Below are 55284 nucleotides of genomic sequence, written 5' to 3' on the forward strand. Positions count from 1 at the left end.
TTGCCCCACAGCTGGCGCTCGGCCAGCGCATGGCCCAGCGCATAGGCCAGCGCACGCTCGCGCGGGAAACGGGTCTGTGCCGCCTCCAGGCGTTGCAGCCAGTCGGGGCCACAGCCGGCCAGTACAGGCACCAGCGCGTTCGCAACGACCGCGCGGTCGTCGGGCTGCAGGTCGGCCAGGTCGTCGAAGAAGGGGCGCAGCCAGCCACGGCCATCATCCGGCGCGCCGAGCTGGCCGGCGCATTGCGCGGCGCGGGCCGCCACCAGCGGATCGCGGCGGTCGGCCGGGTCCAGCTGTTGCCACACGGTGCGCAGCTGGTCGACGTCACGGGCGCCGTCCAGTGCCTCGAAGGCCAGCGAACGCAGCAACCCCTGGGCCGCAACCTTGGAAAAGGCCTGGTGCTTGGCCAGCAGCCGCGCCGTGCGCAGCGCGTCCAGCGGCTGCTGGGCCAGGCGCGAGGCCTGCAGCCGCAGCCGCAGCGCCTGGGTGCGGCGGGCGACGCCGGGTGCCAGCTCGCCCAGCACGCTCAGCGCGCGTGCCGCGTCGCGGTCATCCAGCGCCCATTCGGCGGCCAGCAGGCGCGCGCCGTCTTCCTGCGCACGGGCGCCGCCGGTGCGGTGGGCCAGTTCAAGGGCGCGGTTCAGCTGCTCGTCGCGATGGCGGCGGTCCTGCAGTCGGTGCGCACTGGCGGCGGCCAGCAGGTGGGCCAGCGCCATGAAGGACTGGTCGGCCGCCAGCTCGGGCGTGGCGGACTGGATGTTGAGCGCCTTCTGCGCCGCCTTCTGCGCGCGGCTGAAGCGGGCGCCGAAGAGTTCGACCAGCGCCTCGCGCAGCGCCAGCTGGGCGCTGCGCTCGCGCTGGGCCAGCCGCCATTCGCGGGCACGCTTGGGCAGCGTGGTCAGCGCCTCGATGGCCTGGATGGCCGTGACGAGCGCGAAGCAGCTGGCGACCAGCAGCAGCAGGAACAGGTTCAGCGAGATGTCGAGCCGCCAGCCGGCCCAGTAGAAGCTGGCCAGGCCGTCGTTGGAGCCCAGCGTCAGCGCTGCGACGACGGCGACCGCGAACAGCAGCACCAGCCAGATCACGATTCTCATGATCAGCGTCCCGCCGCTGCCGCCGTCAACGCCGCCAGCGTGTCATCCGGCCGCGGCACGCTGACCTGGCGGGCCTGGCCGGCCACCTGGCGCAGCAGCTCGGCGACGCCGCTGACCTTGCGCGAGCGCGTGTCGAAGTAGCGGTTGAGCATCTCCTGGCTGTCGCGCAGGTCGGACTGGGCGGTGTCGAACTGGCGGCTCAGCAGCGCAAGGCGGGCGTTCAGCAGGCGCAGCTTCAGGTTTTCGCGCAGGAAGAAGCTCTGGTCGGGCGACAGCAGCGCCGCCTCGGGGTGTTCGATGCGCGTCACGCGCAGCAGTGTGCGCGTCTCGCCCCAGACCAGACCGGTCCAGGTCGACAGCTGCTGCGTGGCCTGCCACCACCACAGCGAGACCTTGCCGTCGGCCGCTGCAGCGGCCTGCTCGCGCTGCAGCTTCAGCGCACGTTCGCGTTCCTTGGCGGCATCGCCGTTGCGCTCGTCCCGTGGGTGGGCGGCAGCGTCGCCGCCTGAAATCAGCGGCAGCTCGTCGGCCATGCGCACGACCTCGTCGAGCTTGATGGTCAGCGTGGACACGTCGACGACGGCGATCGCCTTGACACGGTCCAGGTCGCGTGCAACGGCGCGGCGCACGCCTTCCATGCGCGGCTGCTTGTAGCGCAGCAGGCGCTCGTCGGCCTGCTTCAACGTGGCCACCAGCGGCTCGGCGCTGCCGGTGATCTGGGTCTGCTGCAGCGCGACGCGGATGGCGGCCTCGATGTCGCCGACGACGTTCTCGTCCCGCGAGCGGGACATGGACTGGATCAGCTCCTCCAGCTGGCCCCGCTGCAGCGCGACCTCGGCCAGGCGGGCCTCCAGCAGCGACACCTTGGCGGCGGTGTCGCGCACCAGCTCGCCGGACTGCTTGGCCGCCAGGCGCGCCTCGGTGGCCTGGGCCTGGCTGGCCTCCTGGCGGCGCACCAGCTCCTGCTCCAGCGACTGCTGGCGCGACAGGCTCTGCCAGGCCAGCACGACGCACAGCAGCACGGCCGCGCCCAGCAGCGCGAGCAACCAGGGCATCCAGCCCGGCAGCGCGGGCGCGGCGGGGGCTGGCGGGGCGGCGGGCTCGGCCGCAGGGGACGGCACCGGGACGGGGGAAATCGACTCACTCACAGTGCGGCAGATTCTGTCAGACGCGTTTCAGGGCCTGAGTCACCGCTTCAGGGTCGGGTCGCGCCAAAACCACAGGCGCGAAACCGGCGGCGAGCGCCGCGTCGGCGATGCGCGGATGCGTGGCGATGGCGCGCTGGCCGACAAGCGGCCGGCCGCGCAGGTGGCCCACGGCTTCCGCGCTGCTGAACAGCCAGACATAGCCCTGCGGATGGGCCAGCACGGCGTCCAGCTGCGCCTGCTCGGCGGCGCTGAAGCGCGGGCCGGTGCGGTGGTAGACGGTCACGGCCTCGACCTGGGCGCCGGCCTCGGTCAGCCGCTCGGCCAGCCACTCGCGGCCACCGTCACCGCGCAGCAGCAGCACCCGCGCGCCGTGCCAATCACGCCGTGGTGACAGTTGTTCCCAGAGGTGTTCGGAGTCCAGGCTGGCCGCGTCGGCGGCGGGCTGGACGATCTGCACGGCCGGCACGCCGCGCTCGACCAGCGCCTGCGCACTGCCGGGCCCAACGCAGGCGGCCAGCGTCTGCGCGGGCCAGGCGCCGCTGGCGTGGGCGAAGAAGTGCTCGACAGCGTTGGGGCTGACGAAGACGGCCAGGTCCGCCGCCGGCAGCGCCGCCCAGGCGGCCTGCACCGGGCCGGTTTCGCGGGCCGGCAGGATCTCGATCAGCGGCAGCGCGACCGCGGACACGCCCAGCGCGGCCAGGCGGGCCAGCCAGCCCGCGCACTGCGGCCGCGGGCGCGTGACCAGCAGTGTCGGCGCCGTCATCCCGGCAGGTAGGAGCCTGCGCCCAGCTCGCGCAGCCGCGCGGCGGCCTGCTGGCCCAACGCGCGGGCGGCGGCCACGTCCATGACGTTGTCGGCGACGCTGGTGCGCAGCAGCGGCGATGTGTGGACCTCGGCGTGACCCAGCGCCGCGTCAAGGCACAGCGTGGCGCCCTGCCAGTGCGCGTGTGCGGCCAGCGGCAGGCTGCAGCTGCCACCCAGCGCGCGCGACACGGCGCGTTCGGCCTCGCAAGCCAGCAGCGTGGGCTGGTGCGTCAGCCGGGCCAGCGCCTGGGCCAGCGCGGTGTCATCGGCGCGGATCTCTATGCCCAGCGCGCCCTGCCCCGCGCACGGCAGCATCTGGTCGATCTCGAACAGGCTGCGCACTCGGTGGGCCAGGCCCAGGCGCTTCAGCCCGGCGGCCGCCAGCACGATGGCGTGATAGCCGCCTTCGTCCAGCTTGCGCAGCCGCGTGTCGAGGTTGCCGCGCAATGGCTCCACGCGCAGGTCGGGCCGGCGGCTCAGCAACTGCGTCACGCGGCGCAGGCTGGAGCTGCCCACCACGGCGCCCTCGGGCAGCTCGGCGAGCGAGGCGAAATCGTTGGACACGAACGCATCGCGCGGGTCCTCGCGCTCAAGCACTGCCGCGAGCGTGAAGCCCTCGGGCAGCTCCATCGGCACGTCTTTCAACGAGTGCACGGCGATCTGCGCGCGGCCATCGGCCAGCGCCGCTTCGAGCTCCTTGACGAACAAGCCCTTACCGCCGACCTTGGACAGCGTGCGGTCCAGGATCTGGTCGCCGCGTGTCGTCATGCCCAGCAGCGTGGCCGTCAGGCCCAGTTCGTTGGCCAGGCGGGCCTGCACATGCTCGGCCTGCCACAGCGCCAGGCGGCTTTCGCGCGTGGCGATGGTGATGGAAGTGGTCATGGCCTCGATTATCGAGGCGGGCCACGGTAGGCCTGTGGCGGCTTGCCCACCAGGCGGCTGAAGTCGCGCGTGAGGTGGGCCTGGTCGTAGTAGCCCAGCCGCTGGGCCAGGTCGGCCAGGTCCAGCGCCGCGCCATGGGCGAGCTGGTCGGCGGCCTCGTGCAGGCGGTAGCGGCGGATGACCCATTTGGGGCTCACGCCCACGTAGTCGCTGAACCAGGCCTGCAAGGCGCGCATCCCCAAGCCGGCACGCTCGGCCAGCTCATCCACGCGCGTCAGTGACGGATCGCTCTGCACCTGGGCCAGCAGCGCGTTGAGCCGGTCCACCTTGGGGTCGGGCGGGCCCAGCAGCGGGCGCAGCAAGGCCTCGGCAGCGGCCACCATGCCGGCGTCGCCGGCCTGGCTCAGCACGGTGCGCTCAGCCTCGGCATCGTCCACGGGCAACACGGCCGACAGCGGCAGGTGGATGTCGGTGATGGTGTGCAGCGGGCGCCCCAGCAGGCCACGAAAGCCGCCCGGCCGAAAGCGCACGCCCAGCCCGCGATTGGCGCCGGTGAGCCGGTGCTCGTAGGCCCCGCTGACGACGCCGAACACGGCCGTCAGCTCGGCGTCGAAGACGACGTTGACGAGCGGGTAGGGCAAGGTGCGCTGCACGAAGTCCGGCTGGCCGCGCAGGTCCCACTCGACGATCCAGTGGTAGTCCACGAACGCGGCCAGGTCGCGTGCAGGCTCGTAGCGGTCGAGGCGGAACATGCGGCGCGCCGTGGCCGGGTCGACGACGCCCTTGGCCGGCGCCGTCACGGCGCGCAGCGAGGCGGCGTCGCGCGGTGTCGCTGGGGTGGCGGCGGTCATGCGTGTTTTTCCAAGACGACGAGAGGGCTCGCAGCCTACAACAGCGCTCCCCTCGACACCCTGTCAAACGCCATGAACACAAGCCGTCTGGTCACCCTCTTCCATGCCCCCAACAGCCGCTCCGGCGGCGTGCGCATCCTCATCGAGGAGCTGCAGGCCGAGCACGAGCTGCATGTGCTGGACCTGACCCGCCAGCAGCAGCGCGAGCACGCCTACCTGGCCATCAACCCGATGGGCAAGGTGCCGGCGCTGCTGCACGACGGCGTGCTGATCACCGAGCAGGCCGCCGTCTATCAGTACCTGGCCGAGCTCTATCCCGAGCAGGGGCTGGTGCCGCCGGTGGGCGACCCGCTGCGCGGCGCCTTCCTGCGTTGGATGGTGTTCTACGGCTCCTGCTTCGAGCCGGCGATGACCGACAAGGCGCTCAAGCGCGAGGACTGCCAACCCTCCTGGTCGCCTTATGGCGACTTCGACAGCGTCGTGCGCCTGGTGCAGCAGCAATTGGCAGGTGGTGCGCCCTGGCTGCTGGGCGAACGCCTGACGGTGGCTGACTTCCTGTGGGGCAATGCGCTGGCCGACATGCTGGCCTTCCAGCTGATGCCGGCCACGCCCGCCGTCGAGGCCTATGCCGCGCGGCTCAGGTCGCGCCCAGCCGCGCAGCGCGCGCAGGCGCTGGACGCCGAGCTGGCCGCCGAGCTGGCCGTTAGGCCGTCGGCTGGCGGCTCCTGAAGAAGGCGTTGACGGTCAGCCGGCCCGGGCCGTTCTGGTAGTCGGCCGGCGACGCCCATGGGATGTCGCCGGAGTGGAACAGGCCGCCGTTGTAGAAGACGATGCGGTTCCATTTGGCGGGCACGCGGCCGATGACCTCGAAGTAGCGGTTGCTCTCGGTCATGTAGCCCGGCGCGATGCCGTACTTGTCGCCGAACGCGCCGGCCTGCAAGGTGTTGGCGTCGCGCATGAACTGGCGGGTCTCGACGTCGGACATCAGCGAACGGAAGAAGACCGTGCCGCCGAGCTTCTCATCCTGGAACAGGTAATGGACGGCGGCCGAGATCATCTCGCCGGCACCGATGCCGGAGTCGTCGCGGTGGCAGATGCGCTGGCGGGCGTCCAGCGTGGCGGCGTCCTGCGTGACGCGCGAGAAGCGGGCATACATGCCCATCGCCGGCCCCGCGCGCAGCCGCGGACCGACATGCTGCTGGAAGAACGCATCGAGCTCGGCCGCCATCGCATCGGGGAAGGCCAGCTGCGGCCCCGGGTAGGGGTGGCCGGCGGGCGCCTGGAACTGGTCGGCCATCGCCTGCACCTGGGCGACAAGGGCGTCGGGCTGCTGCACGAAATCATCGAACACGTAGACCGCGGAGCCATCGGCCAGCTGCAGCGTCTGCAGCCTGGCGTTCGGGTTGATGCCCAGCGTGGGTGCGGCGGCGCCCGCCGGGGCCATCTCGGCCTTGGGCGCGGGGCAGAACTGCGCGATGAACTGCTGATGCTTGGGCAGCTTCATCAGCTTGCGCGCCACGTCCTTGCGGAGGTCGCCGAGGAAATCGGCCAGCGCCGCGTTGTCCATCTGGCGCGTGATGGGGTGGTGGCTGCGCGGCAGGATGCCCTGCCCCATCATGACCTGGACCCAGGAGTTCTCGGCGAACAGGTCGCCGACCTGCGGCGCGAAGCGCGCGCTGTCGCGGAACAGCTGGATGCGGTGCTCAAGCGATGCGGGAATCGCCATCTCGCGGCACTGGCGCCAGAACGCGGAGTCCGTGCGGTTGGTGACGTGGTAGTGCAGGATGATGAAGTCGCGGATGTGCTCGATGGCGTCGCGCGACTGGTTGTTGTACTCGTCGATGTCGGTCTGGCAGATGCCGTCGGTGGGGAAGAGCTCGACGAGGCGCGTCAGGCCCTTCTGGATCAGGTGGATGCTGGTGGATTCCAGCGGCTCCAGGAAGCCGCTGGACAGGCCGATGGCGACGCAGTTCTTTTTCCAGACGACTTCACGCTGGCCCGGCGTGAACTTGATGACGCGCGGCTGGCGCAGCACCTCGCCCTGCACATTGGCCAGCAACGCCGCCTTGGCCTCGTCCTCGGCGATGTGCTTGCTGCTGAACACCACGCCGTTGCCGACGCGGTGCTGCAGCGGGATGCGCCATTGCCAGCCCCAGGGGTGGGCGATGGAGCGCGTGTAGGGGACGGCTTCTTCCACCGACGTCGTCTGCACGGCCAGCGCGCTGTCGCAGGGCAGCCAGTGCGACCAGCTCTGGTAGGGCACGCCCAGCGTCTCGCCCAGCAGCAGCGAGCGCATGCCGGTGCAGTCGATGAAGAACTCGCCCTCGACCTGCGCGCCGTTGTCCAGCGCGATGCCGGTGATGTCGCCTCCCTCGGCATCGGTGTGGACCTTGACGATCTTGCCTTCGATGCGCTGCACGCCCAGCCCTTCGGCGAAGCGGCGCAGGTACTGGCCGTACAGCGTGGCGTCGAAGTGGTAGGCGTAGTTGATGCCGTTGTCGGGCAGCAGCGCGAAGCGGTTGTCCTTCGCCGCGCGCAGTTCCAGGCAGTAGTCGCCGTAGTCGCTGGCCAGGCCACGCTTGCGACCCTCCAGCCAGAAGTGGTGGAAGCCCGCCGTCCAGTGGCCGCTGCCCGTCTTGCCGAACGAGTGGAAGTAGTGCTCGCCGACGTTGCGCCAGTTGTCGAACTGGATGCCCAGCTTGAAGGTGGCCTGCGTGGCCTGGATGAACTCCTTCTCGTCCAGGTCCAGGATCTCGTGCATGAAATGCAGCGTGGGTATGGTGGCTTCGCCCACGCCCACGGTGCCGATCTCCTCGGACTCCACGAGCCGGATGTCGATCTGCTTGCCCAGGCACTTGGCGAGGCCGGCCGCGACCATCCAGCCGGCGGTGCCACCACCGGCGATGACGAGGCGTCGAATGGGCTTGGGGGCAGCAGTCATGGCGTTATCGGTTGAGTCGGTTGCGCAGCGCCGCGCGCAGCTGGCGGGCGCTGTCGTCATTCATCGGCGCGAGGATGCCGCGGGCTGCAGGCGGGATGTGGGCCGCCGTCTGCTCGTCGGCGTCGAAGACGTAGTGGTCGAACAGCGCGCGCCAGGCCTCGCGCTGGGCCGGCGGCAGGTCGCGCAGCGACAGCAGCGCCATCATCAGCGTGTTCAGCGGCGTGTCCATGAAGTCGGGAGACTGCCGCCACCAGAAGTTGACGAGCGCGCTGACGGGCTCGAGCGACTCCACGCCATGCCACCACTGGCTGGGGATGAACAGCGCGTCGCCCGGCAGCAACTCGAAGGTCTGCGCATGCTCGAGGGCTTGCGCGTAGCGCGGGAAGCGCTCGAGATCGGGCTTGGTCACGTCGACCAGGCTGATGGGCTGGCCGGCGGGCGTCAGGTCCAGCGGGCCGATGTAGAGGTTGGCCACCTGCTCGGGCGGGAACAGCGTGAAGCGGCGCCGGCCCGCGACGACGCAGGCGATGTTGTCCGGCAGGTCGAAATGCGCGGCGACCTGCATGCGGTTGCCCAGCCACAAGCTGACATGCGGATGCAGGCGCGCGAGTGCGGGCAGGTCGTTGTGCTGGCGCAGCCCGGGGAAGGCGCTATCCACCTCCGTGGAGCCGAGGTAGAGCGCGTCGGCCGTGCCGGCCAGCAGCTCGTCCAGCAGCGCACCGAAGGTGCTGATCTCGCGCTGGTAGTTGAAGCCGCTGAGGTCGGCGTTGTAGAAGAAGCGCCCGGCTATCTCAGGCGCGCCGCGCCACAGGCCCAGGCGCGTCTGGGCGCCGAAGCCACGCAGGTAGTCGCAGAAGTCGCGATCCGAGCGCTGCGCCGCCTGCACCAGCGGCCAATGCCGCACCAGGCCGCGCAGCAGCACGGGCTGGGTGGACTGGAGCACGTCCGCAGTGACCCCTTCAAGGGCCTCGGCGCTCACGACGCTGACGGCGCTGCGTTCATGCATGCGGCTCAGCCCCCGCGAGCGAGGTGGCGTTTGATCAGCGGCGTGAAGTTGGACAGCGACGCGATCGCCATGTAGATGGGCATCAGGTAGTCGGCCTGGTGCAGCAGGCTGACGGTGCCGGCATCCAGCGCGGCCAGCCGCTCCTCGTGGACGATGTAGTAGCCCACCAGCTGGCCCTGCGTACCGTCCGGCCGCTGCACGTCCAGCGTGAAAGGCTCCAGCAGGTCGTGCGCCATCAGCGTCTGGATGAACTCGGTCGTGGCCTGGAAACCCTCGTGCAGCGTGCGCAGCACGGCGTTGGCGTGCTCGGTGAAATCGCTGGTGCCGCCCTGCGGCAGGAAGACGGCTTCACCCTCGGCGCCCAGGCTGATGCGCTTGCTGTCCATGTCGACCATCATGCGCAGCTCGTCGTCGGCAACGCCGATGGAGAACGGCAGGCGCTGCACGGACAGCGGCAGGTAGTCGGCGTCCCAGCCCTGGTCGTTCAGGAACAGGTTCTGCCCCTCCTGCAGGCCGAACAGCACCGAGGGCACGAAGCCACCCTTGCCGTCGGGCTGGAAGACGATGGGGTAGTGGGCCTGCAGCTTGCGGAACTCGTCGACCGTGACGGGCGCCGACATGAAGTCGTCACCCCATTGCGCGCCGCGCTGGGTGATGACGCGCAGGTCCTTGTGCTGGATGTTGTTGAGCAGTTGCGGCATGGTGTCGGTCAGGAAGCCGCGGCCGGCGTGCCGTGGTCGCGGATGTGTTGGATGAGATCGCGATGGCGGGGCAAGCCGCCCAGCAGCCGTCGGGTGATTGTCGTGACGTCGCGCAGGCCGGCCTGGGCGGTGGCCCGCTTGTCGGCGCGCAAGGGCCGCATGTGGGGCTTGAACTGCATGCCGTACAACACGTATTGGTAGCTCGCCGCTGGGAATACTTCCTCGGCGCGATAGAAATCGTGGCGCGACGGCGCGCGGTGCGCCCAGAGCTGCAGCAGCTCGCGCAGCGATTCCGGCTGCGTGGCGGCGCTGCGGTGGTCGCGCCAGTAGTCGGCATCGTCGCGGCGGCTCAATGCGTAGTGAAGCTTCAGGAAATCGATGATGCGGGACCAGCGGTAGGCAAAGGCCTCGTTGAAGCGCTTCGCGACGAGGTCCATGTCGGCGCGCGTGGCCGGCATGTCGTCGCGGATGAACGCCGCCGACAGCTCGACCAGCGCCAGCGCCGACGCCTCCAGCGGCTCGATGAAGCCGGCAGCCAGGCCGACCGCGACGCAGTTGCGATGCCAGAACTGCTCGCGGTAGCCGGGGCTGAAGCGGATGCGGCGCGGCGTGGCGTCAGCATCGGGTGCGCCGGTGCGCTGCAGATGGGCCCGCAGCGCGCGCTCGGCGGCCGCGTCGTCGGTGTGGCTGCTGGCATAGACCAGCCCGACACCGCGGCGCGTGGGCAGGCCGATGTCCCAGGTCCAGCCTTCGGCATGCGCCGTGGCGATGGTGGCCGATGCCAGCGGCGCCCGCGCGTCGGCATGGGGCACCTGCACGGCCAGTGCGCTGTCGTTGAAGAGCACGCCCTGCGCCGAGCGCAGGCCCACGCAGTAGTGCTGGGCCAGCAGCAGGCTGGCCAGGCCGGAACAGTCGATGAAGAGGTCGCCTTCGAGGTCGCCGTGCTCGCGGGTCGCCAGCGCGGCGATATCGCCGTTCTCGCGCGAGCGCACGGCGGTGAAATGGTCGACGACATGGCGCACGCCCAGCTTCGTCGTCGCATGGCGGCGCAACAGGTGGCCCAGCTTGACGGCGTCGAAGTGGTAGCCGTAGTTCATGACGCCACCGAAGTCCGGCGTCGTCGTCTGCTTGGGTGCGAGATGGGCGTCGCACAGCTGCGGCTGCGGCCCGACGCTGTCGGCAAACGCCTGTTCGCGCTCACCCTGCAACCAGGCGCCGGCCAGATCGACGTCTCCCCCGCCGTGCGGCAGCGTGAAGGGGTGGTAGTAGCGGTCGCCGGCACCGCCATGCAGCCAGCCGTCGAAGCGTGAGCCTTGCTTGAAGGCGGCGTCGCATTCGCGGACCAGGTCGACCTCGCTGAGGCCGATGCGGTGCAGCGTGGCGCGCATCGTGGGCCAGGTGCCCTCGCCCACGCCGATGGCCGGCACATCGGGCGACTCGATCAGCGTGACCTGCAGCGCATCGGGGCCATCGCCGCCGAGTTCGGCAGCCAGCGTCGCGGCGGTCAGCCAGCCGGCCGAGCCACCGCCCAACACCACGATACGTCGCACGACTGTCGTCACGTCGGAATTCATTGCGGACAAGTATGGCCGTGCGGCTGAAGCTCACGCCGCACGGGCCTGGAATTCTGCAAAGAAAATTGGCCGGGGCGGGCACGCATGCCAACCCCGGCCAACGGGTCGCCCGGCAAGCACCGCGAGGGTGGTCACCGGCGGCGGTGCCTATCGCTCAGAAGCGGTAGCGGGCACCGATCAGGTAGCGGCGGCCGGTCTGGATGGCCGACACGAGCATCTCGTCGGTGCGGCCATGCTGGCGGATGTAGCCGTCGTTCAGGTTCAGCAGGTCGAGCTGCAACGTCAGGTTCTTGCCGACCTTGTAGCCGATGGACGCATCCACTTGGCCGTAGGGCTCGGTGTAGACCGGGTTGTTGCCGTTGCCGTCGCCAATCGCCGCCAGGAACTCGCCGCGCCAGTTGTAGGCCGCACGGACGGACCAGACATCGTTCTCATAGAAACCCACCAGATTGGCGGAGTCGCTGACGCCCAGCAGCGCGGCCTGTTGGTCCGTGCGGAGGTTGTCGAACTTCAGGCCCGTCTTCACCTTGGTGTAGTTGCCCGACACGCCAAAGCCACTGTTGCTGAACATGTGTTGGAAGTTCAGCTCCAGGCCCTTGATGGTGTCGCCAGGACCGTTTTTGAACGTGCTGACCTTGAACGGAATCGGCGTGGCGCCCGGCACGGCACTGGTGATGGTGCCGGTGACTTCGGCGATGTTCAGCGCGCTGGTCGCCGTCACGCCGGGCTGGCCGTTGTAGTTGTTGAAGATGTAGTTGCGGATGCACAGCGGCTGCGTGTTGCCGCCACAGGCCGCCAGCGCAGCGGTGTAGTAGGTGCCGCTGGCGGGGTTGAGGATGCCCGGCACCGTCATGTCGACGGTCGACGTCGTGACGAAGTTGTTGACCTTCTTGTAGAACACGCCCACCGCGGCGTAGCTCGACTTGGCGTAGTAATACTCGGCCGACAGGTCCAGGTTCCTGGACTTCAGCGGCTTCAGTGCCGGGTCGCCGGTGGAGCCGTTGCCGCCGCCGTTCGGGTTGGCCGTGCCGCCGAGGCTCAGACCGCCCTGCATCTGGTTCCAGCCCGGGCGACCGATGTTCTCGCCATAGCTGGCGCGCACCTTCAGGTTGTCAGCCAGGTCGGCATCCCAATCGATGCTGGGCAGCCAGTACGAGTACTTGCCGGACTTGGTGCCGAAGGTCGTGCTGCCCGAGGGCAGGTTGATTTCGTTCTGCGAACCCCAGGTCGTCGTGCCCGCACGGTTGACCACCTGCGACGAGGCTTCCACCTTCGTGCTCTCGTAGCGCAGGCCCACCGAGATGTTCATCGGGATGGACGTGTCGAAGGCGTGATCCCACTGGCCGTAAACCGAGCTGGACTTCTCCGTCGCACGCCAGTCGTCACCCCTGCTGTAGTCAGGGGCGGCCGCGAAGTAGGCCTCGGCCTGCGCCAGCGTCATGCCGGGCGTGTTGGCCATCTTGACCTTGACGGCGCGGTCACGCAGGCTGGCGAAGTCCGCCATGTAGAAGGACGGGAACAAGCGCGAGTCGTCGTGGCCCGGGATGCGGCCGAAGAAGCTGCTGAGGCTGTAGGTGCCCGTGCTGATGCCGGCGAACTGGCCCAGCGACGGGGCGACGCCGCTCCAGTCGTTGTTCTGGTTGTTGTAGCTGGCGGAGCGGTTCTTGGTCTTCGTGAAGCCCAGACCGGCCAGCAGCTTGTTGTCGGCATCGAGGCGATAGGTGCCGCGGGCCTGCGCCTGATCGACGGTCTGGTCGGTCAGGTTGTTGCGGAACTGCGTGCCCGTCACGTTCAGCTTGGTGTCGTCGAACTTCTGGCCGGGCAGGCTCAGGATCGGGAACTTCTGGTCGTAGTACGCCGTCGCGTTGCCCTGGTTGAACATCGCCAGGTCCATCGCGTTGTACGTGCCGAACGGGCTGTCCGGCGTGGTCTTGGCCTGCGAATGGTGAGCATCGAAGTCAAAGCGCAGCGCGTCGCTGACCTTCCAGTCGACGTTGAAGCCGGTGGAGTTCAGCTTGGACTTCTGGGCGTACTCGCCGGTGTTGAGGGCCAGGTCGTGCGTACCGTCCCAGATGGCCGTCTGGACGATGGGCGCGGCGACGGGACCGGTGGTGAACTTGGTGGGCGGATTGGCCTTCAGATCGCCGGAGAACGAGTTGTTGAACCAGCTCGACATTTCGGCGTTCTTCGAACTGAGCGTGTTCACCGCCATCGTGTGGTCAAGGGTGAACTTCAGGTCCTTGGTCGGCGCGAACTGCAGCGTCGCCTGGCCGTTCAGGCGCTCACGCTCCATGCCCGTCAGCGAGTAACGCAGTTCGCGGGAGGTCGCGTACAGGCCCGTGGGGTTGTTGACGATGTTGCCCGCAGGGCTGACCGACTTGACCGCCGGGTCGTTGGTGCCCCAGCCGTTCTGCGTGTAGGCCTTGTTGGAGCCCGAATCGCGCTTGGAGTAGCTGCCGCTGATCGAGATGCCGATGGTGCGGTCGGCGAAGGTGTCGCTGTAGATGCCGGAAATTTCCGGCGTCGCCTTGTCGCCTCGCAGCGGCTCGGGCAGGCGGCCGACGGAGGCGTCGTAGTTGGCCTTCACGCCGATGCTGGCAATGCGCTCACGCACATCCAGCGGGCGGGCTGTTTTGACGTTGATGGTGGCGCCGATGCCGCCGGTGGGCGATTCGGCACGCGCCGTCTTGTAGACCTCCAGTGCGGAGATCGAGTCCGACGACAGGTTGGCGAAGTCGAATGCACGCGAACCATTGGCGCCGGCACCTTCCCAGCCGATCAGGGCGGTGGGCATCTGGCGGCCATTCAGCAGCACCATGTTGAAGTCAGGGCCGACACCGCGCACGGTGACCTTGGAGCCCTCGCCGCTCGCCGAGCGGTCGATGGACACGCCGGCAATGCGCTGCATCGACTCGGCCAGGTTGGTGTCCGGGAACTTGCCGATGTCTTCGGCCACGATGCCGTCGACCAGGCCGCGCGATTCGCGCTTCAGGGTGACAGCGCTGTCAAGAGACTTGCGAATGCCCGTGATGACCACGGTCTCGAGCGCTTGCGGCGAACCGGCCGGCGCAGGCTGTTGAGCCTGCGCCGCCGCGGCGCCCGTCAGCAGCGCGACCGACGCCCACGCGACCGGCTTCAGCCGGCTCGCCCGCTGGGACTCTCGCCGCATCTTGGAAATCTGGGGGTGTTTCATTTGTCTCCTTACTTTATTTGCCGGCTCTGGTGAGCCGATTGATGACGACCTGCGTTGCCTGGACCATCATTTCTGATAGCGCTACCAGCGATTCGGTGTACTGTATTTTTTTGCTGCCCCATGTTCTCCTGGGGTTTACGCGAGTTGTTCGAGCTGTTCGGCCAATCCGCAACAGCCGCCAAGGTGGCCGCCACGACGTGAACTGCGCTGTCAATCCAGCCCTTGCGAACAACCTGGGCACGCACCTTGGTAGCGGTCTCAATGGCCCACTTGCCAAGAGCGATCTGCGCTCAGGACTCAAAATAGACAACGTTGTCTACGATATACGAATCCGTGGTTGGGTTCAATTGCGGTGGCAGTCGCGTTTTCCCGGCATTGACCTCAAAACGGCCATGCCGGCCATGTTTCAGGGACAGGCTTTGCCCTCGCAGGGAGGCCTGCTGACCTCCCGTTGCCGTGCAGGCCCGGCCCGCTTGCGGGTTGGGCGACGCCACGCGGCCCGCTAGGGTTTGTCCTGTGTCAGCGACCCGCGCGGTGTTGGGCGCCGGCCACGCCCGGACCTGCAACTCACCCCAGGTCCAGCCGGTAGCCCACGCCATACACCGAGGCGATGCATTCCTGTGCAGGCTCCAGCGCCGCGAGCTTGCGGCGGATGTTCTTCACGTGGCTGTCGACGACGCGGTCCGACACGTCGCGGAAGTCCTCGTGGATCAGGTCCAGCAGTTGGGCCCGCTCGAACACCCGGCCCGGGTGCTGCAGCAGCTGGCGCAAGAGCCGGAACTCGACCGGCGTCAGCGCCAGCGCCTGCTCCCGCCACAGGATGCGCTGGCCGGCCTCGTCGACGGCAAAGCCGCCGGCCACGGGCACCAGCGTCACCGGCGCCAGCCGCCCTTGGGCGCGCCGCAGCAGCGCCTTCACGCGCGCCACCAGCTCGCGTGGGCTGAAGGGCTTGCAGACATAGTCGTCCGCGCCGAGCTCCAGGCCCAGCAGCCGGTCCAACTCCTCGACGCGGGCGCTGTTGATGAGGATGGGCACATCGCTGAAGGCCCGCACCGCGCGGCAGACCTCCAGCCCGTCCAGGCCGGGCAGCATGACGTCCAGCAACACGGCGGCCGGCATGGGCCCGGTCTTCAGCCGCTCCAGCGCCTGCCGGCCGTCGGCCAGCCATTCGCTGCGAAAGCCAGCCGCGTGCAGGTAGTCGCGCACCAGGGCCGCGAGCTTGGGTTCGTCTTCGACGACGAGGATGAGTTCCGCACTCATGCGGGCCTCAACGGCAGCGTCAGCACCATCGCCAGCCCGCCCAGCGACGAGGCCTCGGCGCGCAGCCGGCCGCCGTGGGCTTGGGCGATGGCACGCGCGATGGCCAGGCCCAGGCCCGCGCCGCCGAAGGCGCGGCTGCGCGACGGGTCGACGCGGTAGAGCGGGTCGAACAGGCGCTCCAGGTCGCCTTCGGCCACGCCCGGCGGCGTGTCCTCCAGCCGGATCTCTATGCCCGCGCCGAGCGCGCGCGCCGTCACCTGCACCAGGCCCGGCGCCTGCGTGTAGCGCAGGCAGTTCTCCAGCAGGTTGGCCAGCAGCTGCGAGACGCGCTGGCCGTCCCAGCGCGCGGCCGGCAGCACCTGGGGCAGCGGCGCCTCGATGACCAGGCCGAGCGTCCTGGCCCGCGGCGCGACACGCTCCACCGCCGCCTGCACCAGCGCCGCCGGCGCGACGGCCTCGAACTCGCAGGGCAGCGAGCGCAGCTCCGACGTGGCCAGCAGATGGAAGTCCTCGACCAGGCGCGACAGCCGCTTGACCTCTTCCTGCAGCGAGGCCAGCGCCGCGCGGTCCAGCGGCCGGATGCCGTCCACCAGCGCCTCGACCTCGCCGCGCAGCACGGCCAGCGGCGTGCGCAGTTCGTGCGACAGCTCGGCGATCCAGCGCTGCCGGCTGGTCTCCAGCCGCGACAGCGCCTCGGCCATGCCGTTGATGTCGCCATGCAGGCCGGTGATCTCGCTGGCGCCCCCGGCCCGCGGCGCGGGCAGACGCACGTCGAACTCGCCGGCCGCGATGCGCCGCGCCGCCGCCTGGGCCTCGGCCAGCGGGCGCGCCCAGCGCTGCGCCACCAGCCACGCGAGCAGCAGCGCGACGACCAGCACGCCGGCGGCCACGCCCGCCAGGCCCAGGTACTGCCGGCGCAGGAAGCTCGCGTCCACACCCTCGGCCGGCCCGGCGCGTTCGGCCAGCCGCAGCACGACGACCGTCTGGCCATCGACCTTCACAGCGCGGGTCTGGCCGGGGCGGTCCAGCGTCTCGCGCCGGCCGGCCAGTGGCGTGACGCCGTCGGCCGCCAGCACGACGATGCGCGGGCCGAAGTTGGATGGGTCCCGCCGCGGCGGTGGCGGGTCGCGCCGCGCCTCCGGCGGCGGCGGGCGGCCTTGCGGGCCGGCGCGCTCCGGTGGCGGTGGTTCGTCCGGCGGCCCGCCCGGCGGACCTTCGGGCGGCGCACCGCGCCCCGCCGCAACGCGCGACGCCTCCAGCCAGGTGCGCAGCACCGGCCGCCAGTCCTGCGGCACGCCACCGCGCTGGGCCAGGTCGCGCTCGGCCGCCTCCATCAGCCGCGACAGGTGCTCGCCGTCCTGGGCCTGCAGATAGTCAGAAAAGCCGGCGCGCAGGTTCCAGACGACGAGGCCGGCGACGGCGGCCACGGCCGCGAGCGCGGTGGCGATGAGGAGCAGGGAGAGCTGGTGCACGAGACGCATGCGCGCATCTTGCCGGGCAACTGTGGAGGCGGCCTCCACAGTTTCTCCATGCTGGCCCCACGCTGGCTCGCCATCCTCAGGGCATCACAACGAGGAGACCGGCATGCCCATTCGACACCCCGCCGCCCTGCTGCTGCTGGGTCTGCTGGCCGCCTGCGGTGGTGGTGGCGGCACCGTGACCGCCACGGGCGCCGTCGCGATGTCGGCGCCCGCTGCAGCCCCGGTGCCCGCCCCCACGCTGGCCGAAGTCGGCGACCGGCTGTTCGATGACACGGCCTTGTCCGCGAGTGGCAAGCTGGCCTGCGCGAGCTGCCATGCCGAGGCACGCGCCCATGCCGATGCGCCGGGTGTGTTCCTGCCGCTGGGCGGCGTCGACGGCACGCGCCAGGGCCTGCGCAGTTCGCCCAGCACCCGCTACCTCGACGCAGCCGGCGCCTTCGCGTTCGACGCCCAAGGCCGGCCGCACGGCGGCCTGTTCTGGGACGGCCGCGCCAACAGCCGCGCCGAGCAGGCACGCGGGCCGCTGTTCAACGCCAACGAGATGGCCAACGCCGATGTCGCCGCGCTGGCCACCCGGCTGCGCGCCCTGCCCTACGCCGCCGACCTGCGCACCGCTGCCAGCCTGCCCGGGTCGGCGACCGATGAGCAATGGGTGGACGCCGCCGTCACCGCCCTGGCGCGCTACCAGGCCGACGACGCGAAGTTCCATCCCTTCACAAGCAAGTTCGACGCGGTGCAGGACGGCCGCGCGACGTTCACCGCGCAGGAGCAGCGCGGCCTCAACCTCTTCAACGACCCGCAGCGCGGCAATTGCGCCAGCTGCCACGACAGCCGCCCGGCGCCTGGCCAGGTCCGCGCGCTGTTCACCAACTTCAGCTATCACGCGCTGGGCGTGCCGCGCAACGCCAGCCAGGCGACACGCGACCCGGCCTTTTTCGACCTGGGTCTGTGTGCCCGCAGCGACCTCGCCGGCCGCGCCGACCTGTGCGGCCTGTTCCGCACGCCGTCGCTGCGCAACGTGGCGCTGACCGCGCCGTACTTTCACAACGCGAGCTTCGCCACGCTCGAAGACGCCGTGGCCTTCTACGCCACACGCGACCTCGACCCCGCGCGCTGGTACCCCGTCGTATCCGGCCAGGCCCAGCTCTACAACGATCTGCCCGCCGTCTACCGCGCCAATGTGCAGCAGGGCGCGCCTTTCCGCCGCCCGGGCCAGCCACCGGCGCTGTCGCCTCAGGACGTCGCCGATGTCGTCGCCTTCCTGAACACGCTGAGTGACGGCTTCACGACGGCGCCGGCGGCCAACTGAGGGGCCCAATCCGCGGAAGAAACTGCTAGAGTAAGTTTTCGGTAACTCCGTTACCTTTTTGCAGCACCCCTTCCCCGGACGACCCGCCATGCCCTCACGAGCCGCCTCTGCCCGCCGCCCCGAAGCCGACAAGAACGAGCCGCTGGTCGCCGACATCCGGCTGCTCGGCCGCATCCTCGGCGACGTCATCCGCGAGCAGGAGGGCCGCGAGGCCTACGAGCTGGTCGAGCGCATCCGTCAGCTGTCGGTGGCCTACCGGCACAAGCACGACAAGGAAGCCGGCAAGCGCTTCGACAAGCTGCTGAAGAGCCTGTCGGGCGAGCAGGCCGTCAGCGTCATCCGCGCGTTCAGCTACTTCAGCCACCTCGCCAACATCGCCGAGGACCGCCACCACATCCGCCGCCGCGACGTACACGAGCGCGCCGGCAGCCTGCAGCCCGGCTCGCTGGCCTACTGCCTGGAGCATCTGCACGAGGCCGGCATCCGACCGACCGAGATCGCCGAGGTGCTGCAGCGCGGCTTCATCTCGCCGGTGCTGACCGCCCACCCGACCGAGGTGCAGCGCAAGAGCATCCTGGACGCCGAGCGCGCCGTCGCCGGCCTGCTGGAAGCGCGCGACCGTGCGGGCACGGAGCGCGAGCTGCGCGACACCGAAGGCCTGCTGCGCGCCCGCATCACCCAGCTGTGGCAGACGCGCATGCTGCGCTACTCCAAGCTGACGGTGGGCGACGAGATCGAGAACGCCCTCTCCTACTACCAGTCGACCTTCCTGCGCCAGATCCCCAAGCTCTACGCCGAGCTGGAGGAGCACCTGCCCGGCGCGGCCCTGCCCAGCTTCCTGCGCATGGGTCACTGGATTGGCGGCGACCGTGACGGCAACCCCAACGTCGGCGCCGCCACGCTGCGCCAGGCGATGAAGCGCCAAGCCGAGGTCGCGCTGCGCCACTACCTGACCGAGCTGCACGAGCTGGGCGCGGAGTTGTCCATCTCGCTGCGCCTGACCGGCGTGTCGCCGCAGATGCAGGCGCTGGCCGAGCGCAGCCCGGACCAGAACGCGCACCGCATGGACGAGCCCTACCGCCGGGCCCTCACCGGCATGTACGCCCGCCTGGCGGCCACGCTGCAGGCGCTGACCGGCACCGAGGCGCTGCGCCACGCGGTCGCGCCGCAAGACCCGTACAAGGCACCCGACGAGCTGCTGACCGACCTGCGCACCCTCGAGGCCTCGCTGAAGACCCACCACGCCGAGGCACTGATCGCGCCGCGCCTGGCGCCGCTGATCCGCGCGGTGCAGGTGTTCGGCTTCCACCTCGCCACGCTGGACCTGCGCCAGAGCAGCGACCAGCACGAGCTGGTGCTGGCCGAGCTGCTGACCGTCGCGCGCATCGAGTCCGACTACTCGGCGCTGGACGAGGCGGCCAAGCGCGAGCTGCTGCTCAAGCTGCTGAACGACGCCCGTCCGCTGCGCGTCATCGGCGCGAGCTACACCGACAAGACGCTGTTCGAGCTGGCCACCTTCGAGGCCGCCCGCGAGGCGCTGGCCCGCTTCGGCCGCGAGGCGCTGCGCCACTACATCATCAGCCACACCGAGTCGGTGTCGGACCTGCTGGAGGTCGCGCTGCTGCTGAAGGAGACCGGCCTGCTGCGCGGCGTGCTGGCCGAATACGCCATCAGCGACCTCATCATCGTGCCGCTGTTCGAGACCATCGGCGACCTGCGCATCGCGCCGGACATCATGCGCGAGTTCTACGTGCTGCCCGGCGTGCGCGGCCTCATCGACCGCAGCGGCGGCGAGCAGGACATCATGCTGGGCTACTCGGACAGCAACAAGGACGGCGGCATGTTCACGTCGTCCTGGGAGCTGTACCGCGCCGAAATCGCGCTGGTCGAGCTGTTCGACGAGTTGAAGCGCGTCGGCCCCATCACGCTGCGCCTGTTCCACGGCCGCGGCGGCACGGTCGGCCGCGGCGGCGGCCCCAGCTACCAGGCCATCCTGGCCCAGCCCCCGGGCACCGTGAACGGCCAGATCCGGCTGACCGAGCAGGGCGAGGTCATCGCCTCCAAGTACGCCCACCCGGAGATCGGCCGGCGCAACCTGGAGACGCTGGTGGCGGCCACGCTGGAGGCCACGCTGCTGCACCCGACGCAGAGCGCGCCCAAGGGCTTCCTGCAGGCGGCGCAGGCGCTGTCGGACGCGAGCTTCGCGGCCTACCGCGGCCTGGTCTACGACACGCCCGGCTTTGCCGACTACTTCTTCGCGTCCACGCCCATCCGCGAGATCGCTGAACTGAACATCGGCTCGCGCCCGGCCTCCCGCAAGGCCACCCGCGCGATCGAAGACCTGCGCGCCATCCCGTGGGGCTTCTCGTGGGGCCAGGCGCGCGTGGCGCTGCCGGGCTGGTGCGGTTTCGGTTCGGGCGTCGAGGCCTTCCTCGGCGAGGAACCGGCGCAGCGCACCAAGAACCTCGCGCTGCTCAAGCGCATGCTCAAGGGCTGGCCGTTCTTCCGCGCCGTGCTGTCCAACCTGGACATGGTGCTGGCCAAGGCCGACCTCGCGCTGGCCGAGCGCTACGTCGAACTGGTCGAGGACAAGAAGCTGGGCAAGCGCATCTTCGCGGCCATCCAGGCCGAGTTCGAGCGCACGCAGGCGGCGCTCAGCCTCATCACCGGCGACGACAAGCGCCTGGCGGCCAACCCGTCGCTGGCGCGCTCCATCGAGCACCGCTTCCCCTACATCGACCCGCTCAACCACCTGCAGGTCGAGCTGATGCGCCGCTACCGCCGCATCTCGGCCGACGACCCGGCGATGGAACGCGTGCAGCGCGGCATCCACCTGTCCATCAACGGCATCGCGGCGGGCCTGCGCAACACAGGCTGACCGCGGCTTCGATCAACGGCGGTACGGCTCCAGCGTCTCGCCGACCACCCGTACCGTTTCGCCGACTCGGAAGTTCGGCGGGTCGGCGTAGATGACCGTGCGCTGCTGGCCGTCGGTCATGCGCACGACCACCTCGTACTGCGTGCGCTGGTTCTGGCGCTTCTGGATCTCGCGGCCCAGCAGCGCACCGCCCACCGCGCCGGCCACGCCGGCGGCCGTGCGGCCGTCGCCCTTGCCGAACTGGCTGCCCACCACCGCGCCGAGCACACCGCCCGCCACGGTGCCCAGCACCCGACCGTCACCGTCGACCGTGACCTGGTTGACCGCCTGCACGGTGGCGCAGTCGCCGCAGACCGCCTCGGCGCGCCGCGCGCGGAAGTCCACGCCGTCGTAAGCGTTGGCCACGCTGCTGCGCGCGCTGCGGTTGCCGTGGCGCAGCTGGGCCACCAGCGGCTGCTGCGTGTCCACCCAGGCGCCTTGCGGCAGCACATAGGTGCCCACGTATTCGCCCGGGCGCACCTCTTCCAGCACGACATTGCCGGCCTGGCTGCCTTGCAGCTGCACCGAGGCCTGGCCTCCCGGCGTGCCGCGCAGCGTGTAGCGCAGCGCCTCGGCCCGCCCGCGGCCGGGCTCGCGCGCGACGCTGACCGACTGGATCTCCGGCACCAGGGCCGCCTCGCCCGGCACGGGCCAGCCGGCCTGCAGCGCTTCACCCAGCAGCGCCGTGGCCACGCGGTTGTCGCGGCGCAGGTTGGCATGCACGCGCGACTCCGGCCCGATGCGATCCGAGCGGCCGATGATGTAGCTGCCCTGGTAGCGGCCCGGCGTCGTCTCATCCAGCCGCACCGTGCGCCGGCCACCGTCGATCTGCAGCAGCACCGCCGCGCCGGCCGTGCCCCAGACGGTGAAGTTCAGCTCCGTGCCCGGTTCCACCCGGTCGACCTGGTCGACGTCGAAACCCGTCACGCGCAGCGGTGCCACGGCGGTGCGGCTGCTGCGTTGTTGCGCTTCGGCCGGTTCAGCCCAGAACGGCGAGCCGGCGACCAGCGCGCAGGCCAGTGCGGTTGCCGAGAATTGCATCGAGTGCTTCATGCGGCGCTCCTGATTGTTAAGAGCGTCCAGCGTAGGCGCGCCCGCCAGCGGCCAGATATCGGCCCGCGGCGGGGCTTGGGGTAGGTGCCGGCCTACAGAAATGATGCCGCCCGCCCCACCTGTTCGCGTGGCTGCGTGAATCTTCCCCGTCGGGCGCGGCCCACGACGAGCGCAGCGCTCAATGATGCGGCCCGCGACGACGCAGCCCAGCCCGCAACGATTGAAACAAAGACGGCGCCGGCTGCAGTCCCGTTGAAACGCAGGCCTCGGAGGATGGTCGGCAATCCCTCTGGAGATTCACATGTCCGACACCCACGCCACACCCGTCGTCTGCCTGCATTCCAGCGCCGCCAGCGGCAAGCAATGGCGCCGCCTCGTCGCCGACGCTGGCGACGCCTGGCGGTGGCACACGCCCGACCTCTTCGGCCACGGCGCACGCCCTGGCTGGCCCGAGCTCATGCCCAGCCAACTGGCCGTCGAAGCGAACGGCGTGCTCGCCGGCCTGCCTTTCGCAGCGGATCGCGGCTTCCACCTCGTCGGCCACAGCTACGGCGGCGCGGTCGCGCTGCAGATCGCGCTGCAGCAGCCCGGCCGCGTGCGGTCGCTGACGCTGTATGAGCCGGTTGCCTTCGGCGTGCTGCCGTCGCTGGGCCCCGACGAACCGGAATGGCAGGAGATCAGCGATGTCGCCGCCAACCTGGGCGCGGCGCTGGACCGCGGCGACGCGCTGAGCGCCGCGCGGGGCTTCTGCGCCTACTGGCAGAACCGCGACGTCTGGCCCGACCTGGACGACGCCCAGCATGCTCGCCTGGCCGACGCCATGCCCACCGTGCGCCGTCACTTCGAAGCGCTGTTCGCCGCGCAGTGGAGCGACAGCCTGCTGGACGTGTTGCGCATGCCCGTGCAGCTGATCTGCGGCAGCGCCACGCGAGCCAGTGCGCGCCGCGTGGCACACAGCCTGTCCACGCGGCTGCCGACGGCCCGGCTGGCCTGGCTGGAAGGGGCGGGTCACATGGCACCCATCGGCGACGCCGCGCGGGTCAATGCGCTGATCCTCGGCCACCTGACCCGGCAGGTTCAGCAGCTGCCGGTGGCCTGACCTCAGCGCGGCGACGACGCCGCGGCACCCGCCCGCTTGGCGAGCACATGGGCCAACTCGCCCTGGCGTGCCAGCGCGACGAACCGCTTGCCACCCTCGCTGAACGCCGCGCAGCTGGGCTCGGTGATCCAGCGCATGCTGTCTTCCACAGTGCCCTTCATCACGCGTTCGAGCTCCTCGCGAGTCATGGCAACGGGGCTGTGAGGCATGCGCAGACGCTCCTCCAATGAGTGAAGGATGCGGGCATCGATGAGTTCGCTGACCAAGCCCGGCATGCGGCGCACCACCTGTTCGCACAGTTGGCGCCGGTTGGCGTCGCGCAAGGCATCGGCACGGCAGGCGCTGCCGATGCCGGCAATGGACACGTCGGTCAGCGTCGTCATGTCGTGCCCGGCCGCCATGGACAGCGCTTGAAACTCGCCTGGCGTGGGTTCCACGCCCACGACCTCTGCCAACGTCGCGCTCAACACTCTGAGGTTGGCGTCAACCCGTGACCGCTGCGCGACCTGATACAGCGCCTGCGTGACAGCGCTCTGGTCTCCGCTCGCCAGGCCGTCGTGCAAGCGCATGATCCACGGCGACGCATTGCCTGGGTCCAGCAGCTCCCAGCGCTCGATGGTCAGCGCCGCGCAGTGGGTAGACACCGGCCCGGGTGGCCTCATGCCCGAGAACTTCACGCCGCTGGCTGCCGGCGACTTCAGCCAGGTCTGCTGGGCCGCATAACCCGCGCGGTACGCGGCTTCATGGCGGCACGCCCGCAGCGCCATCTGGTAAGCCGCCGGGTCCGTGGTCGACATCGCCAGCCGCGCGGCGGTCGGGACATCGTCATCCAGCACCGCCGCCGCCACACGCTGGCGCTCGGTGCCCGCGCCAAGGCGCTTGATCAGACCAGCCTTCTCCACAGTCCAGCGCTCGTCCAGCGCCTGAGCCCAGGCCGGCGGTGCGCCGCCCTCGGTCAGTTCCAGTTCCTGCCGGCTCACGCGCCCATACCCGCAAACATCGACGGCGCCCGATGCTGCCGTGCCGCTCGCGGCAGCCGACCGCAGCGCCGCCGGCGCGGCATCGGCAACCGGCGTCGCGTCGCCTGTGTTGCCAGCGGTCACGGCCTGGGCCGCTGAGCCAGCGACGGAAGCCGGCGCAGATGCGGCCGCTGCTGCCGCGAGCGACGTCCGCAGGCGTTCCTGCCTTGCCACCAGCCCGGCCAGCACCATCAAACCCAGCAGACCGCCGACGGCCCAGCGCCACCTTCGTTTCACGCAACGTCCTCCGTGACGGCAGGCCCGTCAGGGCACGGCCAACTGATCATGGGGTCAGCATAAACAAGCCGTTGGGAGGGCAGCAAGCGGGTGCCGGCGGCCTGCTCAACCGCGCCGGTACCGCCGCGCCCGCCGGCGCCGAGGCAATGAGAGGCCGGCCAGGTTTGGCGGCGGCCACGCCGCCGCGCGACACGATGCGCCACAGGGCGAGCCCCGCCACCACGGCGACCAGCAACACCAGCAGGAACACGCGACGGCGACGTAACGGCATGGTCATGGGCACAGCATACGTGCCGCGCCTCAGCGTTCGCCAGCGCCCTGCAGGGCCATCTTCAGCTCGCCCACCTGCACGCGCCGCGCGGTCCAGGCTGAGATGCGACGCAGGCTGGCGCAGTCGTAGCCCGCCAGACGCGTGGACTCCTCCACCAAGGCCGCCTGCCCGCGTTTCAGCTGCTCACGCGTGAAGGGCCGCTGCTCGGCTGGCAGCCCGACGTGGTCGGCGATGGCCAGGCCGACCTCGGCGTCCGTCAGGTCGTCGGCCTGTGCCAGTTGCCAACGCGCCAGGCGCTGACAACGGTCGCGGCGGGCCGCGTCCTTGACGCCCTCCGGGCTGCAGAACTTGAGCAGAGCCAAGGCCTCCCCCTTGGGCAGCGCGGCATCCTGGCCGATGACCTCTACCGCCAGCAGACCCAGGCCCTCGGCATCGTCAACACCGCTGCCTGCACTGAAGACCGCTTCCAGCAAGGGGCTGCTGGAGCCGTGCAGCCGACGCTGCAAGGCCTCGTCCGCGGCTCGCGACATCGCGGCCTCATCGCGCCGCTTCTGCGCTTCGGCCAGCAGATCGATCCACGGCCGCGCATCCTGCGGGTCCAGCCGGGCCCAGGTCCCCAACGTCAGGTCCCGGCAACCTGGCACGTGGTCACCCTCCCAACGCCGGCAGCCCAGCAGCGCCAGGCGGTAGGCCGTGGCATCGGTAGATCGCTGGGCGATGTGGGCGGCGCCATCGGCATCGCCCATCATCAGACGGGCGGCCACCTGCTGGCGGTCCGTGCCGGCCGCCAGGCGGGCGGCGAGGCGACTGCGCGCGACGCCTAATCGCTGCTCCAGCGCCTGCACCCAGCCGGCCACCTTGTTGCGCAGCGCGTCATCGCGCTTGTCGAACTCCGCCTGGGTCACCTGCCCCTGCCCGCAGAACTGCGCGACGTCCTCGGGCGACTGGGCCTGGGAGGCCACCGCCGCAGGCTGGGAAGGCCCGGCAGCGAGCTGCGAGGAGGGCGGCCGGCTCGCCGCCGGGCTGCCTGCCACGTTTGACGCCATTTGAGCCTGGCTGAACGGTGCAGGCGACGCCAGCGCCGGCTCGGCCGGCTGCCTTTCAGCCTGCCAGCGCAGCAGCCCACCCGCGCACGCCGCCACCAGCAGCAGGCCAATCAGGCCCCAGCGCCAGACATGCCTCAACGAGGCGGCCTCATCGCGTCGCCACGCGAACGCGGCGCGAGATCGCGCATCGACAGGCCGGCCACGGACAGCACGATGGCAGCCCGTTCCCATTCGCCCATGGACGAGCGCTCGCCGGCGCGTACGGGTGCCACGGCCGCGCAGAAGGCGGCCCTCGTCGCCGGCTGGGACGGCGTGCGGTCATGGCCCAGCCAGCGTGTCACCGCCTCCAGCTCGCGCAGGCGCGGCTCCCAGGCCTCGCGGCGCGCCGGCAGCAGCGCCAGCGCGTGCTGAGCCAGGATCAGCGCGGCCAGGCGCTCGGTCGCCTCGCCGTCCGCCCACAGCAGGCGGGCCACGGTCTCGCAGTGCTGGGCCACGTCCACCTCGGTCGTGCGGCGATGGCAGACGCCGGCCAGCGTGCCGAGATTGGCCAGCGCCCAGGGCTGGGCCAGCTCGAAGCCGACCGGCGCGGACGCCAGGCCGTTCAACAACGCCGCGGCCTCCTGCCGATAGCTGCGCGAGTAGCGCGCCTGGGTGGCGATCTGCTCCAGCAGATAGCGGCCGTCGCCGCCCGATCGGGTCGGCAACGCCAGCCACGCCAGCAGGTTGGCCGGCTCCAGTCGCGACCACTGCGAGCCTTCGATGTTGCGGCAGCCGGGCTGCAGGCATGGGGTGTGCAGTGCCAGCACCGTCAGCATGGGGTCGGTGGACGCGCGGGCGCGCTCTTGCAGACGCTCGCGGGCGGCATGGCGGTCCGCCTCGGCGGACTGCGCCAGCAGATGGTCCGCCAGGGCCAGCGCCCGCGGGTCGCGCCGGCGCTGCAACTGGGTCACGACCTCGGGAGCCGCGCCGAACAGGGCCGGCGACTCACCGGCCTGGCGGGCGCAATACGCGGCCGTCTGCGCCTGGCTGCCTGCCGCGTCCCACAGCGCGCAGGCCAGCAGCAGGCGCAGCGCGAACATCACCGCCCCTGCCCCGCCAACGCCTCCCGTACCGCTGCCACCTGGCGCCGCGACACGGCCAGCCATTCGTCCACGTGGACGACGCGCACGGCCCAGCTGTCGCTGGTCTCGGCGTCGCCATCAAGATCGCCGAACTGGGTGGGCGCATGCCGCTCCAGCTCGCGCACGGCCCAGCGGGCCACCAGCGCGTTGCGGTGCACGCGCAGGAAGCGCTCGCCCAGGCGCTGCTCCAGCTCCGACAGCGCGCCGTCCATCACATGGGTCTCGCTGGCCGTGCGCAGCGTCAGGTACTTCAGCTCGGCCTTGAAATACAGCACTTCGGCGATGGGTACGCGCAGCAGGCGGCCGCGGTCGGTCAGCGTGATGAAGTCGGCGTGATCGGGCGCGGCCGGCACCTCGGCGGGCTGGGCGGCCTGCACGGCGGCGCGGTCGGACAGGCGCTGCGCGGCGCGGGCCAGCGCGGCCTGCAGGCGTTCCCGGCGCACGGGCTTGGTCAGGTAGTCCAGCGCGTCCAGCTCGAAGGCGCGCAACGCGTGCATTGCGTGGGCCGTGACGAAGATGATCAGCGGCGCGGGCAGGCCGGGCTGGTCCACCTGGCGTTGGGCCAGTGCGTCGGCGAATTGCAGGCCGTCGGCGCCGGGCATCTGCACGTCCAGCAGCAGGATGTCGCAACCATGCTCGCGCAGCCAGCTGGTGGCCTGGGACGCAGTGGCCGCCTCGGCGACGACCTCGCAGCGCGGCTCCTGGATGGCGTCGACCAGGCCGCGCAGGCGCAGCCGGGCCAGGGGTTCGTCGTCGACGAGGAGGATGCGTAGAACGCTCATAGCGGCACCAGGATACGCAAGGCGAAGCGCTGCTCGGTGGATTCCAGCTCGAAGCGCGCGGCGACGTCGTGCATCAGCTTCAGGCGCTGGCGCACGTTGCGCAGCGCCAGGCCATGGCCCACCGTGCGGGCCGGCGCGCCAACGCTGTTGACGATGCGGATCTCGACCTCGGCGCCGCGCCGCATCGTCGTGACCTCCAGCTCGCCGCCCTCGTCGTTGGGCTCGACGCCGTGGCGCACGGCGTTCTCCACCAGCGGCTGCAGCAGCAGCGGCGGCACGCGCGCGGCGTTGGCCTCGGGGTCCAGGTGCCAGACGACGCGCAAGCGTTTGCCGAAGCGGATCTGCTCGATGGCAAGGTAGCGACGCGCCAGCTCGACCTCCTCGGTCAGCGTGACGGAGGCGCTGGCATCGGCCAGCGCGACGCGAAAGAGTTCGGCCAGGTCCTCCAGCACGCTCTCGGCGCGCGCCGGGTCCACCTGCACCAGCGCAATGGCGCTGTTCAGCGTGTTGAACAGGAAGTGCGGGCGGATGCGCGATTGCAGCTCCACGAGCTGCGCCAGCGCATCGGCCGGCCGCTGGGTGTGCTCGCGCAGCTTGAGCCAGGCCAGCAGCAGCGCCGCACCGCTGGCGCCAGCAGCAGCGATGCTGGCGATGCGCCACGCACTGGCGGGTTCCTCACTGGTCAGGCTCAACAGGCCGAAGCCCAGCAGCGCACCGAGGGCGCCCAGCGCCATCAGCGCCAGCCATTGCGCGGGCTCGGGCAGGCGCGGCCACAGCCGCTTGGCGGCACAGACGATGAGCAGCCAGGACAGCACGGCGAACATCGTCACCACCGTGCCGTTGGCCGTCAGCGTCAGCCACTGGCCGACGTCCTTGGCGACGATGGCCGAGCCCAGCGCCAGCAGCAGCTGCACGCCCAGCACGGCACGCAGCACCAGGCCCACATGGCAGACGTCAAAGGCACGCGTGGGATCCAGCAGCGGAGCCGAGTTCAGCTCGGGCAGCTCCGGCAGCTCATTGGGCGCAAAACCCAGCCACTGGCTCAGCTGCATGGACTCGTGCCAGACGCTGTGACTGGGCTGGGCGCGGCGCTTGAAGAAGAGCATGTGCGTGGCTTGAGAAGCGGGTGGATTCCTGGCGTTCGATAATCCCGGGTTGCGGCGCATTTTGCGCGCTGAAATTCACGCCAGCCCCATGTCAGACAACCAACTCGCCAACAAATCCCAAGCCTGGTCCGCGCTGTTTTCCGAGCCCATGAGCGACTTGGTCAAGCGCTACACCGCCAGCGTGGGCTTCGACCAGCGCCTGTGGCGGGCCGACATCCGCGGTAGCCTGGCACATGCGGAGATGCTGGCGGCCCAAGGCATCCTGTCCGCGGAAGACCACGCCGCCATCCAGCGCGGCCTGAACGAGATCGCCGCCGAGATCGAGGCCGGCCAGTTCGAGTGGAAGCTGGACCTGGAAGACGTGCACCTGAACATCGAAGCCCGCCTGACCGAGCGCGTGGGCATCGCCGGCAAGCGGCTGCACACCGGCCGCAGCCGCAACGACCAGGTCGCCACCGACGTGCGCCTGTGGCTGCGCGGCGAGATCGACGAGATCAGCGGCCTGCTGAACGGCCTGCAGCGCGTCATGGTCGAGAAGGCCAGCGAGCATGCCGACGTCATCCTGCCCGGCTTCACCCACCTGCAGGTGGCCCAGCCGGTCAGCTTCGGCCACCACCTGCTGGCCTACGTGGAGATGTTCGCGCGCGACGCGGAACGCATGCTCGACACCCGCAAGCGCGTGAACCGCCTGCCGCTGGGCGCCGCGGCGCTGGCCGGCACCAGCTACCCACTGGACCGCGAGCGGGTCGCCGCGACGCTGGGCATGGAGGCGTGCAGCCAGAACAGCCTGGACGCGGTCAGCGACCGCGATTTCGCCATCGAGTTCAGTGCCGCCGCCACGCTGGTCATGCTGCACATCTCGCGGCTGTCCGAGGAACTGATCCTGTGGATGAGCCAGAACTTCGGCTTCATCGCGCTGCCGGATGCCTTCTGCACGGGCTCGTCAATCATGCCGCAGAAGAAAAACCCCGACGTGCCCGAGCTGGCGCGCGGCAAGACCGGCCGCGTGGTAGGCCATCTTGTCGGACTGGTCACGCTGATGAAGGGGCAGCCGCTGGCCTACAACAAGGACAACCAGGAGGACAAGGAACCCTTGTTCGACACGGTCGACACCTTGAAGGACACGCTGCGCATCTTTGCCGACATGCTCGCCGGCCTGACCGTGAAGCCCGAAGCGATGCGCGCCGCGGCGCTGAAGGGCCACGCGACGGCCACCGACCTGGCCGACTACCTGGTCAAGAAGGGCCTGCCCTTCCGCGACGCCCACGAGGTCGTCGCACATGCGGTGAAGACCGCGACGGCCAAGGGTGTGGACCTGGCCGCGCTGTCGCTGGTCGAGCTGAAGGCCTTCGACGCGCGCGTCGAGGCCGATGTGTTCGACGTGCTGTCGCTGGAAGGCTCGCTGAACGCGCGCAACGTGCTGGGCGGCACGGCACCGGCCCAGGTGCGCGCGCAGATCGCGCGCCACCGCGCGCGTCTGGCATGAGCTGCATAGCGTTGACTGCACACCTCGTCCAGGATCCATGAAATATCCCGTTGCTTGGGTCGTGTGCCTGCTAGGCACCACAGTCGCAGGCACCATTGACGCGCAAGAAAGCGCTCGTTTGCGCTTCGCGTGGCCGGACATCCTCGTCGCGCAGGTACAGGCACAGAAGACGCGATCCAAGCAGATCGACGGGCAGGCCGCCGTGAAAAGCGGCATGAGCTCCCAGTACGTGATGCGGTCGCGACGCCAGGGTGATCGGCATCTGCTGTCCTTCAGCGACGTACGGTTGGATCCTCAGCAACTCGTCGCCATGCCGGCAGAGCTACGCGCATTCATGGACGTAGCGACAAAAGCGGCGTTGCCGAGTTTTGTGGTGTCGCGCGACGGTGACTTTGTTTCGGTCGACGACCTGGATGGGTTTCAATCGGCGATGCGATCGGCTTTCGCCACGCTGCTGCCTGAGGCCGCCATGCAGGCGCGGCTCAAGCCCACGCTTGAGACCATGCTGAACGAAGCGGTGCTGAAGAATCTGGTCGGGGCTGAGTGGAACAGGATGGCCGGGTCGTGGGCTGGCGCCGAACAGGTCTTCGACATCGGGGTGGACTATGTGCTCACAACCCAGGCTGTGATGCCGGTGGTCAATGCACCGCTCACGCAGCGTACGCGTTTCACGCTGGCACGCACGCTGCCGTGCGAAAGACAAGGCAGGATTTATGAATGCGTGGAGCTGCAGTCCACCACCACCCCGGACGAGGCGGAGGCGCGAAAAGCGGTGGAGGACTTCTCAGAACGGCTGATGCCCGATGGCACGCTCCAAGACGCGCTCAAGCTACGGTCTCTGAACTACGAGACAAGGCTGGAACTCGTCACCGAGACCGGCACGCTGATCCCTCACCGCTACAAGCTGGTCAAGACAGTCGTGATGTCCAGCATCGAGTCCGGCAACCCGCGCACCATGCGGCAGGTCGACGAAACGGAGCAAATCTTCAGTTACAAGCCGCAGGATTGAGCCGGCTGAGGCAGACGGCTTGTGCTGCCTCAAGACGAACACTGCAACTGTTCCCTACCATTTCACGCATGAACACGCTCGCCTGGACCGACAAGCTGGTCCTGAACCAACCGACGCTGGACACCACCCACCAGGAATTCGTCGAGCTGCTGAATGCCTTCGGCACCGCGCTGGACGGCGGCGGCGACGCGCTGCCCGCCTACCAGGCGCTGCTGGCCCACACCGAGGCCCACTTTGCGATGGAGGAGGACTGGATGGCGCGCTGCGGCTTCGAGCCGCAGAACTGCCATGCCAGCCAGCACGCGATGGTGCTGAAGGTGATGCGCGAGGCGCTGCGCTACGCCAACGAACTGAACGACCGCGAGCCGCTGAACATCCTGCGCACGGAGCTGGCGGGCTGGTTTCCGCAGCATGCCGAGATGATGGACGCCGCGCTGGTCTTCACGATGGAACAGCGCGGCTTCGACCCGGTGACGGGTGAGTGCCGCGAGGCCGCCCCCGAAGCTGCCGCCGGCCACAGCTGCGGTTCAAGCAGCTGCGGCTGACCTCGGCAACTTACTTCTTCAGGTAGTCGAAGAAGGCCTGCGAGTTGCTGTCGCGCCCCAGGAAGTCCTTGACCAGCTCGGGTGCGGGCTTCTGCGCACCCTGGCCCAGCACCTGGTCGCGGTAGCGCTTGCCCACATCAGGGCCGAGCTTGTCAGCCGCGAACGCTGTGCGCAGGTCCATTGCGACGACCAGGCTCCACAGGTAGCCGTAGTAGCCCGCGCCATAGCTGCCGGCAATGTGCGCAAACCCGGCCGGGAACATCGTGCCCTGCACATGGCCCAGCGGCGTTGCGCCTTCCATCTTGGCCCACAGCGGCATGGGCTCGGGCTTGGCGCTGCGGTGCAGCGTGATGTCGTAGCTGGCGTACAGGTGCTGGCGGCCGAACAGCCCGCCCTTGCCGTAGTGCTTGGCGGCCTGGGCCTGGTCGACCATCGCGTCCGGCACGGGCTTGCAGGTGGGGCAGACCTCCTGCAAGAGCTTCAGCACCTTCTTGTCGTAGACCCAGTCCTCCAGCATCTGCGACGGCGCCTCGACGAAGTCGTGCATGACGCTGGTGCCCGACGTGGCCGCGTAGCGGGTGTTGGACAGATTCACGTGCACCGCGTGGCCCAGCTCGTGCAGGAGCGTCTCGACCTCGTCCAGCGTCAAGCCGTTGCGGTCGAAGTTGACGACCAGCGAAGCGACCGGCGTGCGGCCAATGCGCGTGGCGCTGCCGCGCAGCGGCCACACCGCGGCGTGGTTGTACTTGCCGTCGCGCGGGTACAGGTCCACGTACATCTGCGCGATGGGCTTGCCGGTGGCCGCGTCGCTGACGACATAGGTCTGCGCCTCGTCATGCCACAGCTTGTTGTCTATGCGCTGGTACTTCACGCCCATCAGCTTCTCGATGATGCGCATCGAGAACTCCAGGCTGGCCTGCGGCGGAAAGTACGGCCGGAAGGCGTTCTGGTCGACGCTGAACTTCTGCAGCTTGACGCGCTCGCTGTAGAAGGTCGCGTCCCAGCGCTCGACCTTGGTCTGCTCCGGCGGCGTGCCCAGGTGCTTGGCCTTGTCGGCGCGCAGCTCCTGCAGCTCGGTGTTCTCGCGCGCATTGACGGCACCCGTCACGGAGTCGAGGAAGCGCGTGGCCGTCGCGCCGTCCTTGGCCATCTGGCGGCGCAGGTTGAAGTCGACGTAGTTGTCGAAGCCGAACAGCTTGGCGTACTCGCCGCGCAGCGTGACGATCTGCGCCAGCAGGTCGAGGTTGCCCTGGCCGCCCTCGTTGGTCTTGGCCCGCCACATGCGCTCGCGCGCCTCGCCGCTCTCGGCGCTGCGCATGACGGGCACATAGCTGGGGTAGTCCACGCCCAGCAGGATGCGGCCCTGGTCGTCGCGCTTGGCCTTTTCCCACACGCTGGCGGGCACGCCCTTCAGTTCTGCCTCGGTGAAGGCCACGCGGGTGCCGGCGTCGCGGATGGTCTTGTTGAACTGCTGGTCCAGCTCGGTCAGCTTGTCCAGGATCTGCTTGGCGCGCTCACGCTTGGCCTTGGGCAGTGCCACGCCGCTGTCCTCGAACTGCCCCGAGGCCAGGCGCGCGAACTCGGCATCGATGCCGTCGGCCTTCGGTGCCTTCTGCAGCGCGCGGTAGAGCTTCTCGTTCTGGCCCAGGCTGGAGCCGAAGTCGGCCCAGCGCAGCGAGCAGGCCTGCGCGGCGTCGCGCACGGCCTTGTCCGGGTGCACGTTCAGCACGAAGTCGTTGGGTCCCTGGTTGTCCTCGAGGAAGACCACCAGATCGTCATAGGCCGCCAGCCAGCCGGCGTCGACCTTGCGCTTCTCGAGCTGGCCCACGCGCTGCTTGGCGCCCTTGAGGCCGCTGTCACAGCGGGTCTGCACATCGGCCACGCTGCCGAAGGTGGGGAAGTTGGGCGCGGGCAGCTTGGGTTGCGCATGCGCGGTGGCGGCGGTCAGCGCCAGCAGGGCCAGGGTGGTCAGGACGGGTTTCATCGCGTCTCCTTGTGGGAAGGCCGCGATTCTGTCGGCCAGCTCGCGCTCAGCCGTTTGGCACGCCCCTATTTCTGCAGCAGGGTTTTCACCTGCAAAAGCGCGCCGGGGTCGTCCAGCGTCGTCAGGTCGCCCGGGTCGCGCCCCTCGGCCACGGCCTGCAGCGCGCGGCGCAGCAGCTTGCCGGAGCGGGTCTTGGGCAGCAGCGTCACGAAATGCACGCGCGCAGGCCGAGCCACCGCGCCGAGTTGCGCGTCCACATGCTTCATGACCTCACCCTCCAGCGCGAGCGAGGCCTGCCCCGGGTCGCGCAGCACGGCGAAAGCGATGGCGACCTGGCCCTTCAGCTGGTCGGCCACGCCGACGACGGCCACCTCGGCCACGGCCGCGTGGCCCGAGATGCATTCCTCGATCTCCCGCGTGCCCAGGCGGTGGCCGGCCACATTGATGACGTCGTCCGTGCGGCCCAGGATGAAGGTGTAGCCGTCGGCGTCGCGAGAGGCCCAGTCGAATGTCGAATAGACCTGCCGGCCGGGCACGCTGCCCCAGTAGGTGTTGACGAAGCGCGCGTCGTCGCCCCACACCGTCTGCAGCGCGCCGGGGGGCAGCGGGTGCTCGATGACCAGCACACCCTTTTGATTCGGCTCGGTCAGCTCGGCGCCGGTGTTCTCGTCGAGCAGCTTCACGTCGTAGCCGTACATGGGCACGCCGGGCGAACCCAGACGCGTCGGCACGGCCTGAACGCCAGGGATGTGGTGGGCCACCGTCAGCAGCGGCCAGCCGGTCTCGGTCTGCCAATAGTTGTCGATGATGGGCACGCCCAGGGCCTCGGCGATCCAGCTGGCGGTGGGCTCGTCCAGTGGCTCGCCGGCCAGGAACAGCGCGCGCAAGGACGACAGGTCGTGGCGCTTCAGCAGCGCTGCGTCGTGTTTCTTGAGCACGCGCACGGCCGTCGGCGCGCTGAACATCACGGTGACCTGGTACTTCTCGACCAGGCTCCACAGCACGGCCGCGTCCGGCTGCACCGGCGTGCCCTCGTACATCAGCGTCGCCATGCCATGGATCAGCGGGCCGTAGACGATGTAGCTGTGGCCCACGACCCAGCCGATGTCGCTGGTGGAGAAATAGGTCTCGCCCGGCTTGCCACCGAAGATCCAGTCCATGCTGGCGGCCAGCGCCACGGCATAGCCGCCCACGTCGCGCTGCACGCCCTTGGGTTTGCCGGTCGTGCCGCTGGTGTACAGCGTGTAGCTGGGCGTGTTGGACTCCAGCCAGGCGCAGGGCACGCGCTGGCCCCAGTGCTGGCGGCGCAACTGGGCGTGGTCCAGGTCGCGGCCGGCCACGCGCTCGAAAGGCACGAGGCCGCGGTCCACCATCAGCACGCTGGCGGGCTTGTGAGCCGACAACGCGATGGCTTCGTCCAGCAGCGGCTTGTAGGCGATGCGCTTGCCCGCACGGCTGCCCGCGTCGGTGCTGACGATGAGCTTCGGCGCGGCGTCGTCGATGCGGCTGGCCAGGCTCACCGACGCGAAGCCGCCGAACACGACCGAATGGACAGCGCCTATGCGCGCGCAGGCCAGCATCGCGAACGCGGCCTCCGGGATCATGGGCATGTAGATCAGCACGCGGTCGCCCTGCCCCACGCCTTGCGCGGCCAGCACGGCGGCAAACGCCTCGACCTCGGCCAGCAGTTCGGCAAAGCTGTAGACCTTCTCCTGGCCCACCTCGGTGGACACCCAGATCAGCGCACGGTCACCGGGCCTTGTGGCGGCATGCCGGTCCACGGCGTTGTGGCACAGGTTGGTCGTGCCGCCCACGAACCAGCGCGCGAACGGCGGGTTGCTGGCGTCGCAGATCACCTGCGGCGGCGTCTGCCAATCAATGCGCCGGCCCTGCTCGGCCCAGAAGGCATCGCGCTCGGCCAGCGAGCGCTGATGGAAGTCGGCGTAGGTCTGCGTCATGCCGGTCAGTGTGGGCCTGGGGCACTGACGGCAGTCTGACCTCGGTCAACGCGTGACAGAATTCAGGGTTTTCACTGGGTTCGCTGTCGGCCAAGCCGGGGTTTGCCCTGAGAATCGCCTGTTTTCCGCCCGCTTTGATTGACGGTGCCGGGGTCGCCTCCTAACCTCCGCGCCGCTGTCCCTTCTCCGCTATCGCGACCGCTTCGCGGCCCGCCCCGGTTTTTTTCGAATGCCCCTGGTTTCTCCCGTCGCCCTGCTGAACCGCATCGCTGCTGCCGCCCTGCTGGCCGGCTGCTGCGCTGCGCATGCGCAAGGCGTGGCCCAGGCCGCGACGATGACACCGCCGCCGGGCACGATGACGGGCGCCTACGGCCAGAGCCTGCAGCAGCAGGCGGCCGTCGACAAGGCGACGCCCGCCACCGCCAAGCCGACGCAGGCGAGCACCGCCAGCGACGCCGTCAGCCGCTTCCTCAGCGACCGCGGCCTGCTGCACGCCGGTGAAGCCGGTGGGTCATCTCGGCTGCTGGCCAGCGTGCGCGACACCGCCTCCGACCTCGTGCTGTCGGCGATGAACTTCCTGGGCGTGCGCTACACGCGCGGCGGCAACTCGGTCGAGAACGGTTTCGACTGCAGCGGATTCACGCGCCACATCTTCGAGATGAGCGTGGGCCTGGTGCTGCCGCGCCGTGCCGACGAGCAGGCCAAGGACAGCAGCCTGGCTGCCATCCGGCGCGAAGAGCTCAAGCCCGGCGACCTGGTGTTCTTCAACACGATGAAGCGCACCTTCAGCCACGTGGGCATCTACGTCGGCGAAGGCAAGTTCATCCACGCCCCCCGCACCGGCAGCGCCGTGCGCGTGGAGGACATGCGCGACTCCTACTGGGCCAAGCGCTTCACCGGCGCCCGCCGCGCCGACCTGAAGGCCGCGGCCGAGACGCCGGTCACCCGCTAGGTCAAGCCTTGGGGCCCAGTTCGCGCCAGGCCTGGCCTAGCAGTTCCCTGACCCACGCGGGCTTGGCCTGAGCCAGCAGCAGCTTCACGCCGCTTGGCGCCCCAGAACAGCGGCTGCACGACACCTCCCTCACGGGCAATCCACGCGTCGCGTGCGTCGTCGTCCTGGATGAACACGCGCAGTTCGGCGCCGTCGGGCGTCATCGTCGCGAAGATGCGGCCCGTCGTTCCAGGTTTTGTGCCCGGCAGGCGGAACGATGTCAGCTCGTGATGCGGCTTCTCGACTGCGCCGGGCAGGCCCAGAGCGAGCGCCCGGGCCTGCTCCGCGTTCATCGATTCAGCCCGCCACGCGCTTGGCCACCAGCGTCAGGATCTCGTAGCTCGCGCACAGCTCGTCGCGCTGGTTGGTCACCGCCACGTCCCAGCCGATGACGCCTTGCGCGGGCTGGTCGTCGCGCGGCGGGCGGTCGATCTTGCGCTTGGCCGTCAGCCGCGCCTGGATGGTGTCGCCGATGGCCACCGGCGTGACGAAGCGCAGATTCTCCAGGCCGTAGTTGGCCAGCACGGGGCCGGGCGCGGGGCTGACGAACAGGCCCGCCGCGGCCGACAGCACGAAGTAGCCGTGGGCGATGCGTTGGCCGAAGGGCGAAGCCTTGGCCGCGACCTCGTCGAAGTGCATGTAGAAATAGTCGCCCGACAGGCCGCCGAACGCGACGATGTCCGCCTCGCCGACCGTGCGGCGGTGCGTCAGCAGGCTCATGCCCACCTCGACGTCCTCGAAGTAGCGACGGAACGGATGGACGTCGCTCTCGGTGACGACACCGCCGCGCTGGTACTCGCCGGTGACGGCCGAGATCATCGTCGGCGAGCCCTGCACGGCGCAGCGCTGCAGGTAGTGCTTGACGGCGCGCAGCCCGCCCAGCTCCTCGCCACCGCCCGCGCGGCCGGGGCCGCCGTGCTTGAGCTTGGGCAGCGGCGAACCGTGGCCGGTGTTTTCCAGCGCGGCCTCGCGGTCCAGCACCAGCATGCGGCCATGCCAGGCGGCGAAGGTCGGCACGGCCTGCGCGGCCAGGGCCGGCGTCTTCGTGCAGATGGTGCCGACCAGGCTGCCGCGGCCCAGCGTCGCCAGGTGCAGCGCTTCCTCGAAGTCGCCGTAGGGCAGCAACGTCGTCACCGGGCCGAAGGCTTCCAGGTGGTGGGCGTCGCTGGCCGCCGAGTCACGCGCCAGCAGCAGCGTGGGTGCATAGAAGGCGCCGTCGCTGACACCGTCGCCCTTGGGCGCAAAGCCGTCGCGCCCGGACAGCAGCAGCTCGCAGTTCTTCGCCAGTTGCGCCACGCGCTCGGCCACGTCGGCCTGCTGGGCCTTGCTGGCCAGCGCACCCATGCGCACGCCTTCGACGGCCGGGTCGCCCACGACCGTCTTGGACAGCCGCGCCTTCAGCGCCGTCGCGACCGCGTCGACCAGGTTGGCCGGCACGATGGTGCGGCGGATGGCCGTGCACTTCTGGCCGGCCTTGGCCGTCATCTCGCGCGACACCTCCTTGATGAAGAGGTCGAACTCCGGGTCGCTAGGTGCCACGTCGGGGGCCAGGATGGCGCAGTTCAGGCTGTCGGCCTCGGCGTTGAAGGGGATGCTCTTCTTCAACAAATTGGGGTGAGCCTTCAGCATCAGCGCGGTGTCGGCGCTGCCGGTGAAGGTGACGACGTCCGACTCATCCAGGCGCTCGAACAGGTCGCCCGTGCCGCCGATGATGAGCTGCAACGCGCCGACCGGCACGAGGCCGGAGTCGACGATCAAGCGCACGCAGGCTTCGGCGACATAGCTCGTCGCAGTCGCCGGCTTCACGAGGCAAGGCATGCCGGCCAGGAAGCTCGGCGCGAACTTCTCCAGCATGCCCCACATCGGGAAGTTGAACGCGTTGATGTGCAGCGCCACGCCCCGCTTCGGGACCATCACATGGCTGCCGATGAAGTGGTTGTTGGCGCCCAGCCGCATCGGCGGGCCCTCGTGCAGCACATTGCTGCTGGGCAGATCCTTGCCGCCGATGGAGGCGTACGCGAACAGCGTGCCGATGCCGCCCTCGATGTCGATCCAGGAGTCGCTGCGCGTCGCGCCCGTGTGGGCGCTGATCGCATACAGCTCTTCCTTGCGCTCCATCAGGTAGGCGCCCAGCGCCTTCAGAACCCGGGCGCGGTCCTGGAAATGGCTGCGCAGCAGGCCGGGCAAGGCCGTGCCACGCGCGTAGGCCATCGCCTCGGCGAAGTCCAGGCCTTCTTCATGCGTGTGCGCGACGACGCGGCCATTGATCGCGCTCGCCAGCGGCTTGGCCGCCCGCTCGCCGACCCAGCGGCCGGCGATGTAGCTCTGGAGTGTGGAAACTGCCATCTCAAATCCTCGCGGCCGCGCGCTTACTTGATCAAGACCCACGCACCGTCCTTGATCTGCACCATCACGCGAGCGCGCTGGTCCAGACCGAGGTGGTCGCCGCTGGACATGTTGAACACGCCATGCGCGCCGGCCACGTTCTTGACGTTCTCCAACGCGTCACGCAGCGCCGCGCGGAAAGCGGGCGTGCCGGGCTGGGCCTTCTTCAGCGCCTCGGGCGCGGCGGCGGCCAGCAGCAGGCCGGCGTCCCACGCATGGCCACCGAAGGTCGACACGCTGCCCTTGCCGTTGGCGGCCTCGTACTTGGCGATGTAGTCCTGGGCGCTCTTCTTCACCGGGTGGTCGGCGGGCAGCTGGGCCGCGACCAGCACCGGGCCGGCCGGCAGCAGCGTGCCTTCGACGTCCTTGCCGCCCACGCGCAGGAAGTCGTTGTTGGCGATGCCGTGCGTCTGGTAGATCTTGCCGGCGTAGCCACGCTCCTTCAGCGCCTTTTGCGGCAGCGCGGCGGGCGTGCCGGAGCCGGCGATGAGGATGGCGTCGGGCTTGGCGGCCACGAGCTTGAGCACCTGGCCGGTGACGGAGGTGTCCGTGCGGTTGTAGCGTTCGGTCGCGACGATGTTGAGCTTCTTGGTCGCGGCGATCTTGTTGAACTCGCCCCACCAACCCTCGCCATAGGCGTCGGCAAAGCCGATGAAGGCCGCCGTCTTGACGCCGTTGTCCACCATGTGGGTCACGATGGCCAGCGCCATCATGATGTCGTTCTGCGGCGTCTTGAAGACCCACTTCTTCTTGGCATCGAGGGGCTCGACGATGCGAGCCGAGGCGGCCATCGAGATCATGGGCGTGCCGGACTCGGACACCGCGTCGATCATCGCCAGCGAATTGGGCGTGACGGTGGAGCCGATGACGATGTCGACCTTGTTCTCGGTGATGAACTTGCGCGTGTTGGCCACGGCCGTCGTCGTGTCCGAGGCGTCGTCCAGCACGATGTAGTTGACCTTTTGGCCGCCGAGGGTCGTGGGCATCAGCGCGACGGTGTTCTTCTCCGGGATGCCGAGCGAGGCCGCCGGGCCGGTGGCGGACAGCGTGATGCCGACGTTGATGTCGGCATGCGCCGCCAGGCTCAGCATGGCGGCCAGAGCCAGGGCGAGTTGCTTGAATTGCTTCATGGGGTCGTCTCCTCGGGGTGTCATCGGGTTTATGGAATGAGGGCGGGTTGGCGCAGTTGAACTGCACCAAGGCCGCCGAAGAACAGATCGCTGACCAGGGCCGCGAGCGCGTCGTGCGACAGCTCGCCGTCGGGACGCAGCCAGGTGAAGGTCCAGTTGATCATGCCAAAAAGCAGCATGGTCAGCGGCTTGTGCAGCTTGGCTTCGCGCAGTTCGGGCCGCACCTGGGAGATGGCTGCGGCGAACTCGCTGACGACGCGGCGCTCCACATCCAGCAGGCGCTCACGCTCGGCGTCGGCCAGGAACTTGATCTCGCTGGTCAGCACGCGGTGCTGGGGCTGGGCGTCGGCATAGGCGCGCGTGAAACGCTCGATCAGCGCGCGCAGCTGCAGGTCGGGCGCCAGGTGCTGAGCCTTGATCTCGTCGACCAGCGCCAGCAGCGCATGCACGTGGGCATCGCAGATCTGCGCGAGCAGTTCCTGCTTGTCCTGGAAGTAGTGGTACAGCGTCGGCTTGGCCACGCCGCAGGCCTCGGCGACCTGGTTCATGGACGTGGCGCTGAAGCCCTGGTCGGCGAACAGGCGGGCGGCGGCGGCGAGGATGTCCTCGCGCTGGGCTTCGAAGCCGGGAGCTCTTTTTCTGGCCATCAGCGTTCGTCGAAGGAGATGACCACGCGCTCGGTGAGCGGGTGCGCCTGGCAGCTGAGGATGAAGCCGGCCGCGACTTCGGCCTTGTCGAGCGCGAAGTTCTTGTCCATGCGCACTTCGCCTTCCAGCAGCTTGCAGCGGCAGGTGGAGCAGACGCCGCTCTTGCAGGAGAACGGCACATCCATGCCTTCGCGCGCGGCGGCGTCGAGCAGGCTGGGATCGCTGGCGTGGAACTCGATCTCGCGGGACAGGCCATCGCGGATGACGGTGATGCGGGCCTCGGGCGCGTCGCCCGGCTTGACCTCGTGCGGCACCGGCTTGCCACTCAGCGTCTCCGGCGTGCCGAAGCGCTCGATGTGGATGCGCTCGGCCGGCACGCCATGGCCCAGCAGCGCGGCCTCGGCGGCGTCGTTCATCTCGAAGGGGCCACAGACGAACACCTCATCGAGGCTCGCCGCCGGCACCGGTCCGGCCAGGAAGACGCTGAGCTTGCCGGCATCCAGACGACCGCCGTACAGCGGTGCATCCACCGCCTCGCGGCTGAAGATCAGGTGCAGCGACAACCGCGTCATGAAGCGGTTCTTCAGGTCTTCGAGCTCTTCCTTGAACATCGTCGACGCGGTGCGGCGGTTCGAGTAGATCAGCGTCGCGCGGGCGTTCGGCTCGCGCTCCAGCAGCGCCGTCAGGATGGCGATGATGGGCGTGATGCCCGAGCCGCCGGCGATGAACAGCACATGGCGGCCTTCGGCCTGCGCGGCGGGCATGACGAAGCGGCCCTGCGGCGGGTAGGACTCGATGACGTCGCCGGCCTTGAGCTGGTCATGCACCCAGCTGGAGAACGCGCCGCCGTCGACGCGGCGGATGCCGACCTGCAGGCGGCGGTCGGAGCAGATGGAGTAGCTGCGGCGCAACTCCTGGCCGCCGACGCTGGCGCGCAGCGTCAGGTATTGGCCGGGCTCGAACGCAAAGCCGTCGGCGGGCGCCTCGAAGCCGACGACCATCGCGTCGTCGGTGTCGCGCTCGACGGAGGTCACGCGCAGGGGGTGGAAGTGGAGTGCCATCGTCGGGCTCAGATAGGCTTGAAATATTCGAAAGGTTCGAGGCACTCGATGCAACGCCACGTGGACTTGCATGCCGTCGAGCCGAAGCGAGACAACTGCTCCGTTCGGCCGCTGTCGCAGCGCGGGCAGCGCAGGCGCGGCACGATCCGGATGGCCTGCTCGCCGCTGCACTGCGGCGGCACGATGCCGTACTGCTGCAGCTTCTGGCGGCCCTCGGGCGTGATCCAGTCGGTGCTCCAGGCGGGCGCCCGCTGCATCGTCACGGTCACGTCGCCGAACTCCGCCAGCGCCGCGCGCACATCGTCGGCGATCAGCTCGGTGGCGGGGCAGCCGCTGTAGGTGGGCGTCAGCACCACCTCGACGCCCGATGCCGTCTCGCGCAGGTCGCGCACGATGCCCAGCTCCACCAGGCTGACCGCCGGGATCTCGGGGTCGGGCACGGCGTCGAGCTTGGCGCGCGCGGCGGCGAGGTTCATCACCAGACTCCGCCGGGATAGGTGCGCTGCAGATGCTGCATGGTCCCCAGCATGTGGCCCATGTGCTCGCTGTGGATGCCGTCAATGCCGCGCGGCTGCATCGCGCTGTCGCGCGGCAGCGTGAGCGTGGCTTGCGCCATCAGCGTGGCCCAGCGGGCGCGCCATTCGGGCGCCAGCTCGTTCCACGCGGGGCCCACGCCGTCGACGCCGTCAGCCGCGAACAACTCGTTGAAGTACGGCCACAGCACATTCAGCGCCGCCTGCATGCGGGCCTTGGATTCGTCGGTGCCATCACCCAACCGAACCACCCAGTCGCTGGAATGCTGGCGGTGGTAGCGCACTTCCTTCAGCGACTTGGCGGCGATGCCGGCGATTTCGGTGTCCAGGCTGGTCTGCAGGCGCTCGTACAGCAGCTCCAGCCAGAGGGCCATCGCGGCGTTGCGCACGGTGGTCAGCGCGAAGTCGCGCCCGCCGCCGCCATCGCTGGGGCTGGCTGCTGCGTTGGGCAGCTCGACGAGGATGACGTTGCGGTAGTCGCGCTCCTCGCGCAAAAAGGCGAGCTGGTCTTCATCGCGGCCGGCGCCTTCGAGCTGCCCGGCGTAGGTCAGCAGCGCGCGCGCCTGGCCTAGCAGGTCCAGCGCGATGTTGGACAGCGCCAGGTCTTCCTCCAGCACCGGCGCGTGGCCGGCCCATTCGGACAGCCGCTGGCTGTGGATGAGGCAGGTGTCTGCGAGACGCAGGACGTAGGTGGTCTTGGCGTCCATCACATGTGGTTCAGTTCATCCGGCAGTTCATAGAACGTCGGATGGCGGTAGACCTTGTCGTCGGCGGGGTCGAACAAGCTGCCCTTTTCGGTCGGGTCGCTGGCGACGATCTGCTCGGAGCGCACGACCCAGATGCTGGTGCCTTCCTGGCGGCGCGTGTAGACGTCGCGCGCCATCTGGATGGCCATGGGCGCATCGGCCGCGTGCAGGCTGCCGCAGTGCTTGTGGTCCAGGCCCGCCTTGCTGCGCACGAACACTTCCCACAGCGGCCACTCATTCTTCGGATTGCTCATCTCTTGTTTCCTCAAGCCGCTTGGGCCTTGGTCGCCTGCTTGCGCGCATGGGCCAGCGCCGCGTCGCGCACCCATGCGCCGTCGTCCCAGGCTTTGTTGCGGGCGGCCAGGCGTTCGCGGTTGCAGGGGCCTTCGCCGCCAACCACGCGCCAGAACTCGGGCCAGTCGATGTCGCCGAAGTCATAGGCGTCGCGCTCGGCGTTCCACTTCAACGCCGGGTCCGGCACCGTCACGCCGAGGATATCGGCCTGCGGGATGGTCGCGTCGACGAACTTCTGGCGCAGTTGGTCGTTGGTGACGCGCTTGATGCCCCAGCGCATGCTCTGCTCGGAGTTGGGCGAGTCTTTGTCCGCCGGGCCGAACATCATCAGCGACGGCCACCACCAGCGGTTCACGGCGTCTTGCACCATGGCCTTCTGCGCGGCGCTGCCGTGGGTCATCATCGTCAGCAGGCTCTCGTAGCCCTGGCGCTGGTGGAAGCTCTCCTCCCTGCACACACGGATCATGGCCCGCGCATACGGTGCATACGAACACCGGCACAGCGGCACCTGGTTCATGATGGCCGCGCCGTCGACCAGCCAGCCGATGACGCCGATGTCGGCCCAAGTCAGCGTGGGGTAGTTGAAGATGGAGCTGTACTTGGCCTTGCCGGACAGCAACGCCTCGGTCATCTCGTCGCGGCTGGCGCCCAGCGTCTCGGCGGCGGCGTAGAGGTACAGGCCGTGGCCGCCCTCGTCCTGCACCTTGGCCAGCAGGATGGCCTTGCGTTTCAGCGTGGGCGCGCGCGTGATCCAGTTGCCCTCGGGCAGCATGCCGACGATCTCGCTGTGCGCGTGCTGGCTGATCTGGCGCACCAGTGTCTTGCGGTAGTGCTCGGGCATCCAGTCCTTGGCTTCGATGAAGTCGCCGGCGTCGATGCGGGCTTCAAACGCCTCTTCGCGCTGCAGGTCTTCAGCGGACTTCACGACCTTGGGCTTGGCCTCGCGGGCCATCAGGTCCATGGCTTGGGTGTACATGGCTCGCTCCTTACTTCTTGCGTTGATCCACCACGCGCCGGGCCTTGCCGACCAGCGTGCGCTCGATGGAATTGTTAGGCTCGACGCTGATCGTCGCGGTCACGCCGATCAGGTTCTTGATGCGCTCGGACAGGCGCTTGCCGATGCCATCATCCGTCGCGCCCAGCGCGAGTTCGCAGCGGATCAGCAACTCGTCCAGCGGCCCGTTGCGGCTCACCACCAGTTGGTACTGACCGCCCAGGCTCTTCTCCTGCAGCACCAGCTCTTCCACCTGCGTGGGGAACAGGTTGACGCCGCGGATGATCAGCATGTCATCGCTGCGGCCGACGATTTTGCCCATGCGGCGCATGGCCCGCGAGGTGGGCGGCAGCAGCCTTGTGAGGTCGCGCGTGCGGTAGCGGATCACGGGCATCGCTTCCTTGGACAGCGACGTGAAGACCAGTTCGCCTTCCGACCCATCCGGCAGCACCTCGCCCGTCTCGGGGTCGATGATCTCCGGAAAGAAATGGTCTTCCCAGATGACGGGGCCGTCCTTGCTCTCGATGCACTCGCTGGCGACGCCCGGGCCCATCACCTCGGACAGGCCGTAGATGTCCACCGCGTCGATGCCGGCGCTGGCCTCGATGTCCTTGCGCATCGCCTCGGTCCACGGCTCGGCGCCGAAGATGCCCACCTTCAGCGACGACTCGCGCGCATCCAGTCCCTGGCGGGCGAACTCCTCCACCAGCACCTGCATGTAGCTGGGCGTCACCATGATGATGTCGGGCTTGAAGTCGGTGATCAGCTGCACCTGCTTCTCGGTCTGGCCGCCGCTCATCGGGATGACCGTGCAGCCCAGCCGCTCGGCACCGTAGTGCGCGCCCAGGCCGCCGGTGAACAGGCCGTAGCCATAGGCCACGTGCACCAGGTCGCCTGCCCGGCCGCCAGCAGCCCGAATGGAGCGCGCCACCAGGTTGGCCCAGTTGTCGATGTCCTTCAGCGTGTAGCCCACCACCGTGGGCTTGCCCGTGGTGCCGGACGACGCGTGGATGCGCGCCAACTGCTGGCGCGGCATGGCGAACATGCCGAACGGGTAGTTGGCCCGCAGGTCGTGCTTGGTCGTGAACGGGAACCTGGCCAGGTCTGCCAGCGTCTTCAGGTCCGACGGGTGCACACCCTTCTCATCGAACCGGGCCTTGTAGTGCGGCACGTTGTCGTAGGCGTGCTGCAGGCTCCAGCGCAGCCGTTGCAGCTGCAGCGCCTGCAGCTCGTCGCGGCTGGCAGTCTCGATCGCTTCGAGGTCGCCCGGTTGAGGCGTCTTGACGGTCATGCTTCGAAAACCTTTCTGTCACCCAGCCGGTACGAACGACCACGGAACATCGCGATCAGGTCGCCGTGCTGGTTCTTCACGGTGACGTCGTACAGCCCCGTGCGACCGGCCAGCGATGTCTCCTCCGCCGTCGCCGTCAACTGGTCATTCAACTTGGCGCTCTTCAGGATGTCGATGCCGAAGCCCGACGCCACCGTCAACGCATTGCGCGCATTGCACGCGAACGCAAAAGCGGAATCCGCCAGCGTCGCGATCAAACCGCCGTGGCAGATCGCAAAGCCATTCAGCATGTCCGCCCGCACGGTCATCGTGACAACCGCGCGGCCGGGGCCGACCTCGGCGATCTGCATGCCCAGCATGCGGGTCGCGGCGTCGTCCGCGAGCATCACGTCGCGGACCTTTTCGGCAACGGCTTGCGTGTCCATCAACGGTCCCTGAATTCCGGCTTGCGTTTGTCTAGGAAGGCCGCGGCGCCCTCCAGGTAGTCGTGCGAGAAGCCCAGCTGGCTCTGCAGCGCGGCCTCGCGCTTCAACGCGGGCTCGAAGTCCAGCTTCATCGCCTCGTCGATGGCGCGGCGCGTCTCGGCCAGCGCACGCGTGGGCATGCCAGCCAGCTTCTGCGCCAGTGCCATCGCGGCGTCCTGCAATTCCGCGTCAGGCAGCACGCGGGCGATCAGGCCCAGCGCTGCAGCATCCGCCGCCTTCAGCTTGTCGCCCAGCAGCGCCATTTCCAGCGCCTTGGCGCGGCCCACCAGGCGCGGCAGCAGCCAGGTGCCGCCGCAGTCCGGGATCAGGCCGATCTTGGAGAAGGCCTGGATGAAGCTGGCGCTTTCGCCGGCCACCACCAGGTCGCAGCCCAGCGCCAGGCTGGCACCGGCGCCCGCGGCCACGCCGTTGACGGCGGCCACGACCGGGATGGGCATGCTGCGCAGGCGCAGCGCCATCGGGATGTAGTAGTGCTCCAGCAGTTGGCCGATGTCCTTGGGCGCGACGCCCGGATCGCGGCTGGGCGCGACATGCGGGTCGGCCAGGTCCTGGCCGGCGCTGAAGGCACGGCCCGCACCCGTGATGAGCACGCAGCGGGTCGCCTCGTCCTCGGCCGCCGCCTCCAGGGACTGGCGCAGCTGGCCCAACATGAAGGTCGTGAAGGCATTGAGCGCCTCAGGGCGGTTCAGGCGCAGCAGGCGCACGGCGCCATGCTGTTCAATCTGGATCAAATGCTCGGACATGGAATTCCTCTACCGACCGGTCGGTTAATCGTAGGAGCCAAGGGCGCCGGGATCAAGTGAGGCGCGGGAAAACCCTAGTTTTTGATGATGTCGACGGCGTCCGCCAGCGCCGCCACCAATCCCGGCCGGGGCGGCGCGAAGCCAGGTGCTGTGCAGGCCGCCGCACCCGCCGCCAGCGCCCAGCGCAGGTGCTGCGCGGCCGGGGCGCCGGCATTGCGCATCAGGCTGTCCAGCAGCCCGGCCAGCGATGCGTCGCCCGCCCCCACGGTGTCCACCACGTCCACCCGCGGTGGCCGGCCGCTGGCCTCCTCCACGCCGTGGTACAGCGTCGCACCGGCCCCGCCACGCGTCAGCAGCAGCCAGGCGCCAGGGTTCCAGGCGGCGATCTGGGCGAGGCCCGAACGGTAGTCGGGCAGGCGGAACAGGCCACGCAAGTCCTCGTCGGACACCTTGATGACGTCGGCCAGCCGGCACATCTGCTCCAGCGTGTCGTCGTAGCTGGCGTCCATCGGCGGCGCGCGGAAGTTGGGGTCGTAGCTGATCAGCCGCCCCTCGGCCTTCAGCGCCTCGGCCAGCGCCAGCAGACGCGCGGCCAGTGGCTGGCGCACCAGGCCCAGGCTGCCGAAATGCGCCCAGCGCACCGCCCGCGTCCAGCCCATGGGCAGGCCTTCGGGGCGGAAATGCAGGTCCGCGCTGTCCTGGCCAATGAAGAAATAGCGCGGCGGGTCCACCTCGTGCACGACGGCCAGCAGCGGCGGCCGGGGGAGCTGCTGGATGAAGCGCATGTCCAGGTGCGCCTCCTGGCTGCACTGCCAGATCTCGGCGCCAAACGGGTCCTGGCTGATGGCCCCGGCAAACGCGCTCAGCTGACCGAGCGCCGACATCGCGACCGCCACATTCCACGGCGCTCCGCCGCAGGCGCTGCGCCAACGGTCCGGCCCGACGCGGATCAGATCGGTCAAGGCCTCGCCGAAGGCGACGAACTGCGGCAGGTCGGGATGAAGGATCTGGGCCATTCGTGCCGATTCAAGCGCGCTGGCGCAACCACCGCAAGCCCCCTGGGCATTCAGCCGCTGACACAATGGCCGCATGCCCGCCCGCGTGATCCCCCTGCATGACGCCCGTTCGATGCGCATGGCGCCGCCGCCCGCGGCCGGCCAGCCGGGCTTGCCACTGGCTGATGCGCTAGGCCGCCCGCTGCACGACCTGCGCATCTCGGTGACGGACCGCTGCAATTTCCGCTGCGGTTACTGCATGCCCAAGCAGGTCTTCGACAAGCATCACGAATTCCTGCCCCACGCCGACCTCCTCAGTTTTGAGGAGATCACGCGGCTGGCGCGCGTCTTCACGGGTCTGGGCGTCGAGAAGCTGCGCATCACCGGCGGCGAGCCGCTGCTGCGCCGCCATCTGGAAACACTGATCGAGATGCTCGCGCAGCTGCGCACCGCCGATGGCCGCGAGCTGGACCTGACGCTGACCACCAACGGCTCGCTGCTGACCCGCAAGGCCGCCGCGCTGAAGGCCGCCGGCCTGAAGCGCCTGACGGTCAGTCTGGACGGGCTGGACGACGCCGTCTTCCAGCGCATGAACGACGTGGGCTTCCCGGTCGCCGACGTGCTGGACGGCATCCGCGCGGCGCAGGCCGTGGGGCTGGGGCCGATCAAGGTCAACATGGTCGTGCAGCGCGGCGTCAACGACGACCAGATCCTGCCCATGGCGCGTCACTTCAGGCACAGCGGCGTCGTGCTGCGCTTCATCGAATACATGGACGTCGGCGCCACCAACGGCTGGCGCATGGACCAGGTGCTGCCCAGCGCCGAGGTGCAACGCCGCATCGCGGCCGAGTTCGCGCTGACGCCGCTGTCGCACAGCGCGCCGGGCGAGACCGCCGAGCGCTGGGCCTACGCCGACGGCGGCGGCGAGGTCGGCTTCATCTCCAGCGTGACCCAGGCCTTCTGCGGCGACTGCAACCGCGTGCGGCTGTCCACCGAAGGGCGGCTCTACACCTGCCTGTTCGCGACCCGCGGCCACGACCTGCGCGGCCTGCTGCGCGGCGCCGAGGTGTTCGACGACGCTCAACTGGCGGGCGCGATCGCCGGCGTCTGGCGCGGCCGCAGCGACCGTTACTCGCAACTGCGCGGCAGCGGCCAGGCGACGCCGACCGACGAGCGCCGCGTCGAGATGCATTACATCGGTGGCTGAGCTGCACGCCCTCGTCCTCGCGGGCGGCCGCGGCAGCCGCATGGGCGGCGTGGACAAGGGCTTGCAACTGCTTGACGGTCGGCCGCTCGTGGCTCACGTCGTGGCCCGCCTGGCGCCGCAAGCCGGCCCCGTCCTCATCAGCGCCAACCGCAACCTCGAGGCCTACGCCGCCCTTGGCCTGCGCGTGCTGGCCGACCCACCCGGCCTCGAGTTCGCCGGCCCGCTGGCCGGCATGCTCGCCGGGCTGAACGCTCTTCCCCACGATGCCTGGCTGCTGACCGCGCCCTGCGACTGCCCTCACCTGCCGGACGACCTGGCCGAACGCCTGCTCGCCGCGGCCCAGCCGAACGGCCTCGCCTTCGCCCACGCAGCGCGCGAGCACCCGACGCACGCGCTGCTGCACGCCCGCCTGCGCGACCCGCTGGCCGCCCATCTGCAGGCCGGCGGCCGCGCGGTGCTGGGCTGGATGCGTGCTCAGCCCCACGGCGTCGCGCAGTTCGACGACGAGGCCGCGTTCGCCAACCTCAACACGCTGGCGGAGCTGGCGTCTGCGCGTGATTGAGCAGCTCTGCATCCGCGTCATGCTGGAGCCCGACCTGCTGGGCTACAAGGCGCTGCGCGACGCGATGCTGGCGGGGCACCCGGAGGCCTTCACGTCCGACGCCGAGACCGAGAGCCAGCGCGACCTCGCCAGCTACCGCAGCCGGCTGGCCGGCGGCTCGGGTGGCAGCACGCTGTTCACGCTGCTGGCGCTGGACGGCCACCGTCTGGTTGGTGCGCTGACCTGCGAGCGCGAGCCGCGGCGCAAGGTGCAGCACATCGCCCACCTGGTCGGCATGATGGTGGCCGACACCCACCGTGGTCGCGGCATCGGCCGGGCTTTGCTGGCGGCGGCGCTGGCCCGGCTGGAAACCACGCCCGGCCTGGCCCAGGTCACGCTCAGCGTGACGGCCGGCAACCGCGCCGCGGTAGGCCTGTACGAAAGCCAGGGTTTCGAGCGCTATGGCCAGTTGCTCGACGCGGTACGCCTGCCCGACGGCCGCCGGCTGGACAAGCTGCTGATGCGCCGGTTGCTGTATTGAACCCGTGAGCTACCGAGGCGCCGTCAGCTCGAACTGCACGATCAGCGCGTCCTGCACCGCCAGCAGCCCGCCCAGCACCGTGAAGGGCTGGATGCCGAAGTCGCTCTGCCGCAGCACCAGCTGGCCGCGCGCCCGCCGGCCGTCCACGTCAGCGGTGAACCATTGGCGGCGCGTGACGCCGTGCAGCGTGATCTCCGCCTCGACGGCACGCTGCCCGCCTTCGCCCACCTGGCGCAGCGCACGCACGACGACCTCGGGGTGGGCGCCTGCGTCCAGCGCCTTCAGCAGGTTGGCACGCGTGCCGGCGCGGGCCTCGTCGTCGACGGCGCTGGCGAAGGCTTCGCCCAGTTGGGCCCTCAAGGCCGGTGGGTCGATCACCAGCGCGTCCAGCCGAAAGCCCAGCACCGGGCCGGCGGCCGGCCAGTCCACGCGCAGATCACCCGCGCGCAGCACATGGTTGTGACCCAGGCGCGCAGCCGTGCCGCCGCGGTAGACCAGCACCCGCAACTCGTTGTCGCCAGCCACGGGTGACGGCGCCTGCAAAGGAGCGCTGGCGCAGCCGGCCAGGGCGGCCAGAGCGATCAGCAGCTGTCGGCGACTTGTCGTTTGCGTGCTCAACTGGGGATTCCGCGGGGGTTTTGCGCACCATAGCGCGACGTTCTTGTACCGAGCTGGACTAGCATAGCCACCATCTCCTCACCGGAGCCTGAACCATGGCCAGCCTGTTCCGCCCCGCTCTTGACCTGATGGCGCAGTACGCCGCCTACCACCGCGACCGCCGCAACATCGCGACTCACTTCATCGGCATCCCGATGATCGTGTTCGCGATCAGCACGCTGCTCGCCCGCGCCGAGTTCACCCTCGGCGACACGCCCATGAACGCCGCCATCGTCGCCTGGGCGCTGTCGGCGCTGTGGTACCTGACACGCGGCAACCTGGTGCTGGGCGTGGCCACCACCGTCGTCAACGGCGTGCTGACCGCGCTGGCGATGACGGCGGCCCAGGGCTCCATGACCAGCTGGCTGGTCATCGGTGTCGGCAGCTTCGTCGTCGGCTGGGTGTTCCAGTTCATCGGCCACTATTACGAGGGCAAGAAGCCCGCTTTCGTGGACGACCTCGTGGGCCTGCTGGTGGGCCCGATGTTCGTCGTCGGCGAGGCCATGTTCATGGTCGGCTGGGGCCGCCCGCTGCTGGCCGAGATCGAACGCCGCGTCGGCCCGACGCACCTGCGCGATCTCGCCCACCCTGTCTAGGCGGTGGAGCCCCTCGTCCAAGGAGTACCTTGGCCAGTCCCCCGAGGGGACGGCGATGCTCGCGGCATCAAGCCGCTCGCACATCGCCAGCGCGGGCTGGCTTGGGAGCGGCCCGGCGCTCAGCCCGCAACACGCACGACGCCTGCAATAGAACGGCTGCAGCGATGACCGGCGTTCTCGTGATGGGCGCCGGCTCCGTCGGCTGCTTTGTCGGCGGCCTGACCCAGCTCGCCGGCGTGCCGGTCCACTTCGTCGGCCGTCCGCGCGTGCTGGCCGCGCTGCGCAAGCACGGCCTGCATCTCACCGACCAGGACGGCCTGGACCGCACCATCCCGCCGTTGGACCTGCGCCTGCACGCCGAGCCGCCGGCCGGCCTCAAGCCTGACCTGGTGCTGCTGTGCGTGAAGTCCGGCGCCACCGCCGAGGCCGCCACGGCGCTGGGCCTGACGCTGCCGCAGGGCACGCCTGTCGTCAGCCTGCAGAACGGCATCGCCAACGCTCACCTGGCCCGTGCCACCGTGCCGCAGCTGCACTGGCATGCGGGCATGGTGCCGTTCAACATCGCCGAACTCGCGCCCGGCCACTACCACCGCGGCACCGGCGGCGCGCTGGCCGCCGAGGCCTCGGCCGAGGACACCGCGCTGGCCGCCTGGCAGACGGCACTGGCCCGCATGGGCATGCCGCTCAAGCTGCACGCCGACCTCGCCCCGGTGCAATGGGGCAAGCTGCTGCTGAACCTGAACAACCCGGTCAACGCGCTGTCCGGCCGGCCGCTGCGCGAGGAACTGCTGCAGCGTGGCTACCGGCGCGTGCTGGCGGCGCTGCAGCAGGAAGCGCTGGACCTGCTGGACACCGCGCACCGCCCCGTGGCCCAGCTCACGCCGCTGCCGCCGCGACGGCTGCTGGCGCTGCTGCGCATGCCGACCTTCGTCTTCCGCCTGGCCGCGGCGCGCATGCTGCGCATCGACGCGCAGGCCCGCTCCAGCATGGCCGACGACCTGGCGCACGGCCGCACCACCGAGATCGACGCGCTATGCGGCGAAGTCGTGCGGCTGGCGCAAGGCTTGCGCCGCACGGCGCCGCTGAATGCACGCATGCAAGGCCTGGTCGAGGCCTGGCCCAAGCGTCGCCGGCCCTATTCGCCGGCCGAACTGCTGCAGGCGCTGGGCCTGTCCTGAACTGATCGATCTCCGTCCGCCAGCGCGTGGCGACCGCTGCACGGTGACGGGACACTGAAGGCCTTCTTCACCAGCACGAGGCCACCGCCATGACCACCGCCCTGATCGTCATCGACGTCCAACAGTCCTTCGCCCAGCGCCCCTACTTCGAGACTGAAGGCCTGCCCGCCTACCTCGCCGCGCAAAACCGGCTCATCGAGGGCTTCGAGGCAGCGGGCCTGCCCATCGTGCGTGTCTTCCACGTGCAGCCCGACGCGACCGGCGCCGACGTCTTCAGCCTGGAGAGCGGCCACGTGCGTCCGCTGGACGGCCTGCGCGAGTTCAAGGCCGACCTGACCGTCCACAAGCATCGCCACAGCGCGCTGGTGGGCAGCGGCCTGGATGTCTGGCTGACCCAGCACGGCATCCGCACGCTGGTCATCAGCGGCATCCGCACCGAGCAGTGCTGCGAGACGACCACGCGCCATGCGTCGGACCTGGGCTGGGACGTCATCTACGTGCCCGAGGCGACACTCACGTTCACGATGCAACACCCCGACGGCAGCCCGCTCACCCCCGCCCAGCTGCGCGCCCGCACGGCCGCCGTGCTGGAAGGCCGCTTTGCGCGCGTGATGGATGCCGAGGCGGCACTCGCGGCCGTCACCACCAAGGAAGCCGCGCTTGCCTGAACCCAAACACGTCGTCTTCGTCCTGCAGGACGACAGCCTGGTGCTCGACTGGGCCGGCCCGGCCGAGGCGCTGCGGCTGGCCAGCCTGGAGATCGCCGCGCTGCGGTTGGCCGTGACGCCGTTCGCGCTGCGCTTCGCCAGCGCGCAGCCCGAAGCCGCCGGCTCCGTCGGCGTGCGGCTGCAGGCTTTGGAGCCGCTGCCGGACGCCCTGCCCGACGGCAGCTGGGTCGTCCTCGTCGGGCGCACGTCGGCCGCCGAGGCGAGGTCCAGGAACGAGCAACGGGAGCTGCTCGCCTGGCTTGCCCGCCTCGCGCCGGGTCGAGCCGGCCTGCGCCTGGTGACCGTCTGCTCCGGCGCGCTGCTGGCCGCGCGCGCCGGCCTGCTGGACGACCGCCGCGCGACGACCCACCACCAGCACCTGGACGACCTCGCCCACCTCGCGCCGCGCTGCACCGTGCTGCAGGACCGCGTCTTCGTGCAGGACGGCGAGGTGTTCACCAGCGCCGGCGTCACGGCCGGCATCGACCTGGCGCTGCACCTGATCGCCGCGCATGCCGGCGAGCTGGTGGCGGCACGCGTGGCTGAGCAGATGGCCGTGGCGCTGCGCCGTGGCCCGGCCGACCCGGAGCTGTCGCCGCTGCTGGCTCACCGCCAGCACCTGAACGCGCGCCTGCACCGGCTGCAGGACGCCGTCAGCCTCGCGCCGCAGCAGGACTGGCCACTGGAGCGCATGGCCGAGCTGACCGCGACGACGACGCGCACGCTGAGCCGCCTGTTCGCCCAGTACGCCGGCACCAGCCCGCAGGCTTGGCTGCGCGGCGTGCGTCTGGCGGTGGCGCGGCGCTCGCTGGAGGCCGGCGCCAGCGTCGCCGCGGCCAGCGAGGCCGCCGGCTTCAGCTCCGAGCTGCAACTGCGCCGCGCCTGGGCCGCGGTGGGCTGGCCGGGCACGCCGTCGAGCGCCCGGCGCTAACGCCGGTTCTGCGCTCCCGGTTCGTCCCGCGGAATTGCAGTTCATCCGGCCGCGCCGGCAATTCATCGCCTGGCGCTCGCAGCGCCTGGGGGCCGTGACGAAACTGCAATCACTGACACAGCGAACCACCCACCGGAGCCCGCCATGAACACCGCCGCCAAGACCTTCATCATCGCCATCGCTTCCGTCGCCGCCGCAGCCGCGACCGGTGTGGGCCTGGCCAACCGCGCGGCGACTCCGGCCACCGAGGTGGTGAAGCTGGAGCGCGTGGTCATCGTTGGCAAGCGTGTCGAAACGGCGGTCGTGGCCCAACTGCCGCGCGTCGTCATCGAAGGCCGCCGCGACGTCACCACGGTGGCCGCCGCCCAGACGCCGATCTGGATCGTCTGAGCCCCACGCTGCCGTCAGTCACCCAACCCGCCGCTGGCGGGTTTTCTTTCGCCACCAAGCAGGGAGCTCGTCGAATGAACAAACCGGGAACATGGATGTGGGGCCTTGCCCTGGTGCTGCCGCTGGCCGTCCAGGCCCAGGTCGACCTGAAGCTGGATCGCGGCATGACGGGGCCGCGGGCGCAGGTCCTGGTGCTGGGCACGGTGCATCTGAGCGAACTGCCGGAAGGCTTCGACCCCGCCCGACTGCAGGGCGTGATGGACAAGCTGGCCGCCTTCAAGCCCGATCTCATCACCATCGAGTCGATGACGGGCGAGGAATGCGATCTCGCCGTGCGTCATCCGACGCGCTACGGCACCGACTA

General features: G+C 69.7%; 52 protein-coding genes (2 of these 52 only partly in view). 17 read left to right on the forward strand and 35 right to left on the reverse strand.

Translation table 11 applies throughout. The annotated features are described in order from the left end of the window. The 5 genes from AC1D29_RS00515 to AC1D29_RS00535 form a co-directional block, all read right to left on the reverse strand. Window positions 1-1094: the 5' portion of a heme biosynthesis HemY N-terminal domain-containing protein gene (locus tag AC1D29_RS00515; protein WP_477893681.1), read on the reverse strand. Its footprint begins 154 nt before the window's first position; the window shows 1094 of its 1248 coding nt (coding positions 1-1094); its start codon is at window positions 1092-1094; the stop codon falls past the left edge of the window. A gap of 2 nt (window positions 1095-1096) precedes the next feature. Continuing rightward, window positions 1097-2149, reverse strand: coding sequence for a uroporphyrinogen-III C-methyltransferase (locus tag AC1D29_RS00520; RefSeq protein ID WP_477893683.1), 1053 nt, complete (start codon window positions 2147-2149; stop codon window positions 1097-1099). Window positions 2150-2258: 109 nt separating this feature from the next. After that, window positions 2259-3005, reverse strand: a complete 747-nt coding sequence (locus tag AC1D29_RS00525; protein ID WP_477893685.1) for a uroporphyrinogen-III synthase — start codon at window positions 3003-3005, stop codon at window positions 2259-2261. Beyond that, window positions 3002-3928: a hydroxymethylbilane synthase gene (gene hemC, locus AC1D29_RS00530; protein WP_477893687.1), complete on the reverse strand. Its 927-nt coding sequence runs from the start codon at window positions 3926-3928 to the stop codon at window positions 3002-3004. Before hemC ends, AC1D29_RS00525 begins: the two co-directional genes overlap by 4 nt. A gap of 8 nt (window positions 3929-3936) precedes the next feature. Then, on the reverse strand, window positions 3937-4779 hold the full coding sequence (locus tag AC1D29_RS00535) for a DUF6597 domain-containing transcriptional factor (RefSeq protein ID WP_477893689.1): 843 nt from the start codon (window positions 4777-4779) through the stop codon (window positions 3937-3939). Between the two features lie 72 nt (window positions 4780-4851). On the opposite strand from AC1D29_RS00535, the gene AC1D29_RS00540 reads away from it, so the two are divergent. Beyond that, window positions 4852-5508 (forward strand): glutathione S-transferase family protein, encoded by a 657-nt coding sequence (locus AC1D29_RS00540; RefSeq protein ID WP_477893691.1) that lies wholly within the window; start codon window positions 4852-4854, stop codon window positions 5506-5508. Here AC1D29_RS00540 and AC1D29_RS00545 read toward each other — a convergent pair. The 7 genes from AC1D29_RS00545 to AC1D29_RS00575 form a co-directional block, all read right to left on the reverse strand. Continuing rightward, on the reverse strand, window positions 5483-7720 hold the full coding sequence (locus AC1D29_RS00545; RefSeq protein ID WP_477893693.1) for a DUF6445 family protein: 2238 nt from the start codon (window positions 7718-7720) through the stop codon (window positions 5483-5485). The two genes, AC1D29_RS00540 and AC1D29_RS00545, sit on opposite strands and share 26 nt — an antisense overlap. Window positions 7721-7724: 4 nt before the next feature. Next, on the reverse strand, window positions 7725-8726 hold the full coding sequence (locus AC1D29_RS00550) for a cupin-like domain-containing protein (protein ID WP_477893695.1): 1002 nt from the start codon (window positions 8724-8726) through the stop codon (window positions 7725-7727). A 5-nt stretch (window positions 8727-8731) separates the two neighbouring features. After that, entirely contained in the window at window positions 8732-9427 is a 696-nt protein-coding gene (locus AC1D29_RS00555) for a SapC family protein (protein WP_477893697.1), read from the reverse strand. 8 nt (window positions 9428-9435) lie between these two features. Then, window positions 9436-10989 carry a tryptophan halogenase family protein gene (locus tag AC1D29_RS00560; RefSeq protein ID WP_477893699.1) on the reverse strand — a complete coding sequence of 518 codons (1554 nt, stop codon included), beginning with the start codon at window positions 10987-10989 and terminating at the stop codon, window positions 9436-9438. Between the two features lie 166 nt (window positions 10990-11155). Further along, entirely contained in the window at window positions 11156-14194 is a 3039-nt protein-coding gene (locus tag AC1D29_RS00565; RefSeq protein ID WP_477893701.1) for a TonB-dependent receptor, read from the reverse strand. A gap of 567 nt (window positions 14195-14761) precedes the next feature. Continuing rightward, window positions 14762-15454 carry a response regulator gene (locus AC1D29_RS00570; RefSeq protein WP_477893703.1) on the reverse strand — a complete coding sequence of 231 codons (693 nt, stop codon included), beginning with the start codon at window positions 15452-15454 and terminating at the stop codon, window positions 14762-14764. After that, window positions 15451-16935 carry an ATP-binding protein gene (locus AC1D29_RS00575; protein ID WP_477893705.1) on the reverse strand — a complete coding sequence of 495 codons (1485 nt, stop codon included), beginning with the start codon at window positions 16933-16935 and terminating at the stop codon, window positions 15451-15453. Before AC1D29_RS00575 ends, AC1D29_RS00570 begins: the two co-directional genes overlap by 4 nt. Window positions 16936-17038: 103 nt before the next feature. Here AC1D29_RS00575 and AC1D29_RS00580 point away from each other — a divergent pair, with 103 nt between their 5' ends. Both AC1D29_RS00580 and ppc read left to right on the forward strand, forming a co-directional pair. Beyond that, window positions 17039-18244, forward strand: coding sequence for a cytochrome-c peroxidase (locus tag AC1D29_RS00580; protein WP_477893707.1), 1206 nt, complete (start codon window positions 17039-17041; stop codon window positions 18242-18244). An 88-nt stretch (window positions 18245-18332) separates the two neighbouring features. Further along, complete coding sequence (gene ppc, locus AC1D29_RS00585) at window positions 18333-21122, forward strand: phosphoenolpyruvate carboxylase (RefSeq protein WP_477893709.1); 2790 nt, start codon at window positions 18333-18335, stop codon at window positions 21120-21122. A gap of 12 nt (window positions 21123-21134) precedes the next feature. On the opposite strand, the gene AC1D29_RS00590 is transcribed toward ppc, so the two are convergent. Next, on the reverse strand, window positions 21135-22214 hold the full coding sequence (locus tag AC1D29_RS00590) for an outer membrane lipoprotein (RefSeq protein WP_477893711.1): 1080 nt from the start codon (window positions 22212-22214) through the stop codon (window positions 21135-21137). A gap of 301 nt (window positions 22215-22515) precedes the next feature. Between AC1D29_RS00590 and AC1D29_RS00595 the strand changes: the two genes are divergently transcribed. Next, window positions 22516-23313 (forward strand): alpha/beta fold hydrolase, encoded by a 798-nt coding sequence (locus AC1D29_RS00595; protein WP_477893713.1) that lies wholly within the window; start codon window positions 22516-22518, stop codon window positions 23311-23313. 2 nt (window positions 23314-23315) lie between these two features. On the opposite strand, the gene AC1D29_RS00600 is transcribed toward AC1D29_RS00595, so the two are convergent. The 6 genes from AC1D29_RS00600 to AC1D29_RS00625 form a co-directional block, all read right to left on the reverse strand. Next, window positions 23316-24524 carry a hypothetical protein gene (locus AC1D29_RS00600; RefSeq protein ID WP_477893715.1) on the reverse strand — a complete coding sequence of 403 codons (1209 nt, stop codon included), beginning with the start codon at window positions 24522-24524 and terminating at the stop codon, window positions 23316-23318. Window positions 24525-24615: 91 nt separating this feature from the next. Continuing rightward, window positions 24616-24846 carry a hypothetical protein gene (locus AC1D29_RS00605; RefSeq protein WP_477893717.1) on the reverse strand — a complete coding sequence of 77 codons (231 nt, stop codon included), beginning with the start codon at window positions 24844-24846 and terminating at the stop codon, window positions 24616-24618. A 23-nt stretch (window positions 24847-24869) separates the two neighbouring features. Beyond that, a complete protein-coding gene (locus tag AC1D29_RS00610) occupies window positions 24870-26024 on the reverse strand; it encodes a hypothetical protein (protein ID WP_477893719.1) in 1155 nt (384 codons plus the stop codon). Then, on the reverse strand, window positions 26021-26965 hold the full coding sequence (locus AC1D29_RS00615; RefSeq protein WP_477893720.1) for a hypothetical protein: 945 nt from the start codon (window positions 26963-26965) through the stop codon (window positions 26021-26023). Before AC1D29_RS00615 ends, AC1D29_RS00610 begins: the two co-directional genes overlap by 4 nt. Next, window positions 26965-27789, reverse strand: coding sequence for a LytR/AlgR family response regulator transcription factor (locus AC1D29_RS00620; RefSeq protein WP_477893722.1), 825 nt, complete (start codon window positions 27787-27789; stop codon window positions 26965-26967). Before AC1D29_RS00620 ends, AC1D29_RS00615 begins: the two co-directional genes overlap by 1 nt. After that, on the reverse strand, window positions 27786-28895 hold the full coding sequence (locus AC1D29_RS00625) for a sensor histidine kinase (RefSeq protein ID WP_477893724.1): 1110 nt from the start codon (window positions 28893-28895) through the stop codon (window positions 27786-27788). The genes AC1D29_RS00620 and AC1D29_RS00625 overlap by 4 nt, the downstream gene beginning before the upstream one ends. Window positions 28896-28983: 88 nt before the next feature. On the opposite strand from AC1D29_RS00625, the gene argH reads away from it, so the two are divergent. From argH to AC1D29_RS00640, 3 genes are all read left to right on the forward strand, one after another. Beyond that, window positions 28984-30381, forward strand: coding sequence for an argininosuccinate lyase (gene argH / locus AC1D29_RS00630; RefSeq protein WP_477893726.1), 1398 nt, complete (start codon window positions 28984-28986; stop codon window positions 30379-30381). A gap of 37 nt (window positions 30382-30418) precedes the next feature. Continuing rightward, on the forward strand, window positions 30419-31390 hold the full coding sequence (locus AC1D29_RS00635) for a hypothetical protein (RefSeq protein WP_477893728.1): 972 nt from the start codon (window positions 30419-30421) through the stop codon (window positions 31388-31390). A gap of 68 nt (window positions 31391-31458) precedes the next feature. Beyond that, window positions 31459-31935 (forward strand): hemerythrin domain-containing protein, encoded by a 477-nt coding sequence (locus AC1D29_RS00640; RefSeq protein ID WP_477893730.1) that lies wholly within the window; start codon window positions 31459-31461, stop codon window positions 31933-31935. A gap of 10 nt (window positions 31936-31945) precedes the next feature. Here AC1D29_RS00640 and AC1D29_RS00645 read toward each other — a convergent pair whose 3' ends face one another. Next, window positions 31946-33919 (reverse strand): M3 family metallopeptidase, encoded by a 1974-nt coding sequence (locus tag AC1D29_RS00645; RefSeq protein ID WP_477893732.1) that lies wholly within the window; start codon window positions 33917-33919, stop codon window positions 31946-31948. 65 nt (window positions 33920-33984) lie between these two features. After that, the gene (locus AC1D29_RS00650; protein ID WP_477893734.1) at window positions 33985-35877 is read right to left on the reverse strand and encodes a propionate--CoA ligase; all 1893 of its coding nucleotides are present in this window, start codon (window positions 35875-35877) and stop codon (window positions 33985-33987) included. 355 nt (window positions 35878-36232) lie between these two features. On the opposite strand from AC1D29_RS00650, the gene AC1D29_RS00655 reads away from it, so the two are divergent. Further along, a complete protein-coding gene (locus AC1D29_RS00655; RefSeq protein ID WP_477894401.1) occupies window positions 36233-36829 on the forward strand; it encodes a C40 family peptidase in 597 nt (198 codons plus the stop codon). Here the strand turns inward: AC1D29_RS00655 and AC1D29_RS00660 are convergent. From AC1D29_RS00660 to AC1D29_RS00720, 13 genes are all read right to left on the reverse strand, one after another. Continuing rightward, on the reverse strand, window positions 36826-37161 hold the full coding sequence (locus AC1D29_RS00660; protein ID WP_477893736.1) for an MmcQ/YjbR family DNA-binding protein: 336 nt from the start codon (window positions 37159-37161) through the stop codon (window positions 36826-36828). The genes AC1D29_RS00655 and AC1D29_RS00660 overlap by 4 nt on opposite strands. 4 nt (window positions 37162-37165) lie before the next feature. Next, complete coding sequence (gene paaZ / locus AC1D29_RS00665; RefSeq protein ID WP_477893738.1) at window positions 37166-39214, reverse strand: phenylacetic acid degradation bifunctional protein PaaZ; 2049 nt, start codon at window positions 39212-39214, stop codon at window positions 37166-37168. Between the two features lie 23 nt (window positions 39215-39237). Beyond that, complete coding sequence (locus AC1D29_RS00670) at window positions 39238-40383, reverse strand: ABC transporter substrate-binding protein (RefSeq protein ID WP_477893740.1); 1146 nt, start codon at window positions 40381-40383, stop codon at window positions 39238-39240. A 29-nt stretch (window positions 40384-40412) separates the two neighbouring features. Beyond that, window positions 40413-41030 carry a TetR/AcrR family transcriptional regulator gene (locus AC1D29_RS00675; protein ID WP_477893742.1) on the reverse strand — a complete coding sequence of 206 codons (618 nt, stop codon included), beginning with the start codon at window positions 41028-41030 and terminating at the stop codon, window positions 40413-40415. Further along, window positions 41030-42091: a 1,2-phenylacetyl-CoA epoxidase subunit PaaE gene (paaE, locus tag AC1D29_RS00680; protein ID WP_477893744.1), complete on the reverse strand. Its 1062-nt coding sequence runs from the start codon at window positions 42089-42091 to the stop codon at window positions 41030-41032. The genes AC1D29_RS00675 and paaE overlap by 1 nt, the downstream gene beginning before the upstream one ends. 8 nt (window positions 42092-42099) lie before the next feature. Further along, window positions 42100-42567 carry a 1,2-phenylacetyl-CoA epoxidase subunit PaaD gene (gene paaD, locus AC1D29_RS00685; RefSeq protein ID WP_477893746.1) on the reverse strand — a complete coding sequence of 156 codons (468 nt, stop codon included), beginning with the start codon at window positions 42565-42567 and terminating at the stop codon, window positions 42100-42102. Beyond that, window positions 42567-43331 (reverse strand): 1,2-phenylacetyl-CoA epoxidase subunit PaaC, encoded by a 765-nt coding sequence (gene paaC, locus AC1D29_RS00690; RefSeq protein ID WP_477893748.1) that lies wholly within the window; start codon window positions 43329-43331, stop codon window positions 42567-42569. The genes paaD and paaC overlap by 1 nt, the downstream gene beginning before the upstream one ends. Next, entirely contained in the window at window positions 43331-43624 is a 294-nt protein-coding gene (paaB, locus tag AC1D29_RS00695; RefSeq protein WP_057300180.1) for a 1,2-phenylacetyl-CoA epoxidase subunit PaaB, read from the reverse strand. Before paaB ends, paaC begins: the two co-directional genes overlap by 1 nt. An 11-nt stretch (window positions 43625-43635) precedes the next feature. Then, the gene (paaA, locus tag AC1D29_RS00700) at window positions 43636-44640 is read right to left on the reverse strand and encodes a 1,2-phenylacetyl-CoA epoxidase subunit PaaA (RefSeq protein WP_477893751.1); all 1005 of its coding nucleotides are present in this window, start codon (window positions 44638-44640) and stop codon (window positions 43636-43638) included. Window positions 44641-44650: 10 nt separating this feature from the next. Next, on the reverse strand, window positions 44651-45949 hold the full coding sequence (gene paaK, locus AC1D29_RS00705; protein WP_477893755.1) for a phenylacetate--CoA ligase PaaK: 1299 nt from the start codon (window positions 45947-45949) through the stop codon (window positions 44651-44653). Beyond that, the gene (gene paaI, locus AC1D29_RS00710; RefSeq protein WP_477893757.1) at window positions 45946-46374 is read right to left on the reverse strand and encodes a hydroxyphenylacetyl-CoA thioesterase PaaI; all 429 of its coding nucleotides are present in this window, start codon (window positions 46372-46374) and stop codon (window positions 45946-45948) included. Before paaI ends, paaK begins: the two co-directional genes overlap by 4 nt. Then, window positions 46374-47177, reverse strand: a complete 804-nt coding sequence (locus tag AC1D29_RS00715) for an enoyl-CoA hydratase-related protein (protein WP_477893759.1) — start codon at window positions 47175-47177, stop codon at window positions 46374-46376. Before AC1D29_RS00715 ends, paaI begins: the two co-directional genes overlap by 1 nt. A 74-nt stretch (window positions 47178-47251) precedes the next feature. Continuing rightward, window positions 47252-48193, reverse strand: a complete 942-nt coding sequence (locus AC1D29_RS00720) for a carbohydrate kinase family protein (protein WP_477893761.1) — start codon at window positions 48191-48193, stop codon at window positions 47252-47254. Between the two features lie 73 nt (window positions 48194-48266). Between AC1D29_RS00720 and moaA the strand changes: the two genes are divergently transcribed. The 3 genes from moaA to AC1D29_RS00735 are packed head-to-tail and all read left to right on the forward strand — an operon-like array spanning window position 48267 to window position 50461. Further along, window positions 48267-49379, forward strand: a complete 1113-nt coding sequence (gene moaA, locus AC1D29_RS00725) for a GTP 3',8-cyclase MoaA (RefSeq protein WP_477893763.1) — start codon at window positions 48267-48269, stop codon at window positions 49377-49379. A 40-nt stretch (window positions 49380-49419) separates the two neighbouring features. Next, window positions 49420-49941, forward strand: coding sequence for a molybdenum cofactor guanylyltransferase MobA (gene mobA, locus AC1D29_RS00730; RefSeq protein ID WP_477894402.1), 522 nt, complete (start codon window positions 49420-49422; stop codon window positions 49939-49941). Then, window positions 49934-50461 carry an N-acetyltransferase family protein gene (locus tag AC1D29_RS00735; protein WP_477893765.1) on the forward strand — a complete coding sequence of 176 codons (528 nt, stop codon included), beginning with the start codon at window positions 49934-49936 and terminating at the stop codon, window positions 50459-50461. The genes mobA and AC1D29_RS00735 overlap by 8 nt, the downstream gene beginning before the upstream one ends. A gap of 9 nt (window positions 50462-50470) precedes the next feature. Here AC1D29_RS00735 and AC1D29_RS00740 read toward each other — a convergent pair whose 3' ends face one another. Continuing rightward, on the reverse strand, window positions 50471-51079 hold the full coding sequence (locus AC1D29_RS00740) for a YceI family protein (RefSeq protein WP_477893767.1): 609 nt from the start codon (window positions 51077-51079) through the stop codon (window positions 50471-50473). Window positions 51080-51174: 95 nt separating this feature from the next. Between AC1D29_RS00740 and AC1D29_RS00745 the strand changes: the two genes are divergently transcribed. The 6 genes from AC1D29_RS00745 to AC1D29_RS00770 form a co-directional block, all read left to right on the forward strand. Then, on the forward strand, window positions 51175-51714 hold the full coding sequence (locus tag AC1D29_RS00745) for an Mpo1 family 2-hydroxy fatty acid dioxygenase (protein WP_477893769.1): 540 nt from the start codon (window positions 51175-51177) through the stop codon (window positions 51712-51714). A 164-nt stretch (window positions 51715-51878) separates the two neighbouring features. Beyond that, on the forward strand, window positions 51879-52892 hold the full coding sequence (locus tag AC1D29_RS00750) for a 2-dehydropantoate 2-reductase (RefSeq protein WP_477893771.1): 1014 nt from the start codon (window positions 51879-51881) through the stop codon (window positions 52890-52892). Between the two features lie 89 nt (window positions 52893-52981). Next, complete coding sequence (locus tag AC1D29_RS00755; RefSeq protein ID WP_477893773.1) at window positions 52982-53560, forward strand: cysteine hydrolase family protein; 579 nt, start codon at window positions 52982-52984, stop codon at window positions 53558-53560. Then, window positions 53553-54530, forward strand: coding sequence for a GlxA family transcriptional regulator (locus AC1D29_RS00760; protein WP_477893775.1), 978 nt, complete (start codon window positions 53553-53555; stop codon window positions 54528-54530). The genes AC1D29_RS00755 and AC1D29_RS00760 overlap by 8 nt, the downstream gene beginning before the upstream one ends. Before the next feature lie 144 nt (window positions 54531-54674). Further along, window positions 54675-54920: a hypothetical protein gene (locus tag AC1D29_RS00765; protein WP_477893777.1), complete on the forward strand. Its 246-nt coding sequence runs from the start codon at window positions 54675-54677 to the stop codon at window positions 54918-54920. 95 nt (window positions 54921-55015) lie between these two features. After that, window positions 55016-55284, forward strand: the 5' end (the start) of a protein-coding gene (locus tag AC1D29_RS00770) for a DUF5694 domain-containing protein (RefSeq protein ID WP_477893779.1). The gene runs 760 nt beyond the window's last position; the window shows 269 of its 1029 coding nt (coding positions 1-269); its start codon is at window positions 55016-55018; its stop codon lies beyond the right edge, outside the window.

This window comes from Roseateles sp. P1_C6, from assembly GCF_056406315.1.

Bases quoted from the DNA above. Each gene is read 5' to 3' on its own strand.
- AC1D29_RS00520 (WP_477893683.1), bottom strand. From the start codon at position 2,149: ATGCCCTGGTTGCTCGCGCTGCTGGGCGCGGCCGTGCTGCTGTGCGTC.
- AC1D29_RS00525 (WP_477893685.1), bottom strand. From the start codon at position 3,005: ATGACGGCGCCGACACTGCTGGTCACGCGCCCGCGGCCGCAGTGCGCG.
- hemC (WP_477893687.1), bottom strand. From the start codon at position 3,928: ATGACCACTTCCATCACCATCGCCACGCGCGAAAGCCGCCTGGCGCTG.
- AC1D29_RS00535 (WP_477893689.1), bottom strand. From the start codon at position 4,779: ATGACCGCCGCCACCCCAGCGACACCGCGCGACGCCGCCTCGCTGCGC.
- AC1D29_RS00540 (WP_477893691.1), top strand. From the start codon at position 4,852: ATGAACACAAGCCGTCTGGTCACCCTCTTCCATGCCCCCAACAGCCGC.
- AC1D29_RS00545 (WP_477893693.1), bottom strand. From the start codon at position 7,720: ATGACTGCTGCCCCCAAGCCCATTCGACGCCTCGTCATCGCCGGTGGT.
- AC1D29_RS00550 (WP_477893695.1), bottom strand. From the start codon at position 8,726: ATGCATGAACGCAGCGCCGTCAGCGTCGTGAGCGCCGAGGCCCTTGAA.
- AC1D29_RS00555 (WP_477893697.1), bottom strand. From the start codon at position 9,427: ATGCCGCAACTGCTCAACAACATCCAGCACAAGGACCTGCGCGTCATC.
- AC1D29_RS00565 (WP_477893701.1), bottom strand. From the start codon at position 14,194: ATGAAACACCCCCAGATTTCCAAGATGCGGCGAGAGTCCCAGCGGGCG.
- AC1D29_RS00570 (WP_477893703.1), bottom strand. From the start codon at position 15,454: ATGAGTGCGGAACTCATCCTCGTCGTCGAAGACGAACCCAAGCTCGCG.
- AC1D29_RS00575 (WP_477893705.1), bottom strand. From the start codon at position 16,935: ATGCGTCTCGTGCACCAGCTCTCCCTGCTCCTCATCGCCACCGCGCTC.
- AC1D29_RS00580 (WP_477893707.1), top strand. From the start codon at position 17,039: ATGCCCATTCGACACCCCGCCGCCCTGCTGCTGCTGGGTCTGCTGGCC.
- ppc (WP_477893709.1), top strand. From the start codon at position 18,333: ATGCCCTCACGAGCCGCCTCTGCCCGCCGCCCCGAAGCCGACAAGAAC.
- AC1D29_RS00590 (WP_477893711.1), bottom strand. From the start codon at position 22,214: ATGAAGCACTCGATGCAATTCTCGGCAACCGCACTGGCCTGCGCGCTG.
- AC1D29_RS00595 (WP_477893713.1), top strand. From the start codon at position 22,516: ATGTCCGACACCCACGCCACACCCGTCGTCTGCCTGCATTCCAGCGCC.
- AC1D29_RS00600 (WP_477893715.1), bottom strand. From the start codon at position 24,524: ATGGTGCTGGCCGGGCTGGTGGCAAGGCAGGAACGCCTGCGGACGTCG.
- AC1D29_RS00605 (WP_477893717.1), bottom strand. From the start codon at position 24,846: ATGACCATGCCGTTACGTCGCCGTCGCGTGTTCCTGCTGGTGTTGCTG.
- AC1D29_RS00615 (WP_477893720.1), bottom strand. From the start codon at position 26,965: ATGTTCGCGCTGCGCCTGCTGCTGGCCTGCGCGCTGTGGGACGCGGCA.
- AC1D29_RS00620 (WP_477893722.1), bottom strand. From the start codon at position 27,789: ATGAGCGTTCTACGCATCCTCCTCGTCGACGACGAACCCCTGGCCCGG.
- AC1D29_RS00625 (WP_477893724.1), bottom strand. From the start codon at position 28,895: ATGCTCTTCTTCAAGCGCCGCGCCCAGCCCAGTCACAGCGTCTGGCAC.
- argH (WP_477893726.1), top strand. From the start codon at position 28,984: ATGTCAGACAACCAACTCGCCAACAAATCCCAAGCCTGGTCCGCGCTG.
- AC1D29_RS00635 (WP_477893728.1), top strand. From the start codon at position 30,419: ATGAAATATCCCGTTGCTTGGGTCGTGTGCCTGCTAGGCACCACAGTC.
- AC1D29_RS00640 (WP_477893730.1), top strand. From the start codon at position 31,459: ATGAACACGCTCGCCTGGACCGACAAGCTGGTCCTGAACCAACCGACG.
- AC1D29_RS00645 (WP_477893732.1), bottom strand. From the start codon at position 33,919: ATGAAACCCGTCCTGACCACCCTGGCCCTGCTGGCGCTGACCGCCGCC.
- AC1D29_RS00650 (WP_477893734.1), bottom strand. From the start codon at position 35,877: ATGACGCAGACCTACGCCGACTTCCATCAGCGCTCGCTGGCCGAGCGC.
- AC1D29_RS00655 (WP_477894401.1), top strand. From the start codon at position 36,233: ATGACGGGCGCCTACGGCCAGAGCCTGCAGCAGCAGGCGGCCGTCGAC.
- AC1D29_RS00660 (WP_477893736.1), bottom strand. From the start codon at position 37,161: ATGAACGCGGAGCAGGCCCGGGCGCTCGCTCTGGGCCTGCCCGGCGCA.
- paaZ (WP_477893738.1), bottom strand. From the start codon at position 39,214: ATGGCAGTTTCCACACTCCAGAGCTACATCGCCGGCCGCTGGGTCGGC.
- AC1D29_RS00670 (WP_477893740.1), bottom strand. From the start codon at position 40,383: ATGAAGCAATTCAAGCAACTCGCCCTGGCTCTGGCCGCCATGCTGAGC.
- AC1D29_RS00675 (WP_477893742.1), bottom strand. From the start codon at position 41,030: ATGGCCAGAAAAAGAGCTCCCGGCTTCGAAGCCCAGCGCGAGGACATC.
- paaE (WP_477893744.1), bottom strand. From the start codon at position 42,091: ATGGCACTCCACTTCCACCCCCTGCGCGTGACCTCCGTCGAGCGCGAC.
- paaD (WP_477893746.1), bottom strand. From the start codon at position 42,567: ATGAACCTCGCCGCCGCGCGCGCCAAGCTCGACGCCGTGCCCGACCCC.
- paaC (WP_477893748.1), bottom strand. From the start codon at position 43,331: ATGGACGCCAAGACCACCTACGTCCTGCGTCTCGCAGACACCTGCCTC.
- paaB (WP_057300180.1), bottom strand. From the start codon at position 43,624: ATGAGCAATCCGAAGAATGAGTGGCCGCTGTGGGAAGTGTTCGTGCGC.
- paaA (WP_477893751.1), bottom strand. From the start codon at position 44,640: ATGTACACCCAAGCCATGGACCTGATGGCCCGCGAGGCCAAGCCCAAG.
- paaK (WP_477893755.1), bottom strand. From the start codon at position 45,949: ATGACCGTCAAGACGCCTCAACCGGGCGACCTCGAAGCGATCGAGACT.
- paaI (WP_477893757.1), bottom strand. From the start codon at position 46,374: ATGGACACGCAAGCCGTTGCCGAAAAGGTCCGCGACGTGATGCTCGCG.
- AC1D29_RS00715 (WP_477893759.1), bottom strand. From the start codon at position 47,177: ATGTCCGAGCATTTGATCCAGATTGAACAGCATGGCGCCGTGCGCCTG.
- AC1D29_RS00720 (WP_477893761.1), bottom strand. From the start codon at position 48,193: ATGGCCCAGATCCTTCATCCCGACCTGCCGCAGTTCGTCGCCTTCGGC.
- moaA (WP_477893763.1), top strand. From the start codon at position 48,267: ATGCCCGCCCGCGTGATCCCCCTGCATGACGCCCGTTCGATGCGCATG.
- mobA (WP_477894402.1), top strand. From the start codon at position 49,420: ATGGGCGGCGTGGACAAGGGCTTGCAACTGCTTGACGGTCGGCCGCTC.
- AC1D29_RS00745 (WP_477893769.1), top strand. From the start codon at position 51,175: ATGGCCAGCCTGTTCCGCCCCGCTCTTGACCTGATGGCGCAGTACGCC.
- AC1D29_RS00750 (WP_477893771.1), top strand. From the start codon at position 51,879: ATGACCGGCGTTCTCGTGATGGGCGCCGGCTCCGTCGGCTGCTTTGTC.
- AC1D29_RS00755 (WP_477893773.1), top strand. From the start codon at position 52,982: ATGACCACCGCCCTGATCGTCATCGACGTCCAACAGTCCTTCGCCCAG.
- AC1D29_RS00765 (WP_477893777.1), top strand. From the start codon at position 54,675: ATGAACACCGCCGCCAAGACCTTCATCATCGCCATCGCTTCCGTCGCC.